At 32.1% G+C, this 57671-nt stretch carries 35 protein-coding genes, 2 tRNA genes, 3 rRNA genes and 2 pseudogenes (1 of these 42 running past the window's edge); 23 read left to right on the forward strand and 19 right to left on the reverse strand.

All coding sequences use genetic code 11. The annotated features are described in order from the left end of the window. The 3 genes from dnaA to gyrB all read left to right on the forward strand — a co-directional run bounded on the left by dnaA (position 1) and on the right by gyrB (position 4888). Entirely contained in the window at positions 1 to 1323 is a 1323-nt protein-coding gene (dnaA, locus tag FBF22_RS00005; protein WP_002866805.1) for a chromosomal replication initiator protein DnaA, read from the forward strand. A gap of 159 nt (positions 1324 to 1482) precedes the next feature. Further along, positions 1483 to 2550 carry a DNA polymerase III subunit beta gene (gene dnaN / locus FBF22_RS00010; protein WP_002855594.1) on the forward strand — a complete coding sequence of 356 codons (1068 nt, stop codon included), beginning with the start codon at positions 1483 to 1485 and terminating at the stop codon, positions 2548 to 2550. A gap of 28 nt (positions 2551 to 2578) precedes the next feature. Continuing rightward, positions 2579 to 4888: a DNA topoisomerase (ATP-hydrolyzing) subunit B gene (gyrB, locus tag FBF22_RS00015; RefSeq protein WP_002884185.1), complete on the forward strand. Its 2310-nt coding sequence runs from the start codon at positions 2579 to 2581 to the stop codon at positions 4886 to 4888. A 25-nt stretch (positions 4889 to 4913) separates the two neighbouring features. On the opposite strand, the gene FBF22_RS00020 is transcribed toward gyrB, so the two are convergent. Both FBF22_RS00020 and FBF22_RS00025 read right to left on the reverse strand, forming a co-directional pair. Next, on the reverse strand, positions 4914 to 5255 hold the full coding sequence (locus tag FBF22_RS00020; RefSeq protein WP_002855595.1) for a monoheme cytochrome C: 342 nt from the start codon (positions 5253 to 5255) through the stop codon (positions 4914 to 4916). A gap of 2 nt (positions 5256 to 5257) precedes the next feature. Continuing rightward, complete coding sequence (locus FBF22_RS00025; protein WP_002884184.1) at positions 5258 to 6496, reverse strand: sulfite oxidase; 1239 nt, start codon at positions 6494 to 6496, stop codon at positions 5258 to 5260. Positions 6497 to 6700: 204 nt separating this feature from the next. Here FBF22_RS00025 and FBF22_RS00030 point away from each other — a divergent pair, with 204 nt between their 5' ends. From FBF22_RS00030 to FBF22_RS00045, 4 genes are all read left to right on the forward strand, one after another. After that, positions 6701 to 8008: a Na+/H+ antiporter family protein gene (locus FBF22_RS00030; protein WP_010790719.1), complete on the forward strand. Its 1308-nt coding sequence runs from the start codon at positions 6701 to 6703 to the stop codon at positions 8006 to 8008. Between the two features lie 133 nt (positions 8009 to 8141). Then, positions 8142 to 12629: a glutamate synthase large subunit gene (gene gltB / locus FBF22_RS00035; RefSeq protein WP_002884668.1), complete on the forward strand. Its 4488-nt coding sequence runs from the start codon at positions 8142 to 8144 to the stop codon at positions 12627 to 12629. A 21-nt stretch (positions 12630 to 12650) separates the two neighbouring features. Further along, positions 12651 to 14342 carry a DUF262 domain-containing protein gene (locus FBF22_RS00040; RefSeq protein WP_002870067.1) on the forward strand — a complete coding sequence of 564 codons (1692 nt, stop codon included), beginning with the start codon at positions 12651 to 12653 and terminating at the stop codon, positions 14340 to 14342. Between the two features lie 15 nt (positions 14343 to 14357). After that, complete coding sequence (locus FBF22_RS00045; RefSeq protein WP_002884669.1) at positions 14358 to 15803, forward strand: glutamate synthase subunit beta; 1446 nt, start codon at positions 14358 to 14360, stop codon at positions 15801 to 15803. Here the strand turns inward: FBF22_RS00045 and FBF22_RS00050 are convergent, their stop codons facing one another. From FBF22_RS00050 to FBF22_RS00060, 3 genes are all read right to left on the reverse strand, one after another. Beyond that, complete coding sequence (locus FBF22_RS00050) at positions 15804 to 16379, reverse strand: ribonuclease HII (RefSeq protein ID WP_002853153.1); 576 nt, start codon at positions 16377 to 16379, stop codon at positions 15804 to 15806. Positions 16380 to 16411: 32 nt separating this feature from the next. After that, a complete protein-coding gene (locus tag FBF22_RS00055) occupies positions 16412 to 16651 on the reverse strand; it encodes a ComEA family DNA-binding protein (RefSeq protein ID WP_002855574.1) in 240 nt (79 codons plus the stop codon). 64 nt (positions 16652 to 16715) lie between these two features. Continuing rightward, positions 16716 to 17363 carry a ferritin family protein gene (locus FBF22_RS00060; RefSeq protein WP_032586422.1) on the reverse strand — a complete coding sequence of 216 codons (648 nt, stop codon included), beginning with the start codon at positions 17361 to 17363 and terminating at the stop codon, positions 16716 to 16718. Between the two features lie 159 nt (positions 17364 to 17522). Between FBF22_RS00060 and ilvD the strand changes: the two genes are divergently transcribed. Further along, the gene (gene ilvD, locus FBF22_RS00065; protein ID WP_002872310.1) at positions 17523 to 19199 is read left to right on the forward strand and encodes a dihydroxy-acid dehydratase; all 1677 of its coding nucleotides are present in this window, start codon (positions 17523 to 17525) and stop codon (positions 19197 to 19199) included. 11 nt (positions 19200 to 19210) lie between these two features. Here ilvD and FBF22_RS00070 read toward each other — a convergent pair. Next, positions 19211 to 19607 (reverse strand): annotated as a pseudogene (locus tag FBF22_RS00070) (DUF1440 domain-containing protein). Between the two features lie 91 nt (positions 19608 to 19698). Next, positions 19699 to 20925, reverse strand: coding sequence for an HD domain-containing protein (locus FBF22_RS00075; protein WP_002874645.1), 1227 nt, complete (start codon positions 20923 to 20925; stop codon positions 19699 to 19701). A gap of 77 nt (positions 20926 to 21002) precedes the next feature. Here FBF22_RS00075 and queC point away from each other — a divergent pair, with 77 nt between their 5' ends. After that, positions 21003 to 21677, forward strand: a complete 675-nt coding sequence (gene queC, locus FBF22_RS00080; RefSeq protein ID WP_002779268.1) for a 7-cyano-7-deazaguanine synthase QueC — start codon at positions 21003 to 21005, stop codon at positions 21675 to 21677. A 20-nt stretch (positions 21678 to 21697) separates the two neighbouring features. Here queC and dsbI read toward each other — a convergent pair whose 3' ends face one another. The 6 genes from dsbI to FBF22_RS00110 form a co-directional block, all read right to left on the reverse strand. Next, positions 21698 to 23224, reverse strand: coding sequence for a disulfide bond formation protein DsbI (gene dsbI / locus FBF22_RS00085; RefSeq protein WP_002884672.1), 1527 nt, complete (start codon positions 23222 to 23224; stop codon positions 21698 to 21700). Positions 23225 to 23235: 11 nt separating this feature from the next. Next, a complete protein-coding gene (gene dba, locus FBF22_RS00090) occupies positions 23236 to 23403 on the reverse strand; it encodes a disulfide bond formation protein Dba (RefSeq protein ID WP_002779270.1) in 168 nt (55 codons plus the stop codon). Positions 23404 to 23508: 105 nt separating this feature from the next. After that, positions 23509 to 25287 (reverse strand): methyl-accepting chemotaxis protein, encoded by a 1779-nt coding sequence (locus FBF22_RS00095; protein WP_002853148.1) that lies wholly within the window; start codon positions 25285 to 25287, stop codon positions 23509 to 23511. After that, positions 25277 to 26191, reverse strand: coding sequence for a cytochrome-c peroxidase (locus FBF22_RS00100; protein WP_002853120.1), 915 nt, complete (start codon positions 26189 to 26191; stop codon positions 25277 to 25279). Before FBF22_RS00100 ends, FBF22_RS00095 begins: the two co-directional genes overlap by 11 nt. 63 nt (positions 26192 to 26254) lie before the next feature. Further along, the gene (locus tag FBF22_RS00105) at positions 26255 to 27133 is read right to left on the reverse strand and encodes a fumarylacetoacetate hydrolase family protein (protein ID WP_002853085.1); all 879 of its coding nucleotides are present in this window, start codon (positions 27131 to 27133) and stop codon (positions 26255 to 26257) included. 120 nt (positions 27134 to 27253) lie between these two features. Then, the gene (locus FBF22_RS00110; RefSeq protein ID WP_002820948.1) at positions 27254 to 28150 is read right to left on the reverse strand and encodes an RluA family pseudouridine synthase; all 897 of its coding nucleotides are present in this window, start codon (positions 28148 to 28150) and stop codon (positions 27254 to 27256) included. 80 nt (positions 28151 to 28230) lie between these two features. Between FBF22_RS00110 and purB the strand changes: the two genes are divergently transcribed. Beyond that, positions 28231 to 29559: an adenylosuccinate lyase gene (gene purB, locus FBF22_RS00115; protein ID WP_002787425.1), complete on the forward strand. Its 1329-nt coding sequence runs from the start codon at positions 28231 to 28233 to the stop codon at positions 29557 to 29559. Between the two features lie 14 nt (positions 29560 to 29573). Further along, positions 29574 to 31943: a ribonucleoside-diphosphate reductase subunit alpha gene (locus tag FBF22_RS00120; RefSeq protein ID WP_002853090.1), complete on the forward strand. Its 2370-nt coding sequence runs from the start codon at positions 29574 to 29576 to the stop codon at positions 31941 to 31943. A gap of 37 nt (positions 31944 to 31980) precedes the next feature. On the opposite strand, the gene FBF22_RS00125 is transcribed toward FBF22_RS00120, so the two are convergent. Together FBF22_RS00125 and thyX are read right to left on the reverse strand one after the other, a co-directional pair. Further along, a complete protein-coding gene (locus FBF22_RS00125) occupies positions 31981 to 33366 on the reverse strand; it encodes a cation:dicarboxylase symporter family transporter (protein WP_002884674.1) in 1386 nt (461 codons plus the stop codon). A gap of 119 nt (positions 33367 to 33485) precedes the next feature. Then, positions 33486 to 34109: an FAD-dependent thymidylate synthase gene (thyX, locus tag FBF22_RS00130; protein WP_002853111.1), complete on the reverse strand. Its 624-nt coding sequence runs from the start codon at positions 34107 to 34109 to the stop codon at positions 33486 to 33488. A gap of 119 nt (positions 34110 to 34228) precedes the next feature. Between thyX and FBF22_RS00135 the strand changes: the two genes are divergently transcribed. The 11 genes and pseudogenes from FBF22_RS00135 (at position 34229) to FBF22_RS00185 (ending at position 52669) form a co-directional block, all read left to right on the forward strand. Then, entirely contained in the window at positions 34229 to 35860 is a 1632-nt protein-coding gene (locus tag FBF22_RS00135; protein ID WP_002855601.1) for a CTP synthase, read from the forward strand. Continuing rightward, positions 35847 to 37418 carry a single-stranded-DNA-specific exonuclease RecJ gene (gene recJ / locus FBF22_RS00140; RefSeq protein WP_002855578.1) on the forward strand — a complete coding sequence of 524 codons (1572 nt, stop codon included), beginning with the start codon at positions 35847 to 35849 and terminating at the stop codon, positions 37416 to 37418. The genes FBF22_RS00135 and recJ overlap by 14 nt, the downstream gene beginning before the upstream one ends. An 83-nt stretch (positions 37419 to 37501) precedes the next feature. Next, positions 37502 to 38509 carry a type II asparaginase gene (locus tag FBF22_RS00145; RefSeq protein WP_257067281.1) on the forward strand — a complete coding sequence of 336 codons (1008 nt, stop codon included), beginning with the start codon at positions 37502 to 37504 and terminating at the stop codon, positions 38507 to 38509. 592 nt (positions 38510 to 39101) lie between these two features. Next, a 16S ribosomal RNA gene (locus FBF22_RS00150) occupies positions 39102 to 40614 on the forward strand. A gap of 102 nt (positions 40615 to 40716) precedes the next feature. Continuing rightward, positions 40717 to 40792 (forward strand) — tRNA-Ala (locus FBF22_RS00155). 8 nt (positions 40793 to 40800) lie between these two features. Next, positions 40801 to 40877: transfer RNA gene (locus FBF22_RS00160), tRNA-Ile, on the forward strand. Positions 40878 to 41413: 536 nt separating this feature from the next. Next, positions 41414 to 44320 (forward strand): 23S ribosomal RNA (locus tag FBF22_RS00165). Between the two features lie 256 nt (positions 44321 to 44576). Continuing rightward, positions 44577 to 44693: ribosomal RNA gene (gene rrf, locus FBF22_RS00170) — 5S ribosomal RNA — on the forward strand. Together the 16S, 23S and 5S rRNA genes with 2 tRNA genes alongside form the textbook arrangement of a ribosomal RNA operon. Before the next feature lie 105 nt (positions 44694 to 44798). Beyond that, on the forward strand, positions 44799 to 46196 hold the full coding sequence (locus tag FBF22_RS00175; RefSeq protein WP_002865703.1) for a PD-(D/E)XK nuclease family protein: 1398 nt from the start codon (positions 44799 to 44801) through the stop codon (positions 46194 to 46196). A gap of 61 nt (positions 46197 to 46257) precedes the next feature. Then, positions 46258 to 49994, forward strand: a pseudogene (locus tag FBF22_RS00180) (TaqI-like C-terminal specificity domain-containing protein). Further along, on the forward strand, positions 49994 to 52669 hold the full coding sequence (locus tag FBF22_RS00185; protein WP_165433241.1) for a pentapeptide repeat-containing protein: 2676 nt from the start codon (positions 49994 to 49996) through the stop codon (positions 52667 to 52669). Before FBF22_RS00180 ends, FBF22_RS00185 begins: the two are co-directional and overlap by 1 nt. Positions 52670 to 52698: 29 nt before the next feature. Here FBF22_RS00185 and FBF22_RS00190 read toward each other — a convergent pair whose 3' ends face one another. Both FBF22_RS00190 and FBF22_RS00195 read right to left on the reverse strand, forming a co-directional pair. Continuing rightward, positions 52699 to 53400: an SIMPL domain-containing protein gene (locus tag FBF22_RS00190; protein ID WP_165433240.1), complete on the reverse strand. Its 702-nt coding sequence runs from the start codon at positions 53398 to 53400 to the stop codon at positions 52699 to 52701. After that, positions 53397 to 54599 carry a multidrug effflux MFS transporter gene (locus FBF22_RS00195; RefSeq protein ID WP_002888661.1) on the reverse strand — a complete coding sequence of 401 codons (1203 nt, stop codon included), beginning with the start codon at positions 54597 to 54599 and terminating at the stop codon, positions 53397 to 53399. Before FBF22_RS00195 ends, FBF22_RS00190 begins: the two co-directional genes overlap by 4 nt. 102 nt (positions 54600 to 54701) lie before the next feature. Here FBF22_RS00195 and FBF22_RS00200 point away from each other — a divergent pair, with 102 nt between their 5' ends. Next, the gene (locus tag FBF22_RS00200) at positions 54702 to 56051 is read left to right on the forward strand and encodes a DUF2130 domain-containing protein (RefSeq protein WP_002857687.1); all 1350 of its coding nucleotides are present in this window, start codon (positions 54702 to 54704) and stop codon (positions 56049 to 56051) included. A gap of 23 nt (positions 56052 to 56074) precedes the next feature. On the opposite strand, the gene FBF22_RS00205 is transcribed toward FBF22_RS00200, so the two are convergent. Further along, positions 56075 to 57118 (reverse strand): c-type cytochrome, encoded by a 1044-nt coding sequence (locus FBF22_RS00205; protein ID WP_002898852.1) that lies wholly within the window; start codon positions 57116 to 57118, stop codon positions 56075 to 56077. A gap of 177 nt (positions 57119 to 57295) precedes the next feature. Then, positions 57296 to 57671: the 3' portion of a poly(A) polymerase gene (locus FBF22_RS00210; protein ID WP_165433239.1), read on the reverse strand. It continues 272 nt past the right edge of the window; the window shows 376 of its 648 coding nt (coding positions 273-648); its start codon lies off the right edge, out of view; the stop codon is at positions 57296 to 57298.

A 57671-nucleotide genomic window follows, 5' to 3' on the forward strand; every position in this document is an offset into this window, starting at 1 on the left:
ATGAATCCAAGCCAAATACTTGAAAATTTAAAAAAAGAATTAAGTGAAAACGAATACGAAAACTATTTATCAAATTTAAAATTCAACGAAAAACAAAGCAAAGCAGATCTTTTAGTTTTTAACGCTCCAAATGAACTCATGGCTAAATTCATACAAACAAAATACGGTAAAAAAATCGCACATTTTTATGAAGTGCAAAGTGGAAATAAAGCCATTATAAATATACAAGCACAAAGTGCTAAACAAAGTAACAAAAGCACAAAAATCGACATAGCTCATATAAAAGCACAAAGCACGATTTTAAATCCTTCTTTTACTTTTGAAAGTTTTGTTGTGGGGGATTCTAACAAATACGCTTATGGAGCATGTAAAGCTATAATACATAAAGACAAACTTGGAAAACTTTATAATCCTATCTTTGTTTATGGGCCTACAGGACTTGGAAAAACACATTTACTTCAAGCAGTTGGAAATGCAAGCTTAGAAATGGGAAAAAAAGTTATTTACGCTACCAGTGAAAATTTTATCAATGATTTTACTTCAAATTTAAAAAATGGCTCTTTAGATAAATTTCATGAAAAATATAGAAACTGCGATGTTTTACTTATAGATGATGTGCAGTTTTTAGGAAAAACCGATAAAATTCAAGAAGAATTTTTCTTTATATTTAATGAAATCAAAAATAACGATGGACAAATCATCATGACTTCAGACAATCCACCCAATATGCTAAAAGGTATAACCGAACGCTTAAAAAGTCGTTTTGCACATGGGATCATAGCTGATATAACTCCACCTCAACTAGATACAAAAATAGCCATCATAAGAAAAAAATGTGAATTTAACGATATCAATCTTTCTAATGATATCATAAACTATATCGCCACTTCTTTAGGGGATAATATAAGAGAAATCGAAGGTATCATCATAAGTTTAAATGCTTATGCAACCATACTAGGACAAGAAATCACACTCGAACTTGCCAAAAGTGTGATGAAAGATCATATCAAAGAAAAGAAAGAAAATATCACTATAGATGACATTTTATCTTTGGTATGTAAAGAATTTAACATCAAACCAAGCGATGTGAAATCCAATAAAAAAACTCAAAATATAGTCACAGCAAGACGCATTGTGATTTACCTAGCTAGGGCACTTACGGCTTTGACTATGCCACAACTTGCGAATTATTTTGAAATGAAAGATCATACAGCTATTTCACATAATGTTAAAAAAATCACAGAAATGATAGAAAATGATGGTTCTTTAAAAGCAAAAATCGAAGAACTTAAAAACAAAATTCTTGTTAAAAGTCAAAGTTAAGTGAAAGGATGTGAAAAATAAATTCTAGAGTGTGAAAAAAAGAAATTAAGCAAAGTATGATAAAATACAAATTTGATTATTTTGCTTTGAAGAATTTCACAATTTCAACAAGCTTATTATTACAACGAATTTAAAATTAAAATAAACCAAGGAGAAAAAATGAAGTTAAGTATCAATAAAAATACTTTAGAATCTGCAGTGATTTTATGTAATGCTTATGTAGAAAAAAAAGACTCAAGCACCATTACTTCTCATCTTTTTTTTCATGCTGATGAAGATAAACTTCTTATTAGAGCTAGTGATTATGAAATAGGTATCAACTATAAGATAAAAAAAATCCGCGTAGAATCAAGTGGCTTTGCTACTGCAAACGCAAAAAGTATTGCAGATGTTATTAAAAGCTTAAACAATGAAGAAGTTGTTTTAGAAACCATTGATAATTTTTTATTTATAAGACAAAAAAGCACAAAATACAAACTTCCTATGTTTAATCATGAAGATTTTCCAAATTTTCCAAATACAGAAGGAAAAAACCAATTTGACATTGATTCAAGTGACTTAAGTCGTTCTCTTAAAAAGATATTACCAAGTATTGATACAAACAACCCAAAATACTCCTTAAATGGTGCATTTTTAGATATAAAAACAGATAAAATTAACTTCGTAGGAACTGATACAAAACGCCTTGCAATCTATACTTTAGAAAAAGCAAATAATCAAGAATTTAGTTTTAGTATCCCTAAAAAAGCTATTATGGAAATGCAAAAACTTTTCTATGAAAAAATAGAAATTTTTTATGATCAAAATATGCTTATTGCTAAAAATGAAAACTTTGAATTCTTTACAAAACTTATTAACGATAAATTTCCAGATTATGAAAAAGTTATACCAAAAACTTTCAAACAAGAACTCAGCTTTTCAACTGAAGATTTTATAGATAGTCTTAAAAAAATCAGCGTTGTAACTGAAAAAATGAAACTTCATTTTAACAAAGATAAAATCATCTTTGAAGGTATAAGTTTAGACAATATGGAAGCAAAAACAGAGCTTGAAATTCAAACAGGAGTAAGTGAAGAATTTAATCTTACTATAAAAATCAAATATTTACTTGATTTCTTAACTTCTATAGAAGAAGAAAAATTCACTTTAAGTGTAAATGAACCTAATTCAGCATTTATAGTCAAATCCCAAGGACTATCAATGATTATCATGCCTATGATTTTGTAATAAAACAAGTAAAAGATAAAGGAAAAATATGCAAGAAAATTACGGTGCGAGTAATATTAAAGTCCTAAAAGGCCTAGAAGCTGTTAGAAAACGCCCAGGTATGTATATAGGAGATACAAACATAGGCGGACTTCATCATATGATTTATGAAGTTGTGGATAATTCTATCGATGAAGCTATGGCAGGACATTGTGATACTATAGATGTAGAAATCACTACTAAAGGAAGCTGTATAGTTAGTGATAATGGTCGTGGTATTCCTGTTGATATGCACCCAACTGAAAATATGCCAACTTTAACTGTTGTTTTAACTGTCCTACATGCAGGGGGAAAATTCGATAAAGATACTTACAAAGTTTCAGGCGGTTTGCACGGTGTTGGGGTTTCAGTTGTAAATGCACTCTCTAAAAAACTTGTAGCTACAGTTGAAAGAAATGGAGAAATTTATCGTCAAGAATTTTCAGAAGGTAAAGTTATCAGTGAATTTGGTGTGATAGGAAAAAGTAAAAAAACAGGAACAACTATAGAATTTTGGCCTGATGATCAAATTTTTGAAGTGACTGAATTTGATTATGAAATTTTGGCTAAAAGATTTCGTGAACTTGCATACTTAAATCCAAAAATCACTATAAATTTTAAAGATAACCGCGTAGGCAAACATGAAAGTTTTCACTTTGAAGGTGGAATTTCTCAGTTTGTTATAGACTTAAATAAAAAAGAAGCTTTAACTAAAGCAATTTTCTTTAGCGTAGATGAAGAAGATGTGAATGTTGAAGTAGCTTTGCTTTACAATGATACTTATAGTGAAAATTTACTCTCTTTTGTAAATAATATCAAAACTCCAGATGGTGGAACACACGAAGCTGGTTTTAGAATGGGTTTAACTCGTGTGATAAGTAACTATATAGAAGCAAATGCAAGTGCTAGAGAAAAGGATAATAAAATCACAGGCGAAGATGTGCGTGAAGGCTTGATCGCTGTTGTGAGTGTAAAGGTGCCTGAACCACAATTTGAAGGACAAACCAAAGGAAAACTTGGTTCAACTTATGTGCGTCCTATAGTTTCAAAAGCAAGTTTTGAATATTTGACTAAATATTTTGAAGAAAATCCTATCGAAGCTAAAGCTATAATGAACAAAGCCTTAATGGCAGCTAGAGGAAGAGAAGCAGCGAAAAAAGCTAGAGAATTAACGCGTAAAAAAGAAAGTTTAAGCGTAGGAACTTTACCAGGGAAATTAGCTGATTGTCAAAGTAAAGATCCAAGTGAAAGTGAAATTTATCTTGTGGAAGGGGATTCTGCAGGAGGTTCTGCAAAACAAGGTAGAGAAAGATCTTTCCAAGCTATACTGCCTTTGCGTGGTAAAATTTTAAATGTTGAAAAAGCAAGACTAGATAAAATTTTAAAATCTGAGCAAATTCAAAATATGATTACCGCTTTTGGCTGTGGTATAGGTGAAGATTTTGATCTTTCAAAACTTAGATATTATAAAATCATCATCATGACAGATGCGGATGTTGATGGATCACATATACAAACCTTGCTTTTAACTTTCTTCTTCCGTTTTATGAATGAACTTGTAGCAAATGGACATATTTATCTAGCACAACCACCTTTATATCTTTATAAAAAAGCTAAAAAGCAAATTTATTTAAAAGATGAAAAAGCTTTGAGCGAATACCTGATAGAAACAGGAATAGAAGGTTTAAACTATGAAGGTATAGGAATGAATGATTTAAAAGATTATTTAAAAATCGTTGCAGCTTATCGTGCGATTTTAAAAGATCTTGAAAAGCGTTTTAATGTGATTTCTGTGATACGCTATATGATAGAAAATTCAAATTTAGTTAAAGGAAATAATGAAGAATTATTTAGTGTAATCAAACAATTTTTAGAAACACAAGGACACAATATCTTAAATCATTATATCAACGAAAATGAAATTCGAGCTTTCGTTCAAACTCAAAATGGCTTAGAAGAACTTGTGATCAATGAAGAACTTTTCACTCATCCACTATATGAAGAAGCAAATTATATTTTTGATAAGATTAAAGATAGAGGCTTGGAATTTGATAAAGATATTTTAGAAGTTCTTGAAGATGTTGAAACCAATGCTAAAAAAGGTGCTACTATACAACGCTATAAAGGTTTAGGGGAAATGAATCCTGAGCAACTTTGGGAAACTACAATGGATCCAAGCGTAAGAAGACTTTTAAAAATCACTATTGAAGATGCACAAAGTGCAAATGATACCTTTAATCTCTTTATGGGTGATGAGGTTGAACCAAGACGCGATTATATCCAAGCACACGCTAAAGATGTAAAGCATTTGGATGTGTAAATTTATCATTGAAGAAATCATTTCTTCAATGAGTTTTGTTTTGTAAGAATATAGCTAGAGGAATTCTTCTTCTTGTATCGTATTTTTCTCCATAATATTTTTCAAGATAATTTAAAATTTTTTCTTCATCTTCAGGTTCTATTTCCCAAAGTCCTTCACTATCTTGCATCCATCTTATAGCTGCTAACCAAGCTTTTTTACTTGCATGCATATTAGTAATGAGATTGGATCCATGACAAGCTAAACAATTTGCTTCCACTAAAGGTGAATCAGGATCGATAATCAATCCTGTATCAGGGTTAATTTCAAGATTTTGAGCCCAACTTGCACTTAAAAACAATGCTAAGATCAATATAATTTTTTTCATACTTAAACTCCATAAACATTAACTCTATGGCATGCATTATTGATATATCCTCCTGGATTCCACTGTGCTAAAACCATAGGTTGACTGTTACCTTGACTATCGATAGCTCTTGCCCAAATTTCATAATATCCTTTTGTTGGTATTGATATTTGAGCACTCCATTTTTGCCATGCTAATCTATTTAATGGTTTTTCTACCTTTGCTTTAGTCCATGTTACGCCATAATCATTGCTTACATAAACTTCACTAACTTCAAGTTCTCCAGCCCAAGCTTTACCTCTAACTTCAAATTTTTTATTTGCTTTTATTTCAGAACCATTTTTGATATTAGTAATTACAGATCTTATAGGCATTGATTCTATGATTTTCATCTCGCCTTTATAGTTAAAATCTCCTGGTTTTACCGGATTTACAGGAACTTTATAAGAACCTTCCATTTTTTCACCATCATGAATTTTATTTCTTACTGAAATTTTATAAAGCCATTTACCGCTTGTACTTGCAGGGTAACCACCACAAACAAGTCTAAGTGGATAGCCATTGACTAAAGGAATATCTTTGCCTTCATAAGCCCAAGCTATTAGAGTTTCATCTTGTAAAGCTTTAGAAATAGGAACTCCTCTACTAATAGGTGAAGTTTCTTCACCATTTAATTTTGTATCTATGCCATAATATCCGATATAAACCGTATCATTTTTGATGCCACAATCTTTTAAAATATCTTTTAAACGCACTCCTGTCCATCTACCGCAAGCTACTGCACCATAACCCCATTGAGTTCCTTTTGTGCTAGGTATAACTTCGGATCTACCATTTCCACCGCATTCAACTGTTAAGGCATAAGTATAGGTTTTAAATTTCTTTTTTAAATCTTCTATGGTGTAAGATTTTTTATTGATAATGCTTTCTCCATCGATTTCTAAAGTCCAACCTTTGTGAAGTCTTTCTTTTATCGTTTCTAGGCTTGGTGGTAAGCCATTATTTCTAACAAAGAAATTTTCAGGTTTAGTAAAATCAGAATCAAGAGCATAAATTTCAGTTTCTGCTGTTAATGGTTTTTCGCCATGGTAGATAAGATCTTTTTTACCTTCTATTTTAAAATCAGGCAATTCTTTTGCCAAAGCCTTACTTCCTAAAAAATTCTCAAAAGAAAAATTTGACAATACACTAATGCCAAATAAACCAAGTCCTATATTTTTTAGAAAGTCTCTACGATTTTCTTTTTGATCGTTCTGTTTCATTGAAATATCCTTAAATATTTATATAATCTTTTATTTTATTATAAATTTTAAAAATTTAAATAATTAATATAATTAATTATTTAAATTAAAAAAATTAATTATTTTTATAATTTTACATATTAAAATAAAATCATCATATGTTCGAGTTTTATTACATTTTAACTAAGTTTTTTCTACAATTAAATTTTTAAAATTATTTAAGGAATGATTTTGACTTTACTTACTAATCCTATCATTATCAGTGTTGTTTTGATGACTTTACTTTGTTTGTTTCGTTTTAATGTGCTTTTGAGTCTTTTGATCTCAGCTCTTATTGCAGGTGTATTTTCTCATCTTGAACTCGTAGATACTATGAATATACTTATAAGCGGAATGAAAGAAAATTTAAAAACAGCTCTTAGCTATATACTCTTAGGAGCCATTGCCGCAGCGATTTCAAAGACAAATTTAACTGCATATTTGATTAAGATAGTAAGTCATTTTATATCTCATAAAAAATATTTATTGCTTTTGTCTATAGCTTTGATTTCTTGTTTTTCTCAAAATTTAATTCCTATTCATGTAGCTTTTATACCTTTGTTGATTCCACCTCTTTTAAGTCTTTTTAATAAACTTAAAATCGATCGTAGAGCGGTTGCTTGTGCTTTAACTTTTGGACTTACTACGCCTTATATGGTTTTGCCAGTAGGTTTTGGGCTTACTTTTCAAGATCTTTTAAAAGATAATTTAAATGCAAATAATGTAAGTGCATCTTTAAATGATGTTACAAATACTATGTATTTTGCTGCTATTTGTATGATAGCAGGACTTTTTCTAGCGCTTTTTGTGTTTTATCGTAAGCCAAGAGAGTATCAAGAAGTAGAAATTGCTAAAGTGGATTTAGAAAATCTTGAAATGACGCGTAAGGAATGGGGCGTTTTAGCTGGGCTTGTTTTAACTTTAATTTTGCAAATTTTGACTATGAATTTACCTTTATCAGGGCTTTTGGGTTTTGTTTTAATGGTTATTTTGGGTGGAGTTGAATTTTCAAAAGTCAATGAAGTTTTTGATGATGGGCTTAAAATGATGGGTTTTATAGCTTTTGTTATCCTTGTTGCTGCAGGATATGGAGAAGTTTTAAAAGAAAGTGGATCAGTAGTAGATCTTGTAAATTCAGTCGTTCCTTGGATGGAGCAAAGTAAATTTTTAGCAGTATTTTTCATGCTTTTAATAGGACTTATCATCACTATGGGTATAGGTACTTCTTTTGGAACTATACCTATCATAGCTACGCTTTTTTGTCCTATTTGTTTGGAACTTGGTTTTAGTACAGCACTTATTATATTTATCTTAGGAGTAGCAGGAGCTTTAGGAGATGCAGGAAGTCCAGCCAGTGAAACAACCATGGGAACTACTGTAGGATTAAATGCTGATAAACAACACGATCACATTAAAGATACTTGCATACCAACTTTTATTTTTTATAATGGTCCATTATTGATTTTGGGTAGTATTATCGCCATGTTTTTATAATTTTTGCAAATCTATCAAAATATTTTTTAATTTATTTATTTTTAAGATAAAAATTATATCGATTTTAAAAAAATGTATGCTATAATCCTTATAAAGCTAACAAAATTTAAATCAGTCTTATAAGGAGAGCAAAATGGATTTAGAAAATATCCTAGAAAATAATCAAAGCATAGGTTTATATCACCCAAAGAACGAACACGATGCCTGTGGTATCGCTGCAGTTGCTAATATACGCGGTATTGCTTCTTATAAGGTTATTTGTGATGCTTTAGAAATTTTGATGAATCTTGAACACCGAGGTGGTGCAGGAGCTGAAGAAAATTCAGGTGATGGGGCGGGGATTTTAATCCAAATTCCACATGATTTTTTTAAAACTCAAGAATTGGGTTTTGAACTTCCTAAAAAGGGTGATTATGCTGTAGCACAGATGTTTTTATCACCCAATACTGATGCAAAAGAAGAAGCAAAAGAAATATTTTTACAAGGTTTAAAGGATAAAAAACTTGAATTTTTAGGTTTTAGAGAAGTGCCTTTTAATCCTAGCGATATAGGTGCAAGTGCTTTAAAAGCTATGCCTTATTTTTTACAAGCCTTTGTAAAAAAACCAAGTAAAATAAGTGCAGGACTTGAGTTTGAAAGAGTGCTTTATAGTATGCGTCGACTTATAGAAAAAAGAGCTATTAATGTGCCAAAATTTTATTTTTCAAGTTTTTCTTCACGCACCATAGTTTATAAAGGAATGCTTCTTTCAACTCAATTGAGCGATTTTTATCTTGATTTTAAAGATGTCAATATGAAATCAGCCATCGCTTTGGTGCATTCTCGCTTTTCGACTAATACCTTCCCAAGTTGGGAAAGAGCCCATCCAAACCGTTATATGGTGCATAATGGAGAGATTAATACCATACGCGGAAATGTCGATAGCATAAGAGCTAGAGAAGGCTTGATGCAAAGTGAGTATTTTGAAAATTTAGATGAAATTTTTCCTATCATAGCTAAGCCTAGCAGTGATTCTGCAATGTTTGATAATACTTTAGAATTTTTAGCTCTAAATGGTCGTACTTTAGAAGAAGCTTTTATGATGATGGTGCCAGAACCTTGGCATAAAAATGAAAATATGGAAAGCAAAAAGCGTGCTTTTTATGAATATCATTCTTTATTGATGGAGCCTTGGGATGGGCCTGCTGCTATAGTTTTTACTGATGGAGTGATTATGGGGGCGAGTTTGGATAGAAATGGTTTTCGTCCTTCAAGGTATTATCTTACAAAAGATGATATGCTCATACTTTCAAGTGAAACAGGGGCTTTAAAACTTGATGAAAAAAATATCAAAGCCAAAAAACGCTTAGAACCTGGAAAACTTTTACTCGTTGATACAGCAAGAGGTAGGGTTATAGCTGATAATGAAATCAAAGAGCATTATGCTAATGCTAAGCCTTATAAAAAATGGCTTAAAAATTTAGTTGAACTTGAAAAACAAAAAAGCGGAGTTTATAAACATCAGTTTTTAAAAGAAGATGAGGTTTTAAAACTCCAAAAAGCTTTTGGTTGGAGTTATGATGAGCTTAAAATGAGTGTGGCTGCTATGGCTCAAAATGGTAAAGAAGCTATAGCAGCTATGGGTGTAGATACTCCTTTGGCTATACTTTCTAAAACTTATCAACCTTTGTATAATTATTTTAAACAACTTTTTGCACAAGTAACTAATCCTCCTCTTGATGCCATAAGAGAAGAGATTGTTACTTCTACAAGGATTTATCTAGGAAGCGAAGGCAATTTATTAAAACCTGATGAAAACAATGCAAAACGCGTAAAAATAGCCTTGCCTGTGATAAGCAATGAAGAACTTTTTGAAGTTAAGGCTTTAAATAAATTTCAAGTTAAAGAATTTTCTATACTTTATGATTATTCTAAAAAAACTTTAGAAAAGGCTTTAGATGAGCTTTGCGTTAAGATAGAAGATGAGGTTAAAAAAGGTGTTTCTATTATCATTTTAAGCGATAAAGGAGTGGATGAAAAAAACGCTTATATCCCCGCTTTGCTTGCTGTTTCTGGAGTGCATAATCATCTAGTAAGAAAAAATTTAAGAACACACACAAGTCTTATTATCGAAAGTGGTGAACCTAGAGAAATTCATCATTTTGCATGTCTTTTAGGTTATGGTGCGACTGTTATTAATCCTTATTTGGTTTATGAGAGCATACAAAAACTTATTGCCAATAAAGATTTAAATTTAAGTTATGAAAAGGCGGTAGAAAATTTCATCAAGGCAAGTTCAAGTGGCATAGTCAAAATTGCTTCTAAAATGGGAGTTTCTACCTTGCAAAGTTATAATGGCTCTGCACTTTTTGAATGTCTGGGCTTAAGCTCTAAAGTGATTGATAAATACTTCACTTCTACAACTTCACGCATTGAAGGTATGGATTTAGAAGATTTTGAAAAAGAGCTCATTGCTTTACATAAACATGCTTTTAACGATACGCATAAGGCTTTAGATTCTAAAGGAATTCATGGTTTTAGAAGTGCTAAAGAAGAACATTTAATCGATCCACTTGTGATTTTTAATCTTCAGCAAGCCTGTCGCAACAAAGACTATAAAAGCTTTAAAAAATACTCGGCTTTAGTAGATGAAAAACAAGTTAATTTGCGTTCTTTGATGGAATTTGATTTTAGTGAAGCTATCAGTATAGATAAGGTTGAAAGTGTAGAAAGTATAGTTAAACGCTTTAGAACAGGGGCGATGAGTTATGGTTCTATTTCTAAAGAAGCGCACGAGTGTTTAGCACGGGCTATGAATAAAATAGGTGCTAAATCAAATTCAGGTGAAGGTGGTGAGGATGAAGAACGCTATGAAATCAAAGAGGGTGTGGATAAAAACTCAGCCATTAAGCAAGTAGCAAGTGGGCGTTTTGGCGTGGATTTAAACTACTTAAGTCATGCAAAAGAAATTCAAATCAAAGTCGCTCAAGGTGCAAAACCAGGTGAGGGCGGACAATTAATGGGCTTTAAAGTCTATCCTTGGATAGCTAAGGCTAGACATTCTACTGCAGGTGTGACGCTTATTTCCCCACCTCCTCATCATGATATTTATTCTATTGAGGATTTGGCTCAACTCATTTATGATTTAAAACATGCGAACAAAGACGCTAAAATTTCAGTAAAACTTGTAAGCGAAAATGGCATAGGAACGGTTGCTGCAGGTGTGGCTAAGGCAGGCGCGAATTTAATCCTTGTTTCAGGTTATGATGGAGGTACGGGTGCAAGTCCTAGAACTTCTATACCGCATGCTGGAATTCCTTGGGAGTTAGGCTTAGCTGAAACGCATCAAACTTTGATCTTAAATAAGCTTAGAGATAGGGTAAGATTAGAAACTGATGGAAAGCTTATGAATGGGCGTGATTTAGCCATAGCAGCACTTTTAGGAGCTGAAGAATTTGGTTTTGCAACCGCGCCTTTGATTGTTTTAGGTTGTACAATGATGAGAGTTTGTCATCTAAATACCTGTCCTTTTGGTATAGCCACTCAAGATACAGAACTTAGAGATCGTTTCAAAGGCAAAGTAGATGATGTGATTAATTTCATGTATTTTATAGCCCAGGAGCTTAGAGAATACATGGCAAGGCTTGGTTTTGAACGCCTAGATGATATGATAGGTCGCGTGGATAAACTCCGCCAAAAAAGTGTGCAAGGTAAAGCAGGAAAGCTAAATTTAGATAAAATTTTAAAATCCTTGCCTACTTATAATAGAACCGCTGTGCATTTTAAAGACTATAAAGATAACAAGCTTGAAAAAACGATTGATTATAGAATTTTACTTCCGCTTTGTAAAAATGCTGTGGAGAAAAAAGAGCCTATCAAACTTTCTTTAGAAGTAGGAAACCAAAGCCGTACTTTTGCGACTATGCTTTCAAGTGAAATTTTAAAAACTTATGGAAAAGATGCTTTAGATGAAGATAGTATCCATATCAAAGCTATAGGCAATGCAGGCAATAGCTTTGGGGCGTTTTTGTTAAAGGGTATTAAACTTGAGATTATAGGCGATAGCAATGATTATTTAGGCAAGGGTTTAAGTGGTGGCAAAATCATAGCAAAAATTTCAAATGAAGCCACTTTTTCACCTGAAGAAAATATTATCGCAGGAAATGCTTGTTTATATGGAGCTACAAAAGGTGAAGTGTATTTAGATGGTATAGCAGGGGAAAGATTTTGTGTAAGAAATTCAGGAGCTTTGGCTGTGGTTTTAGGAACAGGTGTGCATGGTTGTGAATATATGACAGGTGGAAAAGTTGTAGTTCTTGGAGATGTGGGTGCGAATTTCGCTGCTGGTATGAGTGGGGGCGTTGTTTATATCTTTGGAAGACACAATGAAGCTCATGTAAATACCGAGCTTGTGGATATTAAAGATCTTAATGCCAAGGATGAAAAAGAATTAAAAGCCGTGATAGAAAAACATATCGCTTATACAGATTCTAAAAAGGCTAAAGATATCTTAGAAAAATTCGATAAAAAAGACTTTTTTAAAGTCATGCCAAGAGATTATGAAAAGATGTTAAAAATGCTTGATCTTTGTAAAAATGAAAAAGATCCAAATTTAGCAGCATTTTTGAAAATCACACAATAAATTTTTATTAGAGGAGAAATTATGGCTGAAATGAAAACAGAAAGAAAAAGTGTTTTAGATTATCTTTCTAAAAATAAATTTTTAATCCCAATGTATCAAAGACCTTATGCTTGGACATTAGAAGAATGTGAACAGTTGTGGAATGATATTGTTACTTTTTTTAATGATGAGGATAGAAAACCTGAAGATGAATATTTTTTGGGTAGTATTGTGATGTATAAGCAAAATAATCATCAAAATATTATAGATGGACAACAAAGAACAATATCTTTAAGTTTGTTGTTAAAAGCTTTATATGTAAAAGCTTTTAAAGATAGAAGTGAAGAAACAAAAAATCTTGTGGCAATGCTTGAAAGCTGTTTATGGGATATTGATGATATTAGCGGAAAAGCAGACTATAACGCGTCACATTTAGAAAGTGATGTTATTACGAAAGAAGATGAAGATATATTAAAACAAATTTTGACTAATGAATATAGACTAGAAAATAATGATATTGAAACAAAGATTAAAAAAGTTAAATCTAATTATGAGAAAAATTATTTATTTTTTCTTTTAAAATCTGATGAATTTGCAAAAGAAAATCCAACTAAATGGGAAAAATTTTGTGTAGTTTTATTAAAATCTTGTATTTTGCTTCCTATAGAATGCGAAGGTTATGATGAAGATTCTAGGCTTGAGAATGCTTTAAGAATTTTTAATACTTTAAATAATAGAGGAATTCCACTTAGTGATTCTGATATTTTTAAAAGTATTATTTTTAAAAGCAAAAAAACTTTAGAAAGAAGAAAAGAATTTGCAAATAAGTGGAAAGAACTTGAAGATAAAAAAGATATGGATTTTATATTTAGAAATTATATGCATGTTATTCGTGCTAGAAATAAAATTAAAACAAGTGAAATTGGTTTAAGAGTTTTTTTTACTAAAGAGTACAAGAATATTTTACAAGATGATAATATTATAAGTGAAATTGAACAGCTTAGTAAATTTTGGAATGATGAATTTAGTGATTTATATAATAATAGGTCATATCAATTTTATGAAGTTTTAAATGAGTTACCAAATGAATATTGGAAATATTTAGATAGTGCATATTATATGTATTGTCAAGATAAAAAAATAAATTATTATAAAAACCATGAGAATTTTTTAGCAAAAATAATTGCTAATTTTTTAGTAAAACTTATCAATAAGCCGACTATTGCAGAAGTCAAACCAATTGTTTTTAATGCATATACATCATTATATTCTAAAGGAGAACTAAATTTTCAGACAGATTCAAAGCAAATTTTAGAAAATGAGATATTGTTTAAAGAACAGTTTTTTAAAGCAAATAAACTTATTCCAGCACTATTAACTCTTAATCTTTATATAAAATATCCGAATCAAAAAACTGATATTAAAGCTGAAATTGAACATATTTTCCCAAAAACTACACAATGGAGACCAAGTTATACAGGTTGGGATAAAGAAGAAGCAAAGTCTTACATTGAATCCATTGGTAATAAAATGTGGCTCGAAAAAAGATTAAATATTAAAGCAGGCAACAATTATTTTGATGATAAGAAAGAAAAATATAAAGAATCAAACTTTTTAGAAGCACAAGAATTATCCAAGTATACTAAAAATGATTGGCTAAAGGAAGATATTGAAAAGAGAAATGAAGAGATTTATAATAGATTAGTAGACTTTTTTAAGCAAAATATTGATTAGTTTTAAGGAGTAAAAATGGGAAATGCAAGAGGTTTTTTAGACTTTAAAAGAGTGGATTTTAAAAAAACTGCTCCTAAAGAAAGGGTTTTAAATTACAAAGAATTTACTACACCTTTGGATAAAAAAGAACAAGAAATTCAAGGTGGGCGTTGTATGGATTGTGGTGTAGCCTTTTGTCATACGGGTGTGATGAGCGAAGGAAAAGATGTGGGCTGTCCTTTAAACAATCTCATTCCTGAATGGAACGATCTTATTTATCGTTCTTTATGGAAAGAAGCTTATGAAAGACTTGATCTTACCAATCCTTTTCCTGAATTTACCGGTCGTGTTTGCCCTGCTCCTTGTGAGGATTCTTGTGTGTGTGCGATAAATGGCACAAGTGTGAGTATCAAAAATAATGAATTATCCATTATAGAAAATGCTTTTAAGGAAAATTTAGTAAGAGTAAATAAACCTAAGCAATACAATGGCAAAAAAATCGCTGTCATAGGAAGTGGGCCTGCTGGGCTTGCTTGTGCCAATACTTTAAATTCACTAGGTTATAAAGTAAGTGTTTTTGAAAGAAGCGATAAAATAGGCGGACTTTTGATGTATGGCATCCCTGATATGAAGCTTGATAAAAGTATAGTTCAAAGACGGGTGGATTTGCTTAAAAAAAGTGGGATTGAATTTAAAGTGAATGAAAATATAGACAGCAAAGATAAGGTTTCAAAACTTCTAAAAGAATTTGATGCTTTGGTGCTTTGTACAGGAGCAAGTAAGCCTATAGATCTTGATATAGAAGGTAGAAAGCTAAAAGGGGTTGAATTTGCCCTTGATTTTTTAACGCAAAATACCAAAACTTTGTTAAAAACAGACAAGGGTGCAGATATGGCCAAAGGTAAAAATGTCTTGGTTATAGGAAGCGGGGATACAAGTGTGGATTGTATCGCTGTAGCGACAAGACAAGGGGCTAAATCTATAGTGCGTTTTGAAAGAAGTCCAAAAAGACCTTTGCAAAGAAGCCAAAACAATCCTTGGCCTTTAAAAGCTGACATTTTTACTACTGATTATGGTTTAGAAGAAGCCATTGCTGTATATGGCAAAGATCCTAGGGAATATCAAAAAATGACAAAGAAATTTTTAGGAAAAACTCATGTAGAAGGTGTTGAAGTAAATGATTTAAAACGCGAGTTTAAAGAAGGCAAAGCTATAAATGTCGAAATTTCAAATTCTAAAAAAACTTATAAAGCGGATTTAGTGCTTTTAGCTATGGGTTTTAGCGGGTGCGAAGAAGCTATTGCTAAAAATTTTGGAGTGAAATTAGATGAGAAAAACAACATAAGCACAGAAAATTTCCAAACCACTCATAAAAAAATCTTTGCTTGTGGAGATGCTAGAAAAGGACAATCTTTAGTTGTTTGGGCTATAAAAGATGGTATAGAATGTGCTTTGAGTTTGCATCAAAATTTAGCAAAATAATCATAAAAGTTTAAAACTTTTTCGGTGGAGTTTGCAAATTCCAAATTTAGCTATAAATTCTTTATGAGCTTTTGTGCCATAGGCTTTGTTTTTTTCAAATTCATAACAAGGAAAGTCTTTAGCTAAGAAATTCATCACCCTATCTTTACTAACTTTTGCGAGTATGCTAGCTGCACTTACTTGCAAAATGCTAGTGTCGGCTTTGATTTGTGTTTTTATCCCGTTTATACCTAGGTTGGTGTTTCCATCATATAAGAAGTTATTTTCTGTTTTAAAATGCTTTTTTATAAGTTTTAAGCCTTTTTTTAAACAAGTGCTTAAGCCTAGTGCGTCGATTTGTTCCGAAGAAAAAGCAAGTATGAGATAGTTTGAATTTTTGATGATGATTTCATAAAGTTCTTCGCGTTTTTTTTCGCTTAGTTTTTTAGAATCACACAACCCATCAAGTTGTTTGTTCAGTTTGCAAGCTGCCATCATCATAGGACCTGCTAAAGCACCGCGTCCTGCTTCATCAATACCGATTAAATTTATATCAAATTCGTTTAAAAGTTCTTTTGTGTCAAATAAAGTTTTCAAATTTTTCTAAAAAGAAGGGCAAAAATGCCCTTTTATTCTACTGTGATATCATTTTTGATTTTTTCAAAAAGCTTATCACCTATGCCTTTAACTTTTTTAAGATCATCAATACTTGTAAAATTTGCTTCTTTACGGTATTCTAAAATCGCTTTAGCCTTAGCTTCGCCAATACCATTTAAACTTTTTAATTCTTTTAGCGTTGCAGTGTTGATATTTACAGCACCAAAGAGAAAAGCCGTTAAAGCAAAAAATAAAAATAGTAATTTTTTCATTTTCTTATCCTTTTATTAAAAAATAATTATAATATTATCTTAAAAAGGATAAGAATTTCTTAACTTAACCCAAAAATTCGCGTTTAAAATACTCTTTTGGTGCTTTACATAAAGGACAGGCTGCTGGAGCTTTTTTGCCACGATGTATATGTCCGCATACTTCACAAACCCATAATTCTTCTACTTCGCTATTAAAAAATTCTTCTTCTTCAAGCATTTTTTTAAGCGCTAGATATTCTCTTTCGTGTTCGATTTCTACTTTACCAATAGCTGTAAATAATCTTGCTATAGCCTTTTTACCTTCATCTTCAGCAATTTTTGCAAAATTTGGATACATAGTTGTGTGCTCATAATTTTCACCTTCTGCAGCACTTACTAGGTTTTTTGTAGTTACTTCTAAAGATTTTCCATCAACGATTTCATGATAAGCTTTAAATTCTGCTCTTGCATGCCATTTTTCATTTTCAGCTGCTTCTCTAAAATGTCTAGCAACCGCATGCCAACCTTCTTCTTCAGCTACATCAGCAAATAAATCGTATTTGTTTCTCGCCATAGATTCGCCCGCAAAAGCTTTCATCAAATTTACTGCAGTTAAATCTGTAGTGATACATTTCATTTCTTCACCACAACAACTAAGCTTACCTCCACCTACATTTTGAACTTCTACTTCATTACCACATTTTTGGCATTTATAGGTTTCATATTGTCTCATTTTGACTCCTTTTTTGATTATCAAAAAGCATTGTATTATAAAAAAATATTTTTGTCAATTAATAATTTTTATCATTTATGAAAATGTATATCAAAATAAATTTCACAAAAATTAAGCTTTGCTAAATATAATTTTAAAAAATTATTATCAGGAGTTACAATGAGAAGCGATGCGATAAAAAAAGGACATTTAAAAGCACCTAATCGTTCTTTACTTCGTGCTTGTGGTTTGAAAGATGAAGATTTTGACAAACCTTTTATAGGTGTAGCAAATAGCTATATAGATATAATCCCAGGGCATTATTTTTTAAATGATTATGCTAAAATCATTAAAGATGAGATACGCAAAAATGGTTGTGTGCCTTTTGAGTTTAATACCATAGGTGTAGATGATGGTATAGCTATGGGACATGAAGGTATGCTTTATTCTTTACCAAGTCGTGAAATCATCGCAAATTCCATTGAAACAGTGATGAATGCTCATCAACTTGATGCTTTAATCTGTGTTCCAAACTGCGATAAAATCACTCCTGGTATGTTAATGGGAGCTTTAAGAGTAAATGTTCCAACCATTTTTGTAAGTGGTGGGCCTATGGCTTCAGGGGTAACTAAAAAAGGAGAAAAGATTAGTCTTAGCTCTGTTTTTGAAGCTGTAGGGGCTTATGAAGCCAAAAAAATTAGCGAAGAAGAATTTAAAGATATAGAATGTTCAGCCTGTCCAAGTGGTGGATCTTGCTCGGGAATGTTTACAGCAAATTCTATGAATACCTTATGCGAAGCTATGGGTATAGCACTAGAAGGTAATGGAACCATCTTAGCTTTAAGCAAAGAAAGAGAAGAGCTTTTAAGAAAAGCAGCGCGTCGTATTTGTGAAATCGCCTTAGATGAGCGTTTTAAAATTCGCAATATCATCACTCAAAAAGCCGTGCGTAATGCTATGGTAGTAGATATGGCAATGGGTGGAAGTAGCAATACTGTTTTACACATGCTTGCCATTTCGCGTGAAGCAGGGGTGGCACTAGATATTAAAGATTTAAATTTCATCTCAAGCAAAGTTGCACACATAGCAAAAATAGCCCCGTCGCTAAATAGTGTTTATATGGATGATATCCACAAAGCAGGCGGTGTGAGTGCAGTTATGGCTGAAATTTCAAGCAGACAAGGACATATTTTAGAACTTGATGCACTGACCATTACAGGAGAAAGTCTCAAAGAACGCTTAAAAAATGCCAAAATCAAAGATGAAAATATCATTCGTAAAGTAGATAATGCTTACTCAAAAGTAGGTGGGCTTGCCATTTTGTTTGGAAATTTAGCCGAGCAAGGTTGCGTTATAAAAACCGCAGGAATAATCGGAGAAAGAAAATTTAAAGGCAAAGCTGTTTGTTTTAACTCTCAAGATGAAGCTATAAAAGGCATTATCAAAGGCAAGGTGCAAAAAGGAAATGTTTGTGTAATACGCTATGAAGGTCCAAAAGGGGGTCCTGGTATGCAAGAAATGTTAAGTCCTACTTCACTTTTAATGGGTATGGGTTTAGGTGCTGATGTAGCTTTAATCACCGATGGTCGTTTTAGCGGGGCTACAAGGGGTTTAAGCGTTGGTCATATTTCCCCTGAAGCAGCTGAAGGTGGTCTTATAGGACTTTTAAAAGATGGAGATGAAATAGAAATTGATGTAGATGCTTATACTATCCATGCAAATGTAAGTGAAGAAGAAATTGCTAAACGTAAAAAAGAATTTGCATTGCCTCAAAAAGAGGTGTCTTCAAGATGGCTTAGAATGTATCAAAAACTTGTTAGCAATGCTAGTAAAGGTGCGGTTTTAGATATGGAATGAAAGGTTTCCTTTCATTCTTCTATTTCTTTGGTTATACGATTTCTTATATCTCTACGAACTATTTCCATGCCCCACAGCCAAACAATATGGCCAAAAATTTCAGACAGGTGTTCATCAAAAGGAATTTCAGAAAGTGGTGGAACTTCTGCAATTAAAGGCATTACAATAACATGGGCAAAAAGATAAACAAAAAATCCAAAAACTGCACCTTTCAGTAGGTAAGCCTAGTTGTTCTAGAAAAATTTTAGGTGGAGTAACACGTTCTAAAGCATCTGCTGGTCAAAAAACATTGGGATTTCTTGGAGGAAAAGGTACTTCCCAACCCCATTTAACAATAGCTCCGAAAATACCCGCTAATATACCTATAAAAAAGGCTAAAGTATAGCGCTTTTGAAAGTATTTTTTCATAATAACTCCTTTATATTTTATACAAAATAAAATTTGAAATTATAATATTTTTATTTAAAACATATTGAAAATAGTAGTATAAAAATCTTATTTAAATTTTAAAATACTCTCTTAAACTTTCACAAATTTCAAAAAAATTCACCCCATCTATGGTAGGATTTTCTTTAAAAAACTCATACATTCCTAAAAAACCACTTTCAAGTTCTTTAGACTTTACACCATAACTTATACTAAGTCCTGCTTCTATATAAGCAGCAATTTTATCGCAGTATTTAAGCGCCTTACCATCTATAGCACCAAATTCATTTTCATTAAAAGAGCTTAAACTTCCGCTGCAAAGCTCGATTTTAGCATTTTTATAAGTGCGATTTTCAAACTCATTTTTTACAAAATTTGACTCACCGTTTCTACCTTCTCTAATGCCTAAAATATAAGAAAACTCAGCCCTTAAACCCTCAGGTACAAAGGGTAAAATTCTTTCATTAATAAGTTTCATTTCATAATCATTTATGATATCATGAAGTCCATCAATGCCGTATTTTACAGGGCTGATAATATCACGTGTTAAAGACTCTGGCAAATCATGAAACAAAGCACAATAAAAATTATTCTCAAGTCTTTTATCGCAAGCCTTGATTTTTAGTGAGTAAAAATATCCTAAAATCGCCACCACAAGCATATGTCCTAAAACCGCGGTTTCTGGTATGCGTGGAGTTTGAGCCCAACGTTTTTGAAAGCGAAGTCTTCCGCTAAGATCAATAATTTTGGCTATTTTTTGATTTAAAGCAATTTTTCTAGCTCCTATAAGCTCATAGTAATCTTCTAATTCTTCTTCAACTTTGTTTTTAATCTCATCAATATCATTTAAAAAAGCTGAGGTTTGATAAACTATGTTAAATTCCCATCTTGTAGCAAAATATGAAGCTGCTTTTAAGATAAGTCTTTCTTTAGCATAAGCATTACCGTTTAAATACGCTTCAAAACGCTTTAGAAATTCCCCATCTTCTATATCTTCTATCATAGGTTCGATTTTGCTTAAAACCCAAGCATTAACTTCAGCTTTTTTTTGACGCACGATTTCATGATACACATCAGGGCGTATATCAGTTACCACAACACGACTTAAAAACTCAAAAATTCCCCCTTCTATAATCACTCTTATATCCACATCTTTTTCCATTTTAGCGATAAAATATGCGATGATGAATTTATGAGCTTGTTTGTCAAGTTCAACCAAATTTGCCATTCTTGGATAATCATTCCAACGACTGATAGAAGCGGCTTTAAAAATGTGTTCTATGAGTTTTATGTTTATCATGCTTTTGCCTTTTTTTGCAATTTAAATTTAAAAATTTTCGTTAAAATTGTGAAATTATAGCAAATTTAAGGATAAAAATGAGTAAAAAAGCACTTTGTATCATAAGTGGCGGTATGGATAGTACTTTGTGTGCTTATCTGGCCAAAAAAGAAGGTTATGAAATCATCGCTTTGCATTTTGACTATGAACAACGCACTCAAGAAAAAGAAAAAGAATGTTTTAAGCAAATTTGCAAGGCTTTAAAAGTAGAAAAATCTTATATTTTAGATGTGAGTTTTATCAAAGATATAGGGGGCAATGCCTTAACCGATAAAAGTATAGACATCCCTAAAAATGAGCTTTGTACAAGCGATACTCCACCTATCACTTATGTGCCTTTTCGCAATGGAATTTTCTTAAGTATAGCAGGATCTTTGGCTGAAAAGGAAAATTGTGAGAGTATTTTTATAGGGGTGGTAGAAGAAGATGGCAGTGGTTATCCTGACTGTACTGATGAGTTTATACAAAAGGCACAAGAATTTATCAATGAAGGTACGAGTAAGAATTTCAAAGTTTGTATAAAAACTCCGCTTGTTAGACTAAACAAAGCTAAAATTGTAGAACTAGCCTTAAAAGAAAATGTACCTTTAGAACTTACTTGGTCTTGTTATGAGAGTGAAGATGAAGCTTGTGGGGAGTGCGATAGTTGTTTGCTTCGTTTAAGAGGTTTTGAAAAAGCAGGATTTAAAGATAAGATTAAATATAAGTCCTAGTTTTCACTAGGACTTAAAGCTTAGTTTAAAGTATAAAGCTTGTTTGCTCCATCTTGATAAGAAAGAATATTGATTTTTCCATCTTTAAAGAAAATGCTTCTAGCATTAGTGATAGAGCTTGGGAAAGCGATAGTTTTCACTACTTCTTCTTTGACTGGATCAATTACGGCAATCACATTGTGATTTTTGCTAAGTGCATAAATTTCCCCATCTTTAAAAGTCATAGAAGTTACATAAAGATCACCTAAAGTTTTACCTTCTTTAAGATTTGCTTTTGGAGTAAATTCTCCTGAAAGAACACGATCTTTTAAAGAAACTTTAGAGATTACAAAAGTTTTAGCGTCTTTGTTGTTTGGAACAGTTGCAAGATAAAAATAATTTCCATCTGTAGTCATACTTGCTACATGGTTAAATTTTGCTCTTACGGTATCAAGTCTTCCGCGACCTAAACTTTCGCCTTGACCTTTAAATTTATCATTGCCTTTTACAAAGTCAGCGTATTGTTTAGCGATATCTTCTTCACTTGCATTAGGATTTTTTGCAAATCTTAAGAAAGATTTGTTTGAGCCCATAAGAATGAATTTATCGTTCATATAAGGTATGATACCGATGATTGGATCAATAGTAGCTGAAAAATAAGGATCAAGTTCAAAACCTTCTTTAACGCTAAAATTATTATCTAAGAAAGCTACATCCCATTTAGAACTTGCTACAAATTCGTTATTGATATAATCAAGAGTATTGATGGCTTTGTCAAAATTTATGGTTTGTTCATTTGTGATTTTAAGCTCATCATTGATTTTTGCAAATGGAGCATTGTTGATATCATTATCAAATTTTATGCCAAGTTTTTCACTTGCAGGTGCAAAAGCATAATCAGGAGCTTTAACATCGCGTTTTCCTAAGAAAGAAATATTTTGCCATAAACCATTCCAACCTTCTTTACTCCAAATGATGTATTTTGGATTTAAACTAAATCTTACAGGATCGCCTTGTCCTACATAAGGAGGAATACCTGTGCTAACAAAGGCTTGGAAAACATTTGATGCTACGATGATAGCACTGATTAAAACTGCTGCAAAGCTAAATTTAGTATATTTTCTAAACTTTTCTCCATTTAGTTCAGCTTCAAAAGCATTAAATTTAGGAGCAAAAGCAAAAATCACACCTAAGAGCAATACAACAGCCCAAAATACTACTTCAGCCCAAAAATAAGTATGGATACCAAAAACTGCTAAACCAAAACCTTGATCTAAATCTCTATGAGCGTGATTACCATAGTGAGCAAAAGATTGATAAAGCCCTACTGCTGTCATGATTAAAAGAGCAGCAAGGTATTTACCTTTCATACCATAACGAACAATGAAAAGCGCCATTACACCGATAAAGATCATTGCTTCTCTTTGTCCCCAGCAAAGCGTGCAAGGACTATCGCCCAACATATAACCAAATATCAAATTTGCAATACCTACAGGCAAGAGTATAATCAAAAAGCCTGCTAAACACATTAGTGTGTAGAAATTTTTTGTTTTATTGATTTCGTTCATTTAGCCCTTCCTTACAGATTCATTATTGTTAATAGTGCGCCTGTTTTGTGGCCAACATAGAAAAAAACCATTAAAAGCCAAGCTACCATTACCAAACCAAAAGCCAAATTTTCTTTTTCTGGTTTTTTGATAATCAGTATCAAGGCGATTAAAACTAATAAAAGTTCAAGAAACTCCATAGTATCTCCTTTGAAATAAAAACTGCTAATTTTACTTGAAAAACATAAATTAAAAATAAAATTTTTATTGAAATTTCACGTTAAGTTAAATTAACGTGAAAAAAGTTACTGAAAGCTACTTAATTTTTCGGAGAGTTTAGAGGCACCATTTAGAACATTTTGAGAGATATTATTGATTTCACATGATAAATCTTTAACAGAATTTGCAAGTTCGTTAACTTTATCTATATTTGTTCCTAAGATAAGCATTTTATCTTTTACTTCCATGCTTTTATCTTTCATGGTTTGGGTTGATTCTATAGAGCTTTCCAATTTATGCATAGAATTTACAAGTTCTTGTTGTAAATCATTGGTTTTTGAAGAGGTTTCTTTCATAGAATCATGGATAAGATCCATTAAGGCTTTGTTGTCATTGATTTGTTGGACTATAGTATTAACAGTAGCATTGATGTTTAAAAGAGATTTACTTGTTTTATCAGCAAGCTGTCCAACTTCATCGGCTACAACAGCAAATCCACGCCCATGTTCACCTGCTCTTGCAGCTTCGATAGCTGCATTTAGGGCAAGTAAATTAGTTTGATCAGCTATGTCTTTAATGGAGTTTGTGATTTCTATAATATTATCCGCACTTTGGGTTAGATTGTCCATATTGGCTACTATATTTTGTTCTTTTTCATTGTTTTCATTTATTAAATTTACAAGTTCAGATAGAGTAAGTTCTACTTTATCCATTAGTATGTGCATATCTTGCATATTTTCTATACTTTCTTGTGCTAAATTTCCCGCAAGATTGATATGATCATCTAAAACATGAGTGATTTCTTTAACTCCTTGAATTTGTTCATGTTGCGAATTAGAGCTGTTTTCAAGCATCATAGAGTTGTTTTTGAGTTTTTGTGAATTTTGATGACTTGATTTAGCATTTTCTATGGCTTCTATGATTGAGTTTTGAACGGTGGAAATAAATGAATTAATATATTGAGCACTTTGTCCAAGCTCACTTTTTGGATCTATATTTAAACGAGAGTGTAGATTGGCTTCTTTGCTAGCTAAATTAGCGCTTAGTTTTTCTAAAGTATGAATTGGCATGATGACTTTTTTTAGTGTTAATAAAATAAAAAATACAAATAATACAAGAGTGATTCCAAATACTGCTAAAGCGATATAAAATTTAAATAAATTAGATTGTTCTATAGTATTTTGGGTAAAAGTGTTAAGTTGTTTTAACTCTTTCATGAGAGAATTATTCTCATAAATAGAAGAATTATCTTGCATAATAGAAATTTGCTTTACAATCATTTTATAGTGTTTTAAAAAAAGTTGTAAATTTTCACTTTTTGTATCATTTTTGATTTCTTTCATAAGATTGTTGAGTTGATTTAGTGTTGTTTTTTGTAAAATATTTTCAGTTGAAAGAACGCTTAACATAGAACTCATTGTTTTATAGTTGTTTTTATTTGTTTCATGGTTTTGTTCCAATTCTTCAAAATAATTTTTAGCTAGTTCAAATAAATAAAGTTTTGAATTTACTGCTATGGAATTTGCGGATTTAAAATAATTAAGCTGGATTAGTTTGGCATTAAAAATTTCTTCTGCTTTGTTTATGTCAATCCCAAAAGTTTTAAGTTTTGTAAAGTTTTCTTGCATTTTTTTTATTGCTTGCACACTTGGATCGTAGTTGATAAAATTAAAACTATTTTGAAAAATAGAATTGATTTTTTCATCTGAAATTTCTAGTTGCTGAACTATGTTTATCAAGTCTTTGTTATTTTTAGATGAAGAATAGTTATTAAAAATAATAGCCAATAAAACAAGAATGAAAGTCAAAACTAGTATAGATAAGATAATAAATTTTATCAAAAATGAACTTTTTTTATTTGTCATGATATTCTCCTGTTAAGCTTTCTAAGAATGCAACTATATTGTCAACTGTTTCTTGATCTAAAAATTTTCCTAGTTGATAGTAAGCCATAAACTGAACACAAGCATCTAAAGTAGGTATAGAACCATCATGAAAATAAGGCGCGGTTTTGGCTATATTTCTAAGACTAGGAACCTTAAATACCATTTTATCAGCTTCTCTTTTTGTGATTTCATAACGCCCTAAATCTTCTTGGTTTGGGTATTCTTCAAAAATACCGATTTTTTGAAACATATTTCCACCTATATTTTGACCTTGATGACAAGAGATGCAGCCATTAGCTTTAAAATCTTCGTAACCTTTTTTAGCTTGAGTTGAAATAGCATTTTGATCCCCGCTAAGATAGCGATCAAAAGGAGAATTTGGGGTGATTAAGGTTTTTTCAAATTCAGCAACTGCAAGGGCTATGTTTTCTACCGTAACTTCTCCATAAAGTTTTTTAAAAGTTTTTACATAATTTTCATTTGAATTAACTTTTTGTAAAAGAAGTTCAGGACTTAGCCCCATTTCTTTTGGATTGAAAAAAGGTCCCATAGCTTGTTCTGTTAAATCTTTAGCTCTGCCATTCCAAAATTGCACAAAATTAAACACAGAATTAAAGGTTGTAGGAGTGTTAAAGGGTTTATCGAGTTGATTATCAACTCCTATTGAAAATTCAAGCCCATCAACACCGTGTTGATCAAGCCTATGGCAAGTATTGCACGAAACTTTTCCATCTTTGGATAAACTTTTATCCATATAAAGACTTTTTCCAAGTTTAGCTTTTTCTTTATCATAAGAGATGGAATTTGGAATAGGGGTTATCATATCTACTGCAAAGACTATATTTGCATAAGATAAACATAAAATCATTATTATTTTTTTCATGATAAATTTCTGCCTTAATTTAAGTTTTTAAAATGCCATTATAGTATAATTTTAGTAAATTATTTAATAATTGATATTTTTTATTTTATTACAAAGTTCTCCTAAATTTTCTATTACACAGCGTACTTCATCACCTTTTTTAAGAAAAACGGGCGGATTTAAACCCATTCCTACACCGCTTGGGGTTCCCATTGATATGATGGTACCGGCTTTTAAGAGCATTCCTGAGCTTAGTTCCTCTAAGACATATCCGATGTCAAAAATAAAAAATTTTGTATTGGAGTTTTGTCGTAATTCTTTATTGACATAACTTTTCAAATGGAGTTCAGGTGGATAAGCAATCTCATCAACACTTGTGATATAAGGCCCCATGATAGTACTTCCCTCAAGGCTTTTTGCGCGGTAAAATTGCTTGTGGCGTTTTTGGAGATCTCGTGCTGAAATTTCATTGATGATGGTATAACCAAAAATATAATCCTTTGCATCTTCAGCTTTGATTTTATAAGCATCTTTACTTAAAATGAAAGCAAGCTCACATTCATAATCAAGCTGAGAAGTTACATCAGCATGTAAAGATATGCTGCCAAAAGGAGCTGTGGCTTGATTGCAGCGTTTTCCAAAATATACAGGATATTCTCTTTCTTCAAATTTTTCGCCTTTAAATTGTGCAGATTCTTTGGCATGATCTAAAAAATTGATCCCAAGACATATGATATCTTGTCGAGGTTCTATGATAGGAGCTAGATAATCTTCTTTTGGAATTTCATAAGCTGTTTTAGAGTCTAAATCTTTAAACTTATGTTTAAATTCATCAAAATTTATAATCAATTCATTCATATCACGAACATTGATATCAAGATCGGCTAAATTTACCACCTTTCCACTTGAGTTAAACACCCCTAGAGTAGCTTTTTGATTAAATTTAAAATTAACAAATTTCATTTATAAAATCCTATATTTTTATTTTTTGATTATACTAAATTTTTAACAAAAAGTAAATTTTTATTTTAAAAATTTTTATTAAAAATGATAGCTTGTTAGATATGAAGTATCGCCTTTATTTTAAAATGCTGCTAAAATTTTTTCCATACCCTTTTTTGAAAAAATATCAAAATTTTCTCCGTTATAGTTAAATTTTAAACGATAAGAATGCAAACACAAGCGTTTAGCACCGCTTAGTTTTATGCGTTCTTCTATGTCCATTTTGTCATCTAAAATTTTTTCTATATCTTTTTTTTCAAGGCCATAGAGTGGATCGCCTAAAATTTTGTGGTTTTTATAAAATAAATGCACTCTAATTTGGTGTTGTCTGCCTGTGAGTGGTTTGCAAAGCAAAAGTGTAGCATTGAGCTTAGGATAAAAGCTCAAAACCTCAAACTCTGTGATTGCTTTTTTTCCATTTTCACAAATTTGCATTCTAGTTTTAACATCATCATAATCTTTTGTTAAATCCATCGCTTGATCGACTATAAAATTTACTTTAATTTCTCCACTTGCAAGGGCAAGGTATTCTTTTTGAATTTGTTTTTTTTCAAACATAGTTTTAAGTTCAATTTGTGCTTTTTTGTGTTTGGCTACGAGTATGAGTCCACTTGTTTCTTTATCAAGCCTATGGGCTACGCACGCTTTTTTACCCCAAAGGTGCCAAATTTCATCACTAAGGCTGTATTTGCAGTGTCTGCCATTAGGATGACTTAAAATTCCACTTTCTTTTTCAAGTACCGCAAAATCTTCATTTTCAAAAACAATTTCTACTCCCTTGGGATTGTTTTCATAGACTATTAATTCTACATCGCCTTTTAAGATTTTATTTTTTTCTTCTACTAAAATTCCATCACAAAAAAGTCTTTTTTTGTCTATGAGTTTTTGGGCTTCATTTATATTGATTTTCAAATTATCTATAAGGACTTGAAACGCCTTTTTTCCATTATTTGAGAGTTTTATTTTTGTGTAAGCCAAACTTAACCTTTCTCTAAATTTTTTTAGATAAAATTCCATTTTCATTTTTAAAAAAAATTATAGCTAAAAAGGTTTCAAAGATGGTTGAAAGATATAGCAGAGAAATCATGGCCAAAAAATGGGATATGCAAGCAAAATATGATGCATGGCTAAAAGTAGAGCTAGCTGCTGTAAAAGCTTGGAATAAACTAGGCCTTATAAATGATACAGATTGTGAAAAAATTCTTAAAAATGCAAAATTTGATATTGCAAGAATAGACGAAATAGAAAAAACCACAAAACACGATGTTATCGCTTTTCTTACAAGTGTAAGTGAAAGTTTAGGAGAAGAGAGTCGTTTTGTGCATTATGCAATGACAAGTTCTGATTGTATCGACACCGCTGTAGCTTTACAGATGAAAGAAAGTTTGGATTTGATTTTAGAAGATGTTTCTTTGCTTTTAGAAGTGATTAAAAAACGCGCTTTGGAACATAAAAATACTTTAATGGTAGGTAGAAGTCATGGAATTCATGGAGAGCCTATCACTTTTGGTTTAGTGTTAGCTATTTGGTATGATGAAATTTTGCATGCAAAAGAGCTTTTAGAGCATGCAAGAGAAGTGATAAGTTATGGAAAAATTAGTGGTGCAATGGGAAATTTTGCTCATGCTCCTTTAGAATTTGAAGAAGAAGTTTGTAAAAATTTAGGTCTTAAAGCTGCCCCTGTTTCAAATCAAGTGATCCAAAGAGATCGTTATGCTCAAGTTATTTCTGCTATTGCAATTTTAGCTTCAAGTTGTGAGCAAATCGCTGTTGCGATAAGACATTTTCAAAGAACTGAAGTTTATGAGGCTGAAGAGTATTTTAGCGTGGGGCAAAAAGGAAGTTCGGCTATGCCACATAAAAGAAATCCGGTTTTAAGTGAAAATATCACAGGGCTTTGCCGTGTGCTTAGATCCTTTGTAACTCCTGCTTTAGAAAATGTAGCTTTATGGCACGAAAGAGATATATCGCATTCAAGTGTTGAAAGATTTATCTTGCCTGATGCCTTTGTTACAGCTGATTTTATGCTCATGCGTCTTACAAATTTGATCGATAAGCTTTTGGTTTATCCTGAAAATATGATGAAAAATTTAAATCTTACAGGTGGACTCGTATTTTCACAACGCGTTTTATTAGAGCTTCCATTTAAGGGCATTAGCCGTGAAGAAGCTTATAAAATAGTCCAAAGAAATGCGATGAAAGTTTGGGCTGATTTGCAAAATGGCAAAGCTGCTATCAATGAAAAAAATGAAAGCTTATTTTTACTTGCACTTTTAGCTGATGAGGATTTGAGAAAAAGCTTGAGTGAAGAGGATATAAGAAAATGTTTTGATTATAATTATTACACAAAAAATGTTGATGCAATCTTTGCAAGAACTTTTAAATAAGGACAAGGAATACAATGAAAGTTATTAAAAGAAATGGTCGCACAGAAGAATTAGACGTTTCTAAGATCAAAAAATGCACCTTTGATGCTATAAAAGATTTAGAAGGCGTTAATCTAAGCGAGCTCGAGCTTGATGCTAAAATTCAATTTCGAGATGGAATTTCAACTGAAGAAATTCAAAAAACTTTAATTAAAACTGCTGTAGATAAAATCGATATTGATTGTCCAAACTGGACCTTTGTCGCAGCTAGACTTTTTTTGTTTGACTTGTATAAAAAAGTGAATGGAATGAATCGCTATAATCATTTGCGTGAGTATTTTGAAAAGGGCGAAAAGGAAGGTAGAATTTTACTTGGGCTTAAAGAAAAATATGATTTAGATGATTTAAATGATTATATTAAGCCTGAACGCGATATGCAATTTACTTATCTTGGCATTAAAACTCTATATGATAGATATTTGATTAAAGATAGCAAGGGTATGCCTATAGAGCTTCCTCAGCAAATGTTTATGGCTATTGCTATGTTTTTAGCACAGAATGAATTTAATCCTCAAGAATGGGCAAAGAAATTTTATGATCTCATCTCTAAATTTGAACTCATGCTTGCAACTCCTACTTTATCAAACGCAAGAACAACACGCCATCAGCTTAGCTCTTGTTATATAGGCTCAACTCCTGACAATATCGAGGGAATTTTTGATTCTTACCAAGAAATGGCTTTGCTTTCTAAATTTGGTGGCGGTATAGGTTGGGATTGGTCTAAAGTGCGTGCTATGGGTGGAAGCATAGATGGGCATAAAAATGCCGCAGGAGGGATTATACCTTTCTTGAAAATTACTAATGATATTGCCGTGGCAGTAGATCAGCTAGGAACCAGAAAAGGAGCTATAGCTGTTTATATAGAACCTTGGCACATGGATATAAGTGATTTTATTGATTTGCGTAAAAATTCAGGTGAAGAAAGACGCCGTGCTCATGAACTTTTCCCTGCTTTATGGATCAATGATCTTTTTATGAAGAGAGTAAGAGCTAATGATAAATGGACTCTTTTTGATCCTGCGGATACGGCGGATTTGTGTGATTTATATGGTGAAGCTTTTGAAAAACGCTATGAAGAATATGAAAAAGATGAAAGCATTACCAAAGAAATCGTAGAAGCTAAAGAGCTTTGGAAGAAAATTTTGCTAAATTATTTTGAAACAGGCTTGCCATTTTTATGTTTTAAGGATAGCGCTAACAGAGCAAATCCAAATGCTCATGTAGGAATTATTAGAAGTTCAAATTTATGTACTGAAATTTTTCAAAATACCGAGCCAAATTATTATCAAATTAAAGTAGTTTTTGAAAATGGAGATGAACTTCATTTTGATGAAGAACAAAAAGTTGTGATCGATGGGGGATATGAAAAACCAGCCAAAAAAATCTCAACTTTAGATAGTATTGATGGTAATAAAGTTTATATAGTAGAAAAATATAAAAATGATGGAAAAACAGCCGTTTGTAATCTAGCAAGTATAAATCTTAGCAAAGTGTATACTAAAGAAGATATAGAGCGTGTTGTGCCAACTGCTATTCGTATGCTTGATAATGTGATAGATTTAAATTTTTATCCTCATAGAAAAGTAAAAGATACAAATTTAAAATCTCGCGCCATAGGTCTTGGAGTCATGGGTGAGGCACAAATGCTTGCTGAGGCTAAGATTTATTGGGGAAGCGATGAGCATTTAAATAAAATCGATGAGATTATGGAACAAATTAGCTTTGAGGCTATTAATGCGAGTTCAAATTTAGCTCTTGAAAAAGGTTCTTATGAAGATTTTGAAGGATCAAATTGGAGCAAGGGGATTTTTCCTATTGATGTAGCAAGTCCTAAGGCTAAAGCTTTAACTTTAAGAGAGGGCTTATTTGATCAAAGTGAATGCGACTGGGTTAAACTTAGAGAAAAAGTTAAAAAAGATGGTATGAGAAATGGTTATTTGATGGCCATTGCACCTACTTCTTCTATTTCTATTTTGGTGGGTACTACGCAGACTATAGAACCTGTTTACAAAAGAAAGTGGTTTGAACAAAATTTAAGTGGTATGATACCTGTTGTTGTGCCAAATTTAAGCCTTGATACTTGGCAATACTATACTCCAGCCTACGAACTTGATCAAAAAATTCTTGTAAAGGCTGCTGCTGTGCGTGGTAAATGGATCGATCAAGGGCAGAGTTTAAATATCTTTTTATCGCTTGATAAAGCAAGTGGGGGATATTTAAATGAAATTTATCAACTCGCTTGGGAGCTTGGAGTAAAATCTACTTATTATCTAAGAAGCGAAAGCCCTGATAGTGAAAAAGTCAATGTTGCAGATCGTAGCATAGAATGTGAAGGTTGCCAATAAATACTAAAACCCAATGAAAATATTGGGTTTTAAGAGATTAAGAATTGTAAATTTCTTTATCTAGGGCTTTTAGATTTTTTGCAGTACAAAGTGCCGAAGTCATAGCTCCTGAGACATTACTTGCTGTTCTTGCCATATCTATAATAGGATCTATAGCTAAAATCAAACTTAGCATGACAAAATTATTACCAAATCCAATCCCTGCTAGCATAATAGAAGCTGCCATAGTTGCACTTCCAGGTACTCCAGCTATACCCAAGGATCCAATAACAGCTACCAAAACTATCATTAAAGCAAATGTAAAATCAATATGTGTATGTGTAGCAAAAGCTACAAAAACTGCCGCTAAAGCTGGAAAATATCCCGCACAACCATTAAGTCCTGTTGTTGTACCTATAGATGCTACAAAATTAGCTATAGCTGAATTAACTCCAAATTTATTTTGCAAAGTTGAAGTAGTCATAGGCAAAGTGCCCAAAGAAGATCTTGAGCTAAATGCAAATAACCATACAGGAAATGCTTTTTTTGCATATTTTATAGGGTTTAGCCCTTGTGAAGCAAGAAGTAAAAAATGCACCCCGAACATTATTAACATAGCTATATAAATAAGCATTATAAAAAGTCCAGCTGTTTTGATAGCTTCAAAACCATTGCTTAAAAGCACATTAGCCATCATACAAACTACAGCATAAGGCATAAATCTAATGACTGTAGCAGTCATGTTCATCATAATATTATAAAAGGTTAGGATAAAATTATGAAAACTTTTAAAGGCTTGTTCATACTCTTCTTTTTTAGAAATTTTTTTAGCACTAATTCCTATAAAAAAAGAAAAAATGACAATAGCTATAATATTTTCTTTATTAATAGCTGCAATGATGTTGCTAGGTATTAGCCCTAGTATAATATTTGAAAAAGTTTGAATTTCGCGAATTTGTTTATTTCCTTCATGTATAGCAAAATTACTTCCTAAATCAAAACTATAACCTAAAAATATACCCAAGGTTGCAGCTATGGCTGTGCTAAAGAGTATCCAAAAAAGACTTATTCCAAGCAAGGAGGATATTTTGATATTTTTATCAATTTCTATAATTACTTTTATAATGCAAATGCTTACAAGAGGAACAACCAGCATTTTTATAAAAGCTACAAAAACAGAACTTACAAATGCAAACCAATGTTTTGTTTCGCTATACCAAAGAATATTACTTGCTTCTTTAGCATCTGGAAAATTTGCCAAATATTGCAAAGCAAAACCAAACCCCAAACCCATTAAAAGCGCAAATAGCATGCGAAGAGAAAAATTGATTTTTATATCCCGCATTTTTTTTAATGCGTAAAAAACAACGCAAAGCATAGCAAGAGTAGTTATAGTATGAGCTTGTGAAAGCATTAGAAAATCTTGAAAAAATTGTTTATCCATAAAAAGTCCTTATAAGAAACTATAATCAAGCACAAGGTATATGAAAATATACTTGCGTAAAGCTTGATTTTATAAATGGTAGCATAACAATATTTTAAATAAGATAAAATTAGTATGATTTATTCTATATCTTTATGTAAGCAATGTTCAAATATAAATTTGTGTTCTTGTGGCAAGGCTTCAAATAAAGCATTTGCTAAATTTCTAATCTCCCAAAGAGCTGATTTTGAACTACGCAAAGAAATGAAATTCTGCAAACTTCTTGCATTAATCGTTAGTGTAAGTTCAGTTTTATAGCTTTCTGGTAAGCAGTATTTGGCTATATCTAGACTAATGCTTTTTTGTAAAATAGTGCGTAAATTTTCTAAGGCTTTAATGCTTGCGTTATCAACCTCTTCATTACCACAAAGCACAAGATAACGGCTTGCATTTTCAAAATCTCCTATTTTAAATTCAGCTTCATTGCGAAGTTCTTTTAAGGTATAACGCGTGCTTTTTACACTAGGACTAGTGTGACGGTGTCTTGCAACTTCTTGTAAGCAAGCTCTTGAAATTCCTTGTATATAAAAAGTATAGTTTAGATGTTCTAAGGTTGAAGCGTGTTTGAATTTGTTGCCCACGCGATCGATAAGTTCTTTATCTTTTTCGCCACCGCAATCGCCTTTTTCAAAGCTTTGCCAACAAGTTCTTGTTGCATGGGAACAAACAGATAATGGAGTGTGAAAAAGTAAAGTGATTTGCATGCTTATTCCTTTTTTGATAAAAATATTTTTTGTAATTCTTGCATTTTTTACTTAAAATTCTAATGAAATAAAAAGTTTTATCAAGCTATAATTAGATAAAAAAATAAGGCTTATTATCAATGAAACAAACAAAATATATTTTTGTAACAGGTGGAGTTTTAAGTTCTTTGGGTAAAGGGATAGCCGCTGCTTCTATCGCAACACTTTTAAAAAATTCAGGGCTTAAAGTGAGTATTTTAAAAGCTGATCCTTATATCAATGTTGATCCAGGCACTATGAGTCCTTTTGAGCATGGAGAGGTTTTTGTAACTGATGATGGAGCAGAAACGGATCTTGATTTGGGGCATTATGAGCGTTTTTTGGATGAGAGTTTATCTCAAGATAATAACTTCACTACAGGACGGGTTTATCAAAGTGTGATTGAAAAAGAAAGGCGTGGAGAATATCTTGGCAAAACCATTCAAGTTATCCCTCATATAGTAGGAGAAATCAAAGATCGCATTAAAAAAGCAGGAGAAGGCAAAGATATACTTATCGTTGAAATAGGTGGAACTGTTGGGGATATAGAAGGCTTGCCTTTTTTAGAAGCTATTCGTGCTTTGCGTTTGGAAGTGGGTAAAAATAATGCTATGAATATTCATCTTACTCTAGTACCTTTTATTAAGGCTGCAGGGGAATTAAAAACAAAGCCAACTCAACATAGTGTAGGCGAGTTAAGGCGCATAGGCATTAGTCCTGATATGATTATTTGTCGTAGTGAAAAAGCTCTTGATAGAGATTTAAAAGATAAAATTGCTATTTCTTGCGGGGTGGAAAAAAATTGCGTGATAGAAAGTGTTGATGCGGCTAGTATTTATCAAATTCCACTTAATTTTTTAAAGCAAGATATTTTAAGCCCTATTGCTGAAATTTTGGATTTGAAAAATTTAAAACCTAATATGGAAAATTGGGACTCTTTGGTAAAAAGAGTTATAGCTCCAAGCAATGAAGTTAAAATCGCTTTTGTAGGCAAATATGTGGATTTAAAAGAAAGTTATAAAAGCCTTACTGAAGCTATTATACACGCAGGTGCAGCTCTAGATACTAAAGTGGAGTTAAAATGGGTAGATAGTGAAAAACTTGAAAATATGGAAAGTTCTGAAGTATTTAAAGATGTGAGTGGAATTTTGGTTGCTGGGGGATTTGGATATCGTGGTGTAGAAGGTAAGATAAAAGCCATTCAATACGCAAGAGAAAATAAAATTCCTTTTTTAGGAATTTGTTTAGGTATGCAGCTTGCTTTGGTGGAATTTGCTAGAAATGTATTAAAACTTAAAGATGCAAATTCAAGTGAATTTAATGAAAAATGCCAAAATCCTGTGGTTTATTTGATTGATGAATTTATGGATACAAATGGAGAAAAACAAATTCGTACTGCAAAAACTCCTTTAGGTGGAACTATGCGTTTAGGGGCTTATAAATGTGATATCAAGGAAAAATCCCTTTTGGCTAAGGTTTATAATGAAGTAAAGAGTGTAAAAGAACGCCATCGTCATCGCTATGAAGCAAATCCAAAATATAGAGCAGATTTTGAAAAACACGGTTTGATTGTAAGTGGTGAAAGCAAAGGATTGATTGAAGCAGTTGAGCTTAACTGTCATCCTTTTTTCTTGGCTGTGCAGTTTCATCCAGAATTTACATCAAGACTTGAGCATGTTAATCCTGTGATTTGCAGTTTTATCAAGGCAGCTATAAACTATGAAGATAATTAATAAAAATGAAATTAAAAAAATTTTGGCTTCACGCTTTGAAAAAGATTTGCATACCAAACTTTGTGATCTGCCTTTGCCATGCTGTTTAAAGGATGCATATAAAGCAGCTAATCGCATCAAAGAAGCTGTAGAAAAAAATGAGAAAGTCGCCATAGTAGGAGATTATGATGTTGATGGAATCATTTCTTGTGTTATTATGGCAGAATTTTTCGATGATATAGGTTTTGATTATATTATAAGAATTCCAAATCGTTTTAAAGATGGATATGGATTAAATGCTGAGATTATCAACGAACTTGATGTAAATTTAATAATAACAGTAGATAATGGAATAGCTGCTCTTGAAGCAGCCAAACTCTGTAAAGAAAAAAATATAGATTTGATTATCACTGATCATCATATGCCTCAAGATGTTTTACCTGATGCTTTTGCCATTATCAATCCAAAGCAAAAAGATTGTGATTTTCCAGAAATTGAAATTTGTGGAGCTCAAGTCGCATGGTATTTGATAGCGGCTTTAAAAGAGGTGTGCAAGCTTAAATATGACATGTGTAAATTTTTAGAACTTTTGGCGATTGCAATTGTTGCAGATATGATGGAACTTAGAGATTTAAATCGTGCTTTAGTAAGGCGTGGCATAGATCATATTAACAAATCTAAAAGGGCTGCTTTTAGGGCTATTAAGCATTATTATCAAAAGGATAAATTTGCTCTTGATAATATAGGATTTTTAATTGCTCCGCTTATAAATAGTGCTGGAAGAATGGATGATGCAAGTATTTCTTATGAATTTTTACACACTAAAGATTTTAATAAAGCTTTAGAATATCTAGAGCAAATTGTTAGTTTTAATGAAAGTCGTAAAGATGAAGAAAAACAGCTTTTTGAAGATAGTTTAAATCAAATCGATGAAAACGATTCTTGTATTGTGGTATCGGGTTTAAATTGGCATGAAGGTGTTTTAGGGATTGTGGCAAGTCGTTTAGCTAAACATTTTAATAAACCTGCTTTTGTATTTTCTCAAAATGAAGAACACTTAAAAGGCAGCGCAAGAAGTGTTGGCAAGATTGATATTTTAGCTTTAATTTCTAAGACAAATTCTATATTAAGCAATTATGGTGGTCATAAAGGTGCTGCTGGAATCAGTTTAAACTCTGAAAATTTTGAACAATTTAAAAATAAAATCAAAAAAGAATGTTCGCAAATTTCTGAAAGTGAATTTTTGGATACAGATGAAATTTTAGGAATCTTAGAACCTAGCGAAATTGATTTTGAAATGCTTGAAATTTTAGAATCTTTTGAACCTTTTGGACATAAAAATCCACGACCTTTTTTTGTTTTAGAAAATCTTTGTGTAAAAAATAAAAAACTTCTAGGTAAAGATGAAAAACACTTAAAGCTTGTTTTAACTAAGGAAAATAAAACCATAGAAGCTTTATTTTTTAATTTTGATAAAGAGCCAGAATTGAATCAAAATATTTCTTTGCTTGGAAGTATTTCTAAGAATGAATTTAGGGGAATGGTAACTCCACAGTTTGTTGTTAAAGAGATTTTATAAAAATTTTTACTTATAATTTGCATTAATAACATTAAAAAATTAATATACAAGAGATTAAAAAATTATTTATATGTTGTCTTTTTATAGGAGTATGCATGAAAAAAGCTAAATCAAGGATTGCTATTTTAGGAACAGGCGGAACGATAGCAGGCTTCATTGATAGCACTATTGCTACAACAGGATATACGGCCGGAGCCATTGATATAGATGTATTAATTAAAGCAGTTCCGCAAATTAGAGATTTAGCAGATATTAGTTGGGAGCAAATAGCAAATATTGATAGTTCAAATATGTGTGATGAAATTTGGTTAAGGCTTGCTAAAAAAATTGCTAAGCTTTTTGCTGAGGGGATAGACGGTGTGGTGATAACTCATGGTACTGATACTATGGAAGAAACTGCTTATTTTTTAAATTTAACCATTAAAAGTGATAAGCCCGTAGTTCTAGTTGGCGCTATGCGTCCATCAACTGCTATAAGTGCGGATGGTCCGAAAAATCTTTATAATGCAGTGGCATTAGTTGCCAATAAAGAAGCTAAGAATAAGGGTGTTATGGTAGCTATAAATGATAAAATTTTAAGCGCTAGAGGCGTAGTAAAAACTCATAGTTTAAATGTTGATGCTTTCTCTTCTCCTGATTTTGGGGATTTGGGTTATATAGTAGATGGTAAAGTCTTTTTCTATAATAATGTTACTAAAGCTCACACAAAAAACGCTCCTTTTGATGTAAGCAAACTCACAAGTTTGCCAAAAGTAGATATTCTTTATAGCTATTCAAATGATGGTAGTGGTGTCGCTGCAAAAGCTTTATTTGAACATGGAACTAAGGGCATAGTTGTTGCAGGAAGTGGAGCAGGAAGTATACACAAAAATCAAAAAGATGTTTTAAAAGAGCTTTTAAAAAAAGGGCTTAAGGTTGTTGTAAGTTCAAGGGTTGTAGCAGGTTGTGTTGCTGTGAGTGATTCAGATGAAAAATTAGGTTTTATTAGTGCTGAAGATTTAAATCCTCAAAAAGCAAGAGTTTTGCTTATGTTAGCACTTACAAAAACAAGTGATCCTAAAAAAATTCAAGAGTATTTTTTAAAATATTAAAATTTTTTAAATATTTCTAAACTTAGGGAACTTATCTTCCCTAAGTCAAGCCTTTCAATCCTATTAATAGTATATTATATCTTGTATTTTTTATTATCATTTAAAATTCCCCCTCCCCCCATTTTTAAACCCACCAAATACTTATATAAATACTTACACAAATATTTATACTATTTAATCCTTTGTTTAATCCCCTTTTAAGTTTAATTGGTTATACTTTCATTTCCTTTTTTTGAAAAAAGGACTTAAAATCTTTTAAATTATAAAGTTTCACTAGCTTAGTAGATTTTATAAATTAACTCTTTTGGTTTTTATCTTATAAACTAAAAGCTTTTTTATAAATCTTGTTTTTTAATTTAAAAACTTTTCTTTTAAAAATGATTTTTTGTTTTGTTCTTTTAACTTAGTATTGTTATTCAAATCTTATTAGTCAATCTTTGAAATCTAAATAAGTGATCGATTGAGCCAGAAAGATTTAGGCATAAGTAATTATGTAAAATCTATTCAATCTAATAATTAAAAAGATTAAAAGTTTTTCTTTTAATCTTTCATAACTTTTTCTTTGAAGAAAAAGATTAAACTATCTATAATTTTTATGGAGAGTTTGATCCTGGCTCAGAGTGAACGCTGGCGGCGTGCCTAATACATGCAAGTCGAACGATGAAGCTTCTAGCTTGCTAGAAGTGGATTAGTGGCGCACGGGTGAGTAAGGTATAGTTAATCTGCCCTACACAAGAGGACAACAGTTGGAAACGACTGCTAATACTCTATACTCCTGCTTAACACAAGTTGAGCAGGGAAAGTTTTTCGGTGTAGGATGAGACTATATAGTATCAGCTAGTTGGTAAGGTAATGGCTTACCAAGGCTATGACGCTTAACTGGTCTGAGAGGATGATCAGTCACACTGGAACTGAGACACGGTCCAGACTCCTACGGGAGGCAGCAGTAGGGAATATTGCGCAATGGGGGAAACCCTGACGCAGCAACGCCGCGTGGAGGATGACACTTTTCGGAGCGTAAACTCCTTTTCTTAGGGAAGAATTCTGACGGTACCTAAGGAATAAGCACCGGCTAACTCCGTGCCAGCAGCCGCGGTAATACGGAGGGTGCAAGCGTTACTCGGAATCACTGGGCGTAAAGGGCGCGTAGGCGGATTATCAAGTCTCTTGTGAAATCTAATGGCTTAACCATTAAACTGCTTGGGAAACTGATAGTCTAGAGTGAGGGAGAGGCAGATGGAATTGGTGGTGTAGGGGTAAAATCCGTAGATATCACCAAGAATACCCATTGCGAAGGCGATCTGCTGGAACTCAACTGACGCTAAGGCGCGAAAGCGTGGGGAGCAAACAGGATTAGATACCCTGGTAGTCCACGCCCTAAACGATGTACACTAGTTGTTGGGGTGCTAGTCATCTCAGTAATGCAGCTAACGCATTAAGTGTACCGCCTGGGGAGTACGGTCGCAAGATTAAAACTCAAAGGAATAGACGGGGACCCGCACAAGCGGTGGAGCATGTGGTTTAATTCGAAGATACGCGAAGAACCTTACCTGGGCTTGATATCCTAAGAACCTTATAGAGATATGAGGGTGCTAGCTTGCTAGAACTTAGAGACAGGTGCTGCACGGCTGTCGTCAGCTCGTGTCGTGAGATGTTGGGTTAAGTCCCGCAACGAGCGCAACCCACGTATTTAGTTGCTAACGGTTCGGCCGAGCACTCTAAATAGACTGCCTTCGTAAGGAGGAGGAAGGTGTGGACGACGTCAAGTCATCATGGCCCTTATGCCCAGGGCGACACACGTGCTACAATGGCATATACAATGAGACGCAATACCGCGAGGTGGAGCAAATCTATAAAATATGTCCCAGTTCGGATTGTTCTCTGCAACTCGAGAGCATGAAGCCGGAATCGCTAGTAATCGTAGATCAGCCATGCTACGGTGAATACGTTCCCGGGTCTTGTACTCACCGCCCGTCACACCATGGGAGTTGATTTCACTCGAAGCCGGAATACTAAACTAGTTACCGTCCACAGTGGAATCAGCGACTGGGGTGAAGTCGTAACAAGGTAACCGTAGGAGAACCTGCGGTTGGATCACCTCCTTTCTAGAGTACAAAGTAATAAGTCTCACAACTATTACTTCAATATATAAACTCAATTGATTCTTGTTTAGATTTCAAAGATTGATGATAAAGCTAATTGTTTATGGGGAATTAGCTCAGCTGGGAGAGCGCCTGCTTTGCACGCAGGAGGTCAGCGGTTCGATCCCGCTATTCTCCACCATTTATTAAGGGCCTATAGCTCAGCTGGTTAGAGTGCACCCCTGATAAGGGTGAGGTCACAAGTTCAAGTCTTGTTAGGCCCACCATAAAAAAGATTTGAATAAAGAAGCTTTAAAATCTAAAGCAAGTATATAAAATAGATTAAATATAAAATATAAACTCTATACTTAGATTTATTTTTTATCTTTAACTATAAAAGAATATACTTTAATAGATATAAGTAGCATATACATTATGCATTTATATTTATAATGAATTATGTTAATATATATACTTCCTTTAGGTTTTAAACCTAAATGTTCTTTTTAATTATCATTGTTAAGAGTCACAAGCAAGTTTTAATAAAAACAATTTTACAGGACTTGTTAAAGGATAAAACCTATTTATCTTTTCTTTAGTTTAACTTAACTTTTAGCTGTCTTTATTTCTATAAATAAAGAGAATATTAGATTTAAGGATTATAAATTAAAGACAAGTTTCAAACTCACAGCTTAGTTGAGACTAAATCATTTAGTTTTATATTAAGTGTTTGAATGCTTTCCGTCTTAAGATAAAGAAGTCTTATCATAAAAACTTTAACAAGGAAGTGATGCGTTTTAGAATCAATAATAAAAGGTAAAAAAGGTAAGCTACTAAGAGCGAATGGTGGATGCCTTGACTGGTAAAGGCGATGAAGGACGTACTAGACTGCGATAAGCTACGGGGAGCTGTCAAGAAGCTTTGATCCGTAGATTTCCGAATGGGTCAACCCAATGTATAGAGATATACATTACCTATATAGGAGCGAACGAGGGGAATTGAAACATCTTAGTACCCTCAGGAAAAGAAATCAATAGAGATTGCGTCAGTAGCGGCGAGCGAAAGCGCAAGAGGGCAAACCCAGTGCTTGCACTGGGGGTTGTAGGACTGCAATGTGCAAGAGGTAAGTTTAGCAGAACATTCTGGAAAGTATAACCATAGAGGGTGATAGTCCCGTATGCGAAAAACAAACCTTAGCTAGCAGTATCCTGAGTAGGGCGGGACACGAGGAATCCTGTCTGAATCCGGGTCGACCACGATCCAACCCTAAATACTAATACCAGATCGATAGTGCACAAGTACCGTGAGGGAAAGGTGAAAAGAACTGAGGTGATCAGAGTGAAATAGAACCTGAAACCATTTGCTTACAATCATTCAGAGCCCTATGTAGCAATACAGGGTGATGGACTGCCTTTTGCATAATGAGCCTGCGAGTTGTGGTGTCTGGCAAGGTTAAGCAAACGCGAAGCCGTAGCGAAAGCGAGTCTGAATAGGGCGCTTAGTCAGATGCTGCAGACCCGAAACGAAGTGATCTATCCATGAGCAAGTTGAAGCTAGTGTAAGAACTAGTGGAGGACTGAACCCATAGGCGTTGAAAAGCCCCGGGATGACTTGTGGATAGGGGTGAAAGGCCAATCAAACTTCGTGATAGCTGGTTCTCTCCGAAATATATTTAGGTATAGCGTTGTGTCGTAATATAAGGGGGTAGAGCACTGAATGGGCTAGGGCATACACCAATGTACCAAACCCTATCAAACTCCGAATACCTTATATGTAATCACAGCAGTCAGGCGGCGAGTGATAAAATCCGTCGTCAAGAGGGAAACAACCCAGACTACCAGCTAAGGTCCCTAAATCTTACTTAAGTGGAAAACGATGTGAAGTTACTTAAACAACCAGGAGGTTGGCTTAGAAGCAGCCATCCTTTAAAGAAAGCGTAATAGCTCACTGGTCTAGTGATTTTGCGCGGAAAATATAACGGGGCTAAAGTAAGTACCGAAGCTGTAGACTTAGTTTACTAAGTGGTAGGAGAGCGTTCTATTTGCGTCGAAGGTATACCGGTAAGGAGTGCTGGAGCGAATAGAAGTGAGCATGCAGGCATGAGTAGCGATAATTAATGTGAGAATCATTAACGCCGTAAACCCAAGGTTTCCTACGCGATGCTCGTCATCGTAGGGTTAGTCGGGTCCTAAGTCGAGTCCGAAAGGGGTAGACGATGGCAAATTGGTTAATATTCCAATACCAACATTAGTGTGCGATGGAAGGACGCTTAGGGCTAAGGGGGCTAGCGGATGGAAGTGCTAGTCTAAGGTCGTAGGAGGTTGTACAGGCAAATCCGTATAACAATACTCCGAGAACTGAAAGGCTTTTTGAAGTCTTCGGATGGATAGAAGAACCCCTGATGCCGTCGAGCCAAGAAAAGTTTCTAAGTTTAGCTAATGTTGCCCGTACCGTAAACCGACACAGGTGGGTGGGATGAGTATTCTAAGGCGCGTGGAAGAACTCTCTTTAAGGAACTCTGCAAAATAGCACCGTATCTTCGGTATAAGGTGTGGTTAGCTTTGTATTAGGATTTACTCCGAAAGCAAGGAAACTTACAACAAAGAGTCCCTCCCGACTGTTTACCAAAAACACAGCACTCTGCTAACTCGTAAGAGGATGTATAGGGTGTGACGCCTGCCCGGTGCTCGAAGGTTAATTGATGGGGTTAGCATTAGCGAAGCTCTTGATCGAAGCCCGAGTAAACGGCGGCCGTAACTATAACGGTCCTAAGGTAGCGAAATTCCTTGTCGGTTAAATACCGACCTGCATGAATGGCGTAACGAGATGGGAGCTGTCTCAAAGAGGGATCCAGTGAAATTGTAGTGGAGGTGAAAATTCCTCCTACCCGCGGCAAGACGGAAAGACCCCGTGGACCTTTACTACAGCTTGACACTGCTACTTGGATAAGAATGTGCAGGATAGGTGGGAGGCTTTGAGTATATGACGCCAGTTGTATATGAGCCATTGTTGAGATACCACTCTTTCTTATTTGGGTAGCTAACCAGCTTGAGTTATCCTCAAGTGGGACAATGTCTGGTGGGTAGTTTGACTGGGGCGGTCGCCTCCCAAATAATAACGGAGGCTTACAAAGGTTGGCTCAGAACGGTTGGAAATCGTTCGTAGAGTATAAAGGTATAAGCCAGCTTAACTGCAAGACATACAAGTCAAGCAGAGACGAAAGTCGGTCTTAGTGATCCGGTGGTTCTGTGTGGAAGGGCCATCGCTCAAAGGATAAAAGGTACCCCGGGGATAACAGGCTGATCTCCCCCAAGAGCTCACATCGACGGGGAGGTTTGGCACCTCGATGTCGGCTCATCGCATCCTGGGGCTGGAGCAGGTCCCAAGGGTATGGCTGTTCGCCATTTAAAGCGGTACGCGAGCTGGGTTCAGAACGTCGTGAGACAGTTCGGTCCCTATCTGCCGTGGGCGTAAGAAGATTGAAGAGATTTGACCCTAGTACGAGAGGACCGGGTTGAACAAACCACTGGTGTAGCTGTTGTTCTGCCAAGAGCATCGCAGCGTAGCTAAGTTTGGAAAGGATAAACGCTGAAAGCATCTAAGCGTGAAGCCAACTCTAAGATGAATCTTCTCTAAGCTCTCTAGAAGACTACTAGTTTGATAGGCTGGGTGTGTAATGGATGAAAGTCCTTTAGCTGACCAGTACTAATAGAGCGTTTGGCTTATCTTTAATAAAGCATCACTTCCTTGTTAAGGTTTTTAAGAAGACTTTGAATATAGATAATATTTAGAGTTTAATAGAAATCTTTCAAGTAGAGTTTGTATTAGAACTTGCTCTTAACATTGTTTTTTAAGTATTCTATATAAAAACTTATCAAAGATAAAAGATAAGAAAAGAAGAAAGAGAATAAAGAAAAAAGTAAAGAAATAAAAGATTAAGCTTTATTTTTTAAATTCAATCTTTCAAAGAATATTTAAATAACAATGTCCGTGATTATACAGATGTGGAAACGCCTTGCTCCATCCCGAACCAAGAAGCTAAGCACATCGTGGGTGATGATACTACGCCTTACTGGCAGGGGGAAAGTAGCTCATTGCGGACTTGTTAATTCTGCTTAACTTGCCTATAAAATTAATAATCAGTTTTTTTAGTTTGTAATTAAAAATTTATTTACATGTAAAATTGTATAAAATTTGGAAAGTGATACATGGAAAAATTTATTGAAAGGTTGCTTGAAGAAGATATTAAATTTGAAAAAGATGTGAATAATGGTTTGAGTGATATAAATATATTTGATGCTTTGAATATTGAAACAAAAGAAAATTATCATTCTAAATTTATAGCTTATTTAATTGATATAAATAAGGATCATTATCAAAAAAATTTTGCAAAGGTATTTTTAGAAAAACTTGGTAAGAGTTTAGTAAATACGAAATTTGAAAATTTAAACATAGAAGATATAAAAAGCGTAGAAACAGAAGCCTGCATAAAAGATAATAGAAGGATAGATATTTTAATAACATTAAGTGATAAAAGATATATTATAATAGAAAATAAAATTTATGCAAAAGATCAAAAAAATCAATTGAAAGATTATATTAATTTTGTAAGAAAAAATATCAAAAATATAAAAGATTGTTATAAAAACATATTGACTATATATTTGCATCAAGATGAGTGTGCTAGTCCTAGTGATTATAGTTTGGGAAATTTTACAATAAAGACAAATTTGATTAAAGATAAAAATGAAAATAATGTTAGCTATTATTTGAAGATGGATTATATATGGATTAAGGAATGGATTGATGAGTGTATAAAAATATATGAAGAAAAATCAATCAAAGATCAAAAATTTATTCTTGATATACAAAACATTATTTTTACTCTAAATCAATACAAAAGTATTTTACAATGGTATATGACAGATGAGTATACTCAAAGAGATGATGTACTAGAATTTATTTTTCAAAACAATATAAAAATGCAAAATTTAAAAAATGCGATGATTTTATATAGATATAACAAAAATAAATCAGAGCTTAAAAATTTAAATGAAGAAAACTATAAGAAAGCTAAAGATATTATCCAGCATAAATGGAGCAACATCTGCGAATATATAATAGAAGAATTTTTTGATAGTTTTGAACACAAGGAAATTAAAATAGGTGATATAACTTTTATCGGCAATAAAATAGAAGAAAATCGTGTTAATCATGGTGTGTTTATATTTTATCCTATTGATTATAAGAATGAAAGCATATATCCATGTCTATATATTTATTTTAAAAAAAATTACTATGATATTATTGGTTTGACATTTGAAATTTCAAATGATGATGAAGAAGATATAGAAAATGAAAAATATAAAGAATGTTTAAAATTATTTAAAGATGTAAAAGAAGAAAATGTTAGAAAATATCAAAATCACTATTATTGTGATAAATTAATAAACAATGAAAAATTAGAAGGAGAATACGCTTTTATTTATTGGTTGATTGAAAATCAAAATTCTAAAAAAGATTTTATTCAAATTTTAAATGATTTTTTTATTAAAAAACCTATACAGGAAGCATATAAAGGTATTAATGATATATTAAATTCTTAAAAAAATTTTATATAAAAGTAAAATTTAGTAAAATACAAAATATTTTTTATAAAGGTTAAAAATGCATTTCACTTTGCTAAATGAAAAAGATTTTTTCAACCCATACTACCGCAAAAAGCAAATCATGCAAAATGAATTTGATATATTTAACAAGGCTTTAATGCAATATCTAGAAAGACTTGAAAGTTCGCAAAGTGAAAATGAAGATTATCTTGTAGCTAATGCACTTAGTCCATTTTTAACCATGTTAAATTTCAAAACTCACATCAAAACCAAGCAAAAAGGCAAAAGTGAGATTGACTTATCCATCTCTAAAGATGAGTTTAGTAAAGACTTAGAAGTTCTTATTGAGGCTAAAAAGCCAAATTCAAAAGAATTTATCACTCATACAAAGGTAAATTCTAAAGCCTTACACGAGACTATTTTATATTATTTTAGAAATAGAGAGTATAGTTTTAGCTTAAAATTTATTATCATCACAGATTTTTATAAATTTTACATTTTTAAAATTAGTGAGTTTGAAGAGCTTTTTTATAAAAATCCAAGTTTTAAAAAACTTTTTGAAGAATTTTGTAATCCAAATTCACTTTTCAAAGGTAATACTGAAGAATTCTATAAAGAAGTAGCCAAACTCATAGAAAATTCCAAAGAAAACTTAAAAGGCTTTTTGATTGACTTGACGTTTTTAAAAGACAAACAAAAATCAAATTTTAAAAACCTAGCAAGTATTTATAAAACTTTTCATAGAGACTTTTTGCTAAGTGAGTTTAACCCCAACGATGCAAATTCACTCAACAACGCTTTTTACAAAGAACTTTTATACATCTTAGGGCTTTGCGAAAGTAAACAAAACTCAAAACTCATCATCGCAAAAAGCGAAGAAAGCAAAGAAGAGCAAGGAACTTTCTACACCGCTATAAACTCTAAGCTTAAAGAAGAAAATTTTGAAACCATCTTAAAACTTTTGATCTTATGGCTTAATCGCATTTTGTTTTTAAAGCTTATAGAGTCAAATTTGGTGCGTTTTAATGATGATAAAAATTTGAAATTTTTAAATTTCAAAAAAATCCCTGATTTTGACAAGCTTAGCGAACTTTTCTTTGAAGTTTTAGCCAAAGAAAAAAGCACGCGAAAGAAAAGCGAATTTGCTTATCTGCCTTATCTAAATTCTTCTTTGTTTGAAAAACAAAGCATAGAAAACACGCTTGAAATTTCAAGCTTAAGTAATGACTTAAAGCTTTTTTACTATAAAAACACCGTGCTAAAAGATGATAAATGCAAGGCTAAAAAAGGACAAGTGGGGCTTTTAGAATACTTGTTTGAATTTTTGGATAGTTTTGATTTTGGTAGCGATGATGAGCAAAGCGAAATTTTAAGCCAAAAAGAACTCATAAGTTCAAGTGTTTTAGGAAATGTGTTTGAAAAACTCAATGGCTACAAAGAAGGAAGCTTTTACACGCCAAGCTTTATCACTTCTTATATGTGCAAAGAAAGCATCACAAAAGTTGTGCTTGATAAATTCAACGCTCAATTTGATCTTGATGCTAAAGATATAAGCGAACTAAGAAAGTCTTTAAGAAAAGAAGACAAAAAAGCACAAAAAGAGCTTTTAAACTCTATAAAAATTTGCGATCCTGCGGTGGGAAGCGGGCATTTTTTAGTTTCTGCTTTAAATGTTATGCTAAGCATTTATGATGAGTTAAATCTTTTTGATGAAGAATTTTATCTAGAAGTGCAAAACGATGAAATTCTCATCACGGGTAGAAAAGGCGAGTTTATAGAGTATAAACGCCCAAGCACGCCTAAAGATAAAGCCCATCTTATCCAGCAAGAACTTTTTCATACCAAAAAAGACATCATAGAAAACAACCTTTTTGGAGTCGATATCAACCCTAACTCATGCGAGATCACCAAGCTAAGGCTTTGGATAGAGCTTTTAAAACACAGTTTTTATCAAAGCTTTGATGATGAAAATTATCACGATCTTAAAACATTGCCAAACATCGATATAAACATAAAATGCGGAAATTCTTTGGTATCTTACTTTGAAACAGGCAAAAGCCTAAACCACTATCCTAACATCAAAGAACGTATGGGCAAATACAAACGCATAGTAAAAGACTATAAAGAAGGCTTTTACACGGATAAAAGCCACATCAACCAAGAGATAAAAAATCTCAAAATTTCTTTTAAAAATTTCTGCTTTGCAGATAAATTTAAAAAAGAAATGAAAAGCTTTAACGATAAATGTGAAAAATACTCTAAAAAATACGGAAATTTCTTAGCCGTAGATGATGAAAATTTGAAATTCTTTGTTAGTGCGAATTTGACTCTTTTTGACTTTGATGAAAAAGAAGCCACAAAAGAATTTGCAAATCTTAAAAAAGAATACGACAATATCTTCAACCTAGAAAGCAATCATCCTTTTGAATGGCGTTTTGAATTCCCTGAAATTTTGGACGATGATGGAAATTTCAAAGGCTTTGATCTCATCATCGGCAATCCACCTTATATAAGACAAGAAGAGCTTAAAGAACTCAAGCCCCATTTAGCTAAAAATTATAAGGTTTATAAAGGCACGAGCGATATTTATACTTATTTTTATGAACTAGGATTTAATGTTTTAAAAGATAGGGGGGGGTATTGAGCTATATCACTTCTAATAAATACACGCGTGCAGGATATGGGGAAGCTTTGCGTGAATTTTTGCTTAAAAATGTTAAGTTTTTAGAATACACTGATTTAAACGGCATAAAAGTTTTTGATAGTGCTACAGTGGATACTTCCATACTTTGTTTTGAAAAATCAAAAAGCAAAGATAATAAATTCAAATACCTTGCCCTAAGCAATGAAATTTTAAAAACTTGTGCTTATAACATCGGCTTATATAAGGACTTTGCAGAATTTTCGCAAAATTCTTTAAGCAAAGAAAGCTTCACTTTTAGCGATGAGAATACTAGTGCCTTAAAGGCTAAGATAGAACGCATAGGAACTCCGCTTAAAGAATGGTATGGGCTTAATATATATCGTGGAATTTTAACAGGCTATAATGAAGCCTTTATCATCACCACTGAAAAAAGAAATGAAATTTTAGCAAATTGCAAAGATGAAGCCGAAAAAGAACGCACCGCTAAACTCATACGCAAAATGCTACGCGGACGTGATATAAAAAGATATAGTTATGAATGGGCAGGACTTTGGGTGATAGGAACTTTTCCAAGTTTAAAAATCGATATAGAACAATATCCTGCTTTAAAGCAATATTTATCTCAATTTTTACCACGCATAGAACAAAGCGGAGAAAAAGGTTGCAGAAAGAAAACTAGCAATAAATGGTTTGAAACTCAAGACAATATCGCTTATTATGAAGAATTTGAAAAAGAAAAGATAGTGTATCCTGAAACAACTCAAGGAGCATATTTTGTCTATGATAATAAAGGAATTTTTTTAGAAAAAACAGCTTTTTTTATAGTCTGTGAAAATTTAAAATATTTACTAGGATTATTATCATCAAATTTAATTACATATTATTATAAGAATTTTTCTCAAGGTTGCAAATTAGGGACAAAAGGTTATCAATATAACAAACACGCTCTAGAAAATTTACCTATACCAAAAATAAATTCTAAAAATCAAAACATAGTCGATGAGCTTATAAATTTAGTCGATGAAATTTTAAAAGCCAAAGAACAAGACAAAAACGCAAACACCCAAGAACTAGAAAACAAAATCAATTCTTTGGTTTATAAACTTTACAATCTCACCGAAGAAGAAATAAAAATCATAGAAGGGAAATAATGGAAAGAAATATACATAATATCGAACTAGAAATACCAAATAGCGGTATTTTTATAATGGGTTTAGAAAATGAAAATTTAATTATTTCTTTAGATTTAGCTAAGTTTGAATGTAAGAAAAAATTAAATGCTGGAGAATTAGCTAAACCATTGCACCCATATATCATTTATGAAGTTTTAGAAAAAAATAATAAAAACAATTTTAATGATGTAAAAATTATAGATAAAATAGAAGATGAAAATAATATTATCTATTATTTTAATTTCAGATTGATATTAAAAGAAAATGAAGACAATAAAAACAAAGAAGCGCTAAAGACGCTCTCATTTATGCAAAATTTTATTCCTGCTTATTTTTTTTCTTATCAAATTATAGGAGATTCCAAAGCTATTCCTAAAAATGTTCTTGAGTATTTAAAAAATAGATATGGTTATGAAGGGAAAAATTATAAAAGTATTTTTAAGAAAGAAGTTTATATAAATTGTAATTGCTTTGAAAGATTAAATTTTTCTCATTGCGAATTTGAATCCAAAGTATCTTTGCGTTTTTTAAAAGATAATAAATATAAAGAATTTCACAATGGAGTTGATTTTTCAAATTGTATCTTTAAAAATGAAGTTGATTTCAGTTATTTTGCATCAGGCACACCATTGCCTGATAATAAATACTATAATAATGCGCAAAATACATTATTTAAAGATTGTATTTTTGAGAATAAGGTTGATTTCCATAATTCTAAAATTACCAATAATATTTATTTTAACAATGCTCACTTTAAAGATTATGTTGATTTTCACGAGTGTGAATTTGAAAAAACAGCTAGTTTTTATGGGGTGAGATTTGAAAAAGTTCCAAATTTCAGTGCTTGTTATTTTAAGGAACCAAAAGCTGTAAATTTAACAAATGTAAATATAGACAAATTAGATTTTAAATCATTAGAACAATATATAGAAGATAATTATAAAGATGAAAGTTACAAAAACGAAACCAAAGGAATACAAGATGAAAAAGAGATTTTTAAAATTCAAAACGAACACCAATTAAGATATGCCAAAAATTTAAAAGACTCTTTCAGGGTTATAAAAGATGTTTTAATTACTCAAAACAATAAATTAGAAGTTCAAGAATGGCATAAATTAGAACTTTATGCGAAAGAGAAAGAATTGGAAATTCAATTAAGTAAAAATAAAAATGACAATTTAAAAAAAGAATCTAAAAATCAAGTATATAATCCTAAGGATTATGAAAAATTTAATTATTCAAAAATTATACCTCTTATAATATTTTTATTAAAAATAATTGGACATTTATCTGTAAATATATTAATATTTGTTGAGTTAGTTTTGGTCGCTCCATTTTTTACAATAATGTTTTATTGTGTTTATGTTGTATTTTTTATATATAAAATTTTGACATTTATTCTAAAACCATTTTATCCTTTAGATATAAATAAATTTATAATCTTTTGGAGGATAAAATTTAATAAAATTAAAAGAAAATTAATAGTTTCCGGAAGAAAGATGCTAGATTTTACTTTGTGGTCTGATTGTGTTTTGTTACAAGTTTATAGGAATACTAGCAATCACCATACAAATTTCTTAAAAATTTTAAATTTTACAATTTTAATGATTTCATTGTATGCTTTTATGGGTTTTGTATTTTCAAAAACCATAAATTTTATATTATCCCTTAATTCAGTATCGATAATTATAGCAAGCTATATTATTTTGCTTGTATTTGCTTTAATGCTTGTTAATGTTAAAAAACAATTGTATCAATATGCCGTTATTTTGATTTTTATGCTTTGTGGTGCTTTTACAATATCTATGATATTGTTTTTATCATCAGAGTATATTTCAATTTTTTGCTTTTTGATTTATTTTTTAGGCGTATTGATTTTTTATCTTTTTTTTATTTGTAAAATTAAATTATTTATTTTTCTTGTGAGATTTTTTGCTTATATGATTTTTATTGCAACGATTATAACAAAACCACAATTTATAAATCCTTTTACAGGTGTATTTTCATCAGATAAGCTTTATGAAAGTCAATTTGAAAAAAGTTTAAATGATTTAAATGCGAGTGCTATTGTAAATCTAGCAAGCATATTGCAAAATGATTTTAATCTCCATTTAAAAGATCAAAATATTTCTTTTACAGAGTTAAATTCAGCTAAAGCTTTGATAATAGCAAATAAAGAAAAATTAAAAGAAATTTTATCTAAAGTGTATAATGATAAATATGTAAGTGATTATAAAAAGGTTTTAAATGAGCTAGAAAATAACACATCAAATGTAAAAAATATCATAGAAGAGATAGACAATAAAAACAACAATAGCGTTGTATCTGCTCAACTTAATAAATTTTTAAAATTAAATTTTAGTCAAGAAATAGATATTTTATATGCGATAAAAAGTAATTTTTCTATATCTGAAAAACTATCACCTGAGCAAATGGCTCTTTTTGATCAAAAAGACAGTCAAGATAAATTAAAAAGTGTCTTGGCTCTTTTGAAATTTAAATCAAGTTTTGAAGGGATTTTAAAGATTATAAATCAAGACGAGATTACAGAAAACACCATAAAATCTACTAGTGTTTTATATGGCATTATCCTTTTGCTTTGTATTTTCTCACTCCAAAAAACCGCACGAAAAAATTCCATAGTGCCAAGCTAAGCTTTAAAGCTTAGCTTGAAATTTTATCATCAGTCCTTTAAGTAGTATTCTATAGTAGAAACCACTCTTATGGTTTTGATATAAGGGGTGTTTTTATCCCTGTTGCTGATGCTAAATTGTCCTTGATAAGCCTTTTTTATCTTGCCTAGATGGCTGTTTGAGTCTTGTGCGAATTTTATTGCTGCGTTTCTAGCATTGAGCGTTGCTTCTTCTATCATTTGTGGTTTTATCTCATTTAGCTTGGTGTAAAGGTATTCTATATCATAATCATCGATTTTTGTTACTATGCCAAATTTTGCAAGACTTGAAATGTTTTCTAGTATGCTTTTTCCAAGCTTTACATTTTGAGTATAGATGAGTAAATTCGCAGTGCCTATGTATCGGTATGCAGCTTGAGTGTCGTTGCTATAAGGATCGCTTAAACGATCTATGATATTTGGCGAGTTGTAGCTGATCTCATCTTCTTTTACGCCTTGTTCTTTTAAAAATTTGATGATATTTTCTTTATCTTGTTCTAGTTCTTCGTATAAATTTGTAAGATTGTTGTTTGATCTTGTGAATTTTATAGGAAGTATCAAAGTATCCGCTTCGACTTCTTTTTGACTTAAACCCTTTACGCTTACACTTCTTTCAAGTGTTTTAAAATCGCTTAAAGCCTTGTTAAATCCAAAAGCTAGAATCAAACTTGCTAAAACTATGGCTAAAGCCATAAAGATATTATTTGTTTTCATTTTTTCTCCTTTATTTTGATTAGAAAATATATCATATTTGCAACCAATACGCAAGCACACATTACAAAAGCAAGGATTATCGGCGTATTTGCGTTAATAGCCCCAACCACAAAAGAAATAAGCCCTGCAAAACCAAATTGCACCGTTCCAAGCACCGCAGAAGCAGTTCCGCTATGTTCTTTAAACCTTGCCATAGCCAAAGTCGTGGTATTGGGTGCGATGAAACCAAGCATAGCGATACTTGTAAAAATACTAAGTTCAAAAAGCAAGAAATTTGGATGAAAAAAGGCATTTGCAAGTAAAATCACAGTCGATATAAACATTATCATCAAAGCTTTTGCCAAAATTTTTTCGCTTTCGTATTTTAAAACCAATCTTGCATTGATATTTGCACAGATGACAAAACCTAAAGCATTTGCCCCAAAAAGCAAAGCAAATTTTTGCTCACTCAAGCCAAAAAACTGCGTAAAAACAAAGCTTGATCCTGTGATATAAGCAAACATCGCCGCCAAAGCAAAAGAAGCACATAGTATATAAACTAAAAAGCGTTTATCGCTTAAAACAAATTTGTAGCTTTTCATCGCTTCATGATGGGAAAATTTTTTGTTTTTAAGATGAGGTGCGGACTCTTTTAAACCAAAAAGTATCATCAAAAAAAGTAAAATTCCTAAAGCAAACAAAGTCGCAAAAATACTATGCCATGAAAAATACTCTAGCAAAATTCCCCCAAAAGTTGGCGAAAGCATAGGAGCAAGAGAACTAAAAACCATCATCAAAGCAAAAATCCCTGCAGCTTCTTTGATCTCAAACAAGTCATTGACAATAGCCCTTGCGATAACCACACCTGCACAACCCCCAAGTGCTTCAAAAAATCTCAAAGCGATAAAAGCATAAATATCATCGATAATCACACAAAACAAACTCGAAACGATGAAGAAAAATATCCCCACCAAAGCTGGAATTTTACGCCCAAAAATATCACTTAAAGGCCCATATATAAGCTGTCCTAAAGCAAAAGCGATAAAAAAACTTGCGATACTAAGTTGGGTTAAAAAAGAATTAGTTTGAAAACTTTGCTCCACATGAGAAAGTGCAGGCAAATACATATCTGTAGAAAGTGGTGCTATGCTTGACATCAAAGCAAGGATAACGATGAGTTTAAATTTAGCAAAGCCGTGAATTTTGGTGTGTTTTTGCATTTGTAATCCTAATTATTTTAAAAGAATGATTTTAACGAGTCAATCTTAGAATAATCTTTGTTTTTCTATGTTAAATTTAGGGAAAAATTCTAAGGAAATTTTATGCAAAATTTAAACCAAAATGAACAAATCAAATGCCCAAGTTGTGGAAGTTTTATCGATATTAGCACTGCTTTATATGTTCAAATTTTAGATAAAGCCAAGCAAGAAATGCTAAAACAAAAAAAAGAATTTGATGATGAGGTAAATGCTAAAAGAGCTGAATATACCAAAGCTTTAAATGATTTAAAAACTCAAAAGATAGAACAAGAAAAACTCATAAACGAGCAAGTAAGCCAAAAGCTTCTTTTAGAAAAGCAAAAATTTGAACAAGAACTTCTCACACAAAAGCAAAATTTCCAAAAAGAATTCAGCGAGAAATTTAACAAAGAGCATGAAAATGAAATGAAAATCATGCAAGAAGAACTCGAGAAAAAAAGCAAAGAACTTAGCGAGTTTTTAAGCATAAAGGCTGAAAATGAAAGGTTAAAAAGAGAGCAAAAAGAAAATGAAGAAAGATTGAAATTTCAAGCCAAAGAAGAGGCTTTTAAAGAATTTAAAGAACAAGAAAGCAAAAATTTGGAATTTGAAAGAGAAAAAATGCGTCTTGAATTTCAAAAAAGTACTCAAGAGCAAGATCTTAAATACAAAGAACTAGAAACGAATTTTAAAAGTGTAGCTCAAAAGCTAGAAGACGCACAACGCAGGATAGAACAAGGCTCACAGCAACTCCAAGGCGAAGCAGCCGAACTACTCATAGAAGAATACATACAAAGTGAGTATTTAAGCGATGAAGTAAAAGAAGTGCCAAAAGGCGTAAATGGAGCTGATTGTCTGCATATAGTAAAGGATAATTTTGGAAATATTTGCGGAAGTATTTTGTATGAGAGCAAACGCACTAAAGAATTTAATAAAGAATGGCTTGATAAGCTTAAGCTAGACAGCATAGCCGCAAAAAGTGATATAGCGGTTTTGATCACAAAAACTATGCCAAAAGATAAAGAAAAAACGCATTTTAAAGAAGGAATTTTGATCTGTACTTTTAATGAATTCAAAGGTGTTTTAGCAGTGCTTAGAGAAAGCATTATAAACGCTTATAAACTCAAAAATGCTTTACAAAACAAAGATGAAAAAAATCACATTTTATACGAATACTTAAATTCCAAGGAATTTAATACGCAAATCACTTTTATACTTAAAACTTATCAAAATATGAAAGAAGAATTAGAAGCTGAAAAAAGAGCTTTGCAAAATATATGGAAAAAAAGAGAAAGAGCTATAGAAAATCTAAGTTTTAATTCCACTGCCATAGTGAGTTCTTTAAATGCGATATTTAGCGACTTACAAGGTGGAAATTTGATAGGCGAAGAAGGGATTAAAAGTCTTGAAAATTTAGCAAAAGATGAGGATTAATTTTGGGCTAAGCCCAAAATTAATCATTCTCCTGGGAAGTGATTTGGATTTTTCCAAGGTCCGTATTTTACTTTTATGTATTCTTTAGGGTCTAAATTTTGTTGCGGTGAGGCAAAATACTCAGGTTTTAATGATGGGGATTTGCTATAAGCTGTATCAAGTCCTGCACGATTTTCTGTAGTGGTTATAGGCATTCTTACAAAACCTGTATTGACATAAGCTGCTATATCTAGTGCATCTTCATCGCTTAATATAGGATTATCCGCACTCGCACCAAAAGGCATGGCTGATTTTAAAAATCTTGCTAAAAATGGTATCATAGCCATGTGTCCACCATCAGGATAGATAAGTAAAGATGGATATAAATGTCCGCTACCTTGTTCGTAATTATCATTTTTTACCCCAAGTCCTCTTTCGCCATGGCAAGCAACGCAATTTTCTTCAAAGAGTTTTTTTCCACGCACAGGGTCAGCTGGGCGATTTGGAAAATTCATCTTAGCAAAAAAATCTCCTTCAAGCTTTACGCCGTCTTTGATACCATAAGCTTCTTTTAGCCATTTAAAATAAGCTAAAATTGCTTTCATTTCTTTAGAATCATTAGGAAATCTATGAGAGTCAGTTCCGCCCATTCCGCGAATTCTATCTTCAACAGAGATGATTTTCATCGTTTCTATGTCAAGTCTTGGATAATTGTTTAGGATATTTAAAAATGGAATAACATATTTTTTTGTCCCTGGCAAACCATTGCCGTCATTGTCCATGTGACAGGAAATACAATTTACTTCGTTGCTTGTCTTTTTTAGCTTGCTATAGGGTCCTAGAGTACTTTCTGTCTTGCTTAAAAGCTCTATGCCATAACGGATTAAATCCCCTTGCTTGCCTTTTGGAACATCATTGATGCTTAAATTTTTATTTGGCCATTCTTGCACAGGTCTTTTGGAAAGTTCCTTAAAATACTCTACTCCTTCCTTGTCGCTTAATTCTTCTCCTACTTTGTAATCACTCACGCTTTTAGCACTAAGACTCAAACTAAGACATAAACTAAGCAATAAAATGTGTTTTTTCATGATTTTCCTCCTTTTTATTTGCAGTTCAAATTGATTTTAGTGTATTTTTTCTTAAATATTAAGCATAATAAGAATAATTTAAATAAAATTAAATTTTAGAGTGTTACTAAAAGTAATATATTTTTAAAGTATATAATTAATATTTATTAAAATTTTATGATATTAACTTTATGTTAATTATTTAAATAGTTTGTTTTTTATAGAGTTTAGATTTTCTTCTAAATTTTTGAAATTGTTTTCAAAATCTTTTTTTATATCTATAAAAAAAGGATTGCTTAAAGTAGCGATAAGATAACGATTTTCTTTAGAAAAGATATGATTTAAAGTGAAATTTTTATCTGTAAGTTTGATATAAATTTGCTCTTCATTTTCAAAGCTAGGATTTTTGTTTGCACTTAAAATTTCGAGCAAAATTCCGCAAAAAAAGCGTTTATTTTCGTCCAAAAACTGAATATCATAAATTTTAAAATCCTTAAATTCAAAGCAGTTTTGACTTTTAAATTCTTTCAAATCCTTTGTAAGTCCTAATTTTAAAAAGTCTTTTTGGCTTAAA

Origin of the sequence: Campylobacter sp. CFSAN093260, assembly GCF_012890095.1 — a bacterium.
Classification (GTDB): domain Bacteria; phylum Campylobacterota; class Campylobacteria; order Campylobacterales; family Campylobacteraceae; genus Campylobacter_D; species Campylobacter_D jejuni.

Bases quoted from the DNA above. Each gene is read 5' to 3' on its own strand.
- FBF22_RS00175 (WP_002865703.1), top strand. From the start codon at position 44,799: ATGGAAAAATTTATTGAAAGGTTGCTTGAAGAAGATATTAAATTTGAA.
- queC (WP_002779268.1), top strand. From the start codon at position 21,003: ATGAGTAAAAAAGCACTTTGTATCATAAGTGGCGGTATGGATAGTACT.
- FBF22_RS00200 (WP_002857687.1), top strand. From the start codon at position 54,702: ATGCAAAATTTAAACCAAAATGAACAAATCAAATGCCCAAGTTGTGGA.
- gyrB (WP_002884185.1), top strand. From the start codon at position 2,579: ATGCAAGAAAATTACGGTGCGAGTAATATTAAAGTCCTAAAAGGCCTA.
- FBF22_RS00060 (WP_032586422.1), bottom strand. From the start codon at position 17,363: ATGAGACAATATGAAACCTATAAATGCCAAAAATGTGGTAATGAAGTA.
- FBF22_RS00205 (WP_002898852.1), bottom strand. From the start codon at position 57,118: ATGAAAAAACACATTTTATTGCTTAGTTTATGTCTTAGTTTGAGTCTT.
- FBF22_RS00105 (WP_002853085.1), bottom strand. From the start codon at position 27,133: ATGAAATTTGTTAATTTTAAATTTAATCAAAAAGCTACTCTAGGGGTG.
- FBF22_RS00030 (WP_010790719.1), top strand. From the start codon at position 6,701: ATGATTTTGACTTTACTTACTAATCCTATCATTATCAGTGTTGTTTTG.
- FBF22_RS00075 (WP_002874645.1), bottom strand. From the start codon at position 20,925: ATGATAAACATAAAACTCATAGAACACATTTTTAAAGCCGCTTCTATC.
- FBF22_RS00135 (WP_002855601.1), top strand. From the start codon at position 34,229: ATGAAACAAACAAAATATATTTTTGTAACAGGTGGAGTTTTAAGTTCT.
- FBF22_RS00190 (WP_165433240.1), bottom strand. From the start codon at position 53,400: ATGAAAACAAATAATATCTTTATGGCTTTAGCCATAGTTTTAGCAAGT.
- gltB (WP_002884668.1), top strand. From the start codon at position 8,142: ATGGATTTAGAAAATATCCTAGAAAATAATCAAAGCATAGGTTTATAT.
- purB (WP_002787425.1), top strand. From the start codon at position 28,231: ATGGTTGAAAGATATAGCAGAGAAATCATGGCCAAAAAATGGGATATG.
- FBF22_RS00195 (WP_002888661.1), bottom strand. From the start codon at position 54,599: ATGCAAAAACACACCAAAATTCACGGCTTTGCTAAATTTAAACTCATC.
- FBF22_RS00055 (WP_002855574.1), bottom strand. From the start codon at position 16,651: ATGAAAAAATTACTATTTTTATTTTTTGCTTTAACGGCTTTTCTCTTT.
- dnaA (WP_002866805.1), top strand. From the start codon at position 1: ATGAATCCAAGCCAAATACTTGAAAATTTAAAAAAAGAATTAAGTGAA.
- recJ (WP_002855578.1), top strand. From the start codon at position 35,847: ATGAAGATAATTAATAAAAATGAAATTAAAAAAATTTTGGCTTCACGC.
- FBF22_RS00040 (WP_002870067.1), top strand. From the start codon at position 12,651: ATGGCTGAAATGAAAACAGAAAGAAAAAGTGTTTTAGATTATCTTTCT.
- dnaN (WP_002855594.1), top strand. From the start codon at position 1,483: ATGAAGTTAAGTATCAATAAAAATACTTTAGAATCTGCAGTGATTTTA.
- ilvD (WP_002872310.1), top strand. From the start codon at position 17,523: ATGAGAAGCGATGCGATAAAAAAAGGACATTTAAAAGCACCTAATCGT.
- FBF22_RS00095 (WP_002853148.1), bottom strand. From the start codon at position 25,287: ATGACAAATAAAAAAAGTTCATTTTTGATAAAATTTATTATCTTATCT.
- FBF22_RS00120 (WP_002853090.1), top strand. From the start codon at position 29,574: ATGAAAGTTATTAAAAGAAATGGTCGCACAGAAGAATTAGACGTTTCT.
- FBF22_RS00100 (WP_002853120.1), bottom strand. From the start codon at position 26,191: ATGAAAAAAATAATAATGATTTTATGTTTATCTTATGCAAATATAGTC.
- FBF22_RS00125 (WP_002884674.1), bottom strand. From the start codon at position 33,366: ATGGATAAACAATTTTTTCAAGATTTTCTAATGCTTTCACAAGCTCAT.
- FBF22_RS00045 (WP_002884669.1), top strand. From the start codon at position 14,358: ATGGGAAATGCAAGAGGTTTTTTAGACTTTAAAAGAGTGGATTTTAAA.
- FBF22_RS00020 (WP_002855595.1), bottom strand. From the start codon at position 5,255: ATGAAAAAAATTATATTGATCTTAGCATTGTTTTTAAGTGCAAGTTGG.
- dsbI (WP_002884672.1), bottom strand. From the start codon at position 23,224: ATGAACGAAATCAATAAAACAAAAAATTTCTACACACTAATGTGTTTA.
- dba (WP_002779270.1), bottom strand. From the start codon at position 23,403: ATGGAGTTTCTTGAACTTTTATTAGTTTTAATCGCCTTGATACTGATT.
- thyX (WP_002853111.1), bottom strand. From the start codon at position 34,109: ATGCAAATCACTTTACTTTTTCACACTCCATTATCTGTTTGTTCCCAT.
- FBF22_RS00185 (WP_165433241.1), top strand. From the start codon at position 49,994: ATGGAAAGAAATATACATAATATCGAACTAGAAATACCAAATAGCGGT.
- FBF22_RS00025 (WP_002884184.1), bottom strand. From the start codon at position 6,496: ATGAAACAGAACGATCAAAAAGAAAATCGTAGAGACTTTCTAAAAAAT.